Annotated in this window: 52 protein-coding genes, 1 tRNA gene, 1 rRNA gene and 1 pseudogene (2 of these 55 cut by a window edge); 7 read left to right on the forward strand and 48 right to left on the reverse strand. The window is 40.4% G+C overall.

Annotation, left to right across the window (positions count from 1 at the left end; translation table 11 throughout):
• On the reverse strand, positions 1 to 37 hold the 5' end (the start) of the coding sequence (pyrE, locus tag LK416_05760) for an orotate phosphoribosyltransferase (GenBank protein UEA75684.1). The gene continues 638 nt to the left of window position 1, outside the view; only the first 37 of its 675 coding nucleotides appear in the window; the start codon lies at positions 35 to 37; its stop codon lies beyond the left edge, outside the window.
• A gap of 240 nt (positions 38 to 277) precedes the next feature.
• Between pyrE and LK416_05765 the strand changes: the two genes are divergently transcribed.
• From LK416_05765 to LK416_05775, 3 genes are read left to right on the forward strand one after another with little or no spacing between them, the layout of a single operon-like run.
• Positions 278 to 1,243, forward strand: coding sequence for a TAXI family TRAP transporter solute-binding subunit (locus LK416_05765; GenBank protein UEA75685.1), 966 nt, complete (start codon positions 278 to 280; stop codon positions 1,241 to 1,243).
• A gap of 25 nt (positions 1,244 to 1,268) precedes the next feature.
• Entirely contained in the window at positions 1,269 to 2,456 is a 1,188-nt protein-coding gene (gltS, locus tag LK416_05770) for a sodium/glutamate symporter (GenBank protein UEA75686.1), read from the forward strand.
• A gap of 15 nt (positions 2,457 to 2,471) precedes the next feature.
• A complete protein-coding gene (locus tag LK416_05775) occupies positions 2,472 to 2,675 on the forward strand; it encodes a hypothetical protein (GenBank protein ID UEA75687.1) in 204 nt (67 codons plus the stop codon).
• 219 nt (positions 2,676 to 2,894) lie between these two features.
• On the opposite strand, the gene LK416_05780 is transcribed toward LK416_05775, so the two are convergent.
• The 6 genes from LK416_05780 to LK416_05805 form a co-directional block, all read right to left on the reverse strand.
• On the reverse strand, positions 2,895 to 6,716 hold the full coding sequence (locus LK416_05780) for an EAL domain-containing protein (GenBank protein UEA75688.1): 3,822 nt from the start codon (positions 6,714 to 6,716) through the stop codon (positions 2,895 to 2,897).
• Between the two features lie 54 nt (positions 6,717 to 6,770).
• Positions 6,771 to 7,682, reverse strand: coding sequence for a dihydroorotate dehydrogenase (locus tag LK416_05785; GenBank protein ID UEA75689.1), 912 nt, complete (start codon positions 7,680 to 7,682; stop codon positions 6,771 to 6,773).
• Entirely contained in the window at positions 7,682 to 8,446 is a 765-nt protein-coding gene (locus LK416_05790) for a dihydroorotate dehydrogenase electron transfer subunit (GenBank protein ID UEA75690.1), read from the reverse strand. The genes LK416_05785 and LK416_05790 overlap by 1 nt, the downstream gene beginning before the upstream one ends.
• Positions 8,447 to 8,545: 99 nt before the next feature.
• Entirely contained in the window at positions 8,546 to 9,466 is a 921-nt protein-coding gene (pyrF, locus tag LK416_05795; GenBank protein ID UEA75691.1) for an orotidine-5'-phosphate decarboxylase, read from the reverse strand.
• 26 nt (positions 9,467 to 9,492) lie between these two features.
• Positions 9,493 to 10,347: a chorismate mutase gene (locus tag LK416_05800; protein UEA75692.1), complete on the reverse strand. Its 855-nt coding sequence runs from the start codon at positions 10,345 to 10,347 to the stop codon at positions 9,493 to 9,495.
• A 104-nt stretch (positions 10,348 to 10,451) separates the two neighbouring features.
• Complete coding sequence (locus LK416_05805; protein UEA75693.1) at positions 10,452 to 11,144, reverse strand: VanZ family protein; 693 nt, start codon at positions 11,142 to 11,144, stop codon at positions 10,452 to 10,454.
• Positions 11,145 to 11,446: 302 nt separating this feature from the next.
• Between LK416_05805 and LK416_05810 the strand changes: the two genes are divergently transcribed.
• Positions 11,447 to 12,457, forward strand: coding sequence for a hypothetical protein (locus LK416_05810; protein ID UEA75694.1), 1,011 nt, complete (start codon positions 11,447 to 11,449; stop codon positions 12,455 to 12,457).
• Between the two features lie 199 nt (positions 12,458 to 12,656).
• Here LK416_05810 and LK416_05815 read toward each other — a convergent pair whose 3' ends face one another.
• The 12 genes from LK416_05815 to rho form a co-directional block, all read right to left on the reverse strand.
• Positions 12,657 to 13,199: an NADH peroxidase gene (locus tag LK416_05815; GenBank protein ID UEA75695.1), complete on the reverse strand. Its 543-nt coding sequence runs from the start codon at positions 13,197 to 13,199 to the stop codon at positions 12,657 to 12,659.
• A gap of 174 nt (positions 13,200 to 13,373) precedes the next feature.
• Entirely contained in the window at positions 13,374 to 14,237 is an 864-nt protein-coding gene (locus LK416_05820) for a DegV family protein (protein UEA75696.1), read from the reverse strand.
• 178 nt (positions 14,238 to 14,415) lie between these two features.
• A complete protein-coding gene (locus tag LK416_05825; protein UEA75697.1) occupies positions 14,416 to 15,087 on the reverse strand; it encodes a hypothetical protein in 672 nt (223 codons plus the stop codon).
• A 143-nt stretch (positions 15,088 to 15,230) separates the two neighbouring features.
• Positions 15,231 to 17,117 carry a DUF4173 domain-containing protein gene (locus LK416_05830; protein UEA75698.1) on the reverse strand — a complete coding sequence of 629 codons (1,887 nt, stop codon included), beginning with the start codon at positions 17,115 to 17,117 and terminating at the stop codon, positions 15,231 to 15,233.
• Between the two features lie 298 nt (positions 17,118 to 17,415).
• Positions 17,416 to 18,663, reverse strand: a complete 1,248-nt coding sequence (gene ectB / locus LK416_05835) for a diaminobutyrate--2-oxoglutarate transaminase (GenBank protein UEA75699.1) — start codon at positions 18,661 to 18,663, stop codon at positions 17,416 to 17,418.
• 31 nt (positions 18,664 to 18,694) lie between these two features.
• Positions 18,695 to 19,417 (reverse strand): hypothetical protein, encoded by a 723-nt coding sequence (locus tag LK416_05840; protein UEA75700.1) that lies wholly within the window; start codon positions 19,415 to 19,417, stop codon positions 18,695 to 18,697.
• A 4-nt stretch (positions 19,418 to 19,421) separates the two neighbouring features.
• A complete protein-coding gene (locus LK416_05845; protein UEA75701.1) occupies positions 19,422 to 20,798 on the reverse strand; it encodes a MurT ligase domain-containing protein in 1,377 nt (458 codons plus the stop codon).
• Between the two features lie 202 nt (positions 20,799 to 21,000).
• Positions 21,001 to 22,077, reverse strand: a complete 1,077-nt coding sequence (gene prfA, locus LK416_05850) for a peptide chain release factor 1 (GenBank protein ID UEA75702.1) — start codon at positions 22,075 to 22,077, stop codon at positions 21,001 to 21,003.
• 65 nt (positions 22,078 to 22,142) lie between these two features.
• Positions 22,143 to 23,021 (reverse strand): peptide chain release factor N(5)-glutamine methyltransferase, encoded by an 879-nt coding sequence (prmC, locus tag LK416_05855; protein ID UEA75703.1) that lies wholly within the window; start codon positions 23,019 to 23,021, stop codon positions 22,143 to 22,145.
• A 9-nt stretch (positions 23,022 to 23,030) separates the two neighbouring features.
• The gene (locus LK416_05860; GenBank protein ID UEA75704.1) at positions 23,031 to 24,035 is read right to left on the reverse strand and encodes a DUF1385 domain-containing protein; all 1,005 of its coding nucleotides are present in this window, start codon (positions 24,033 to 24,035) and stop codon (positions 23,031 to 23,033) included.
• Positions 24,036 to 24,117: 82 nt separating this feature from the next.
• Complete coding sequence (gene rpmE / locus LK416_05865; GenBank protein UEA75705.1) at positions 24,118 to 24,327, reverse strand: 50S ribosomal protein L31; 210 nt, start codon at positions 24,325 to 24,327, stop codon at positions 24,118 to 24,120.
• A 118-nt stretch (positions 24,328 to 24,445) separates the two neighbouring features.
• Positions 24,446 to 26,362, reverse strand: a complete 1,917-nt coding sequence (gene rho, locus LK416_05870; protein ID UEA75706.1) for a transcription termination factor Rho — start codon at positions 26,360 to 26,362, stop codon at positions 24,446 to 24,448.
• A 329-nt stretch (positions 26,363 to 26,691) separates the two neighbouring features.
• On the opposite strand from rho, the gene LK416_05875 reads away from it, so the two are divergent.
• Positions 26,692 to 27,240, forward strand: a complete 549-nt coding sequence (locus tag LK416_05875; protein ID UEA75707.1) for a DUF4364 family protein — start codon at positions 26,692 to 26,694, stop codon at positions 27,238 to 27,240.
• A gap of 58 nt (positions 27,241 to 27,298) precedes the next feature.
• Here LK416_05875 and yihA read toward each other — a convergent pair whose 3' ends face one another.
• The 22 genes from yihA to LK416_05985 all read right to left on the reverse strand — a co-directional run bounded on the left by yihA (position 27,299) and on the right by LK416_05985 (position 49,674).
• Positions 27,299 to 27,904: a ribosome biogenesis GTP-binding protein YihA/YsxC gene (gene yihA, locus LK416_05880; protein ID UEA75708.1), complete on the reverse strand. Its 606-nt coding sequence runs from the start codon at positions 27,902 to 27,904 to the stop codon at positions 27,299 to 27,301.
• A complete protein-coding gene (gene lon / locus LK416_05885; GenBank protein ID UEA75709.1) occupies positions 27,901 to 30,231 on the reverse strand; it encodes an endopeptidase La in 2,331 nt (776 codons plus the stop codon). Before lon ends, yihA begins: the two co-directional genes overlap by 4 nt.
• 55 nt (positions 30,232 to 30,286) lie before the next feature.
• Positions 30,287 to 31,579 (reverse strand): ATP-dependent Clp protease ATP-binding subunit ClpX, encoded by a 1,293-nt coding sequence (gene clpX, locus LK416_05890; GenBank protein UEA75710.1) that lies wholly within the window; start codon positions 31,577 to 31,579, stop codon positions 30,287 to 30,289.
• A gap of 17 nt (positions 31,580 to 31,596) precedes the next feature.
• Entirely contained in the window at positions 31,597 to 32,178 is a 582-nt protein-coding gene (gene clpP, locus LK416_05895; GenBank protein UEA75711.1) for an ATP-dependent Clp endopeptidase proteolytic subunit ClpP, read from the reverse strand.
• A 38-nt stretch (positions 32,179 to 32,216) separates the two neighbouring features.
• On the reverse strand, positions 32,217 to 33,503 hold the full coding sequence (gene tig, locus LK416_05900) for a trigger factor (protein ID UEA75712.1): 1,287 nt from the start codon (positions 33,501 to 33,503) through the stop codon (positions 32,217 to 32,219).
• Between the two features lie 263 nt (positions 33,504 to 33,766).
• Positions 33,767 to 33,982, reverse strand: a complete 216-nt coding sequence (locus LK416_05905; protein UEA75713.1) for an alpha/beta-type small acid-soluble spore protein — start codon at positions 33,980 to 33,982, stop codon at positions 33,767 to 33,769.
• A 131-nt stretch (positions 33,983 to 34,113) separates the two neighbouring features.
• Complete coding sequence (gene buk, locus LK416_05910; protein UEA75714.1) at positions 34,114 to 35,181, reverse strand: butyrate kinase; 1,068 nt, start codon at positions 35,179 to 35,181, stop codon at positions 34,114 to 34,116.
• A gap of 51 nt (positions 35,182 to 35,232) precedes the next feature.
• Positions 35,233 to 36,153 carry a phosphate butyryltransferase gene (gene ptb, locus LK416_05915; GenBank protein UEA75715.1) on the reverse strand — a complete coding sequence of 307 codons (921 nt, stop codon included), beginning with the start codon at positions 36,151 to 36,153 and terminating at the stop codon, positions 35,233 to 35,235.
• Between the two features lie 116 nt (positions 36,154 to 36,269).
• Positions 36,270 to 36,752 carry an S-ribosylhomocysteine lyase gene (locus LK416_05920; GenBank protein UEA75716.1) on the reverse strand — a complete coding sequence of 161 codons (483 nt, stop codon included), beginning with the start codon at positions 36,750 to 36,752 and terminating at the stop codon, positions 36,270 to 36,272.
• A gap of 78 nt (positions 36,753 to 36,830) precedes the next feature.
• Positions 36,831 to 37,529 (reverse strand): 5'-methylthioadenosine/adenosylhomocysteine nucleosidase, encoded by a 699-nt coding sequence (locus tag LK416_05925; GenBank protein ID UEA75717.1) that lies wholly within the window; start codon positions 37,527 to 37,529, stop codon positions 36,831 to 36,833.
• A 42-nt stretch (positions 37,530 to 37,571) separates the two neighbouring features.
• Positions 37,572 to 38,081, reverse strand: a complete 510-nt coding sequence (locus LK416_05930) for a cysteine hydrolase (protein ID UEA75718.1) — start codon at positions 38,079 to 38,081, stop codon at positions 37,572 to 37,574.
• Positions 38,056 to 39,192 (reverse strand): hypothetical protein, encoded by a 1,137-nt coding sequence (locus tag LK416_05935; GenBank protein ID UEA75719.1) that lies wholly within the window; start codon positions 39,190 to 39,192, stop codon positions 38,056 to 38,058. Before LK416_05935 ends, LK416_05930 begins: the two co-directional genes overlap by 26 nt.
• Positions 39,193 to 39,310: 118 nt before the next feature.
• Complete coding sequence (fsa, locus tag LK416_05940) at positions 39,311 to 39,964, reverse strand: fructose-6-phosphate aldolase (protein UEA75720.1); 654 nt, start codon at positions 39,962 to 39,964, stop codon at positions 39,311 to 39,313.
• A 107-nt stretch (positions 39,965 to 40,071) separates the two neighbouring features.
• Positions 40,072 to 41,160 (reverse strand): DUF2974 domain-containing protein, encoded by a 1,089-nt coding sequence (locus LK416_05945; protein ID UEA75721.1) that lies wholly within the window; start codon positions 41,158 to 41,160, stop codon positions 40,072 to 40,074.
• A 20-nt stretch (positions 41,161 to 41,180) separates the two neighbouring features.
• A complete protein-coding gene (locus LK416_05950) occupies positions 41,181 to 41,657 on the reverse strand; it encodes an acyl-CoA thioesterase (GenBank protein ID UEA75722.1) in 477 nt (158 codons plus the stop codon).
• Between the two features lie 143 nt (positions 41,658 to 41,800).
• On the reverse strand, positions 41,801 to 44,275 hold the full coding sequence (locus LK416_05955) for a hypothetical protein (protein ID UEA75723.1): 2,475 nt from the start codon (positions 44,273 to 44,275) through the stop codon (positions 41,801 to 41,803).
• Between the two features lie 5 nt (positions 44,276 to 44,280).
• The gene (locus LK416_05960; protein UEA75724.1) at positions 44,281 to 44,724 is read right to left on the reverse strand and encodes a 6-carboxytetrahydropterin synthase; all 444 of its coding nucleotides are present in this window, start codon (positions 44,722 to 44,724) and stop codon (positions 44,281 to 44,283) included.
• 4 nt (positions 44,725 to 44,728) lie between these two features.
• Positions 44,729 to 45,862, reverse strand: a complete 1,134-nt coding sequence (locus LK416_05965) for a hypothetical protein (protein ID UEA75725.1) — start codon at positions 45,860 to 45,862, stop codon at positions 44,729 to 44,731.
• Positions 45,855 to 47,228 (reverse strand): putative glycosyltransferase, exosortase G system-associated, encoded by a 1,374-nt coding sequence (locus LK416_05970; GenBank protein ID UEA75726.1) that lies wholly within the window; start codon positions 47,226 to 47,228, stop codon positions 45,855 to 45,857. Before LK416_05970 ends, LK416_05965 begins: the two co-directional genes overlap by 8 nt.
• Positions 47,215 to 47,805: an exosortase family protein XrtG gene (gene xrtG / locus LK416_05975; protein UEA75727.1), complete on the reverse strand. Its 591-nt coding sequence runs from the start codon at positions 47,803 to 47,805 to the stop codon at positions 47,215 to 47,217. The genes LK416_05970 and xrtG overlap by 14 nt, the downstream gene beginning before the upstream one ends.
• A gap of 3 nt (positions 47,806 to 47,808) precedes the next feature.
• Positions 47,809 to 49,158 (reverse strand): Firmicu-CTERM sorting domain-containing protein, encoded by a 1,350-nt coding sequence (locus LK416_05980; protein ID UEA75728.1) that lies wholly within the window; start codon positions 49,156 to 49,158, stop codon positions 47,809 to 47,811.
• A gap of 75 nt (positions 49,159 to 49,233) precedes the next feature.
• On the reverse strand, positions 49,234 to 49,674 hold the full coding sequence (locus LK416_05985) for a 6-carboxytetrahydropterin synthase (protein UEA75729.1): 441 nt from the start codon (positions 49,672 to 49,674) through the stop codon (positions 49,234 to 49,236).
• Between the two features lie 369 nt (positions 49,675 to 50,043).
• On the opposite strand from LK416_05985, the gene LK416_05990 reads away from it, so the two are divergent.
• A complete protein-coding gene (locus LK416_05990; protein UEA75730.1) occupies positions 50,044 to 51,360 on the forward strand; it encodes an aspartate kinase in 1,317 nt (438 codons plus the stop codon).
• Positions 51,361 to 51,507: 147 nt separating this feature from the next.
• Here the strand turns inward: LK416_05990 and LK416_05995 are convergent, their stop codons facing one another.
• The 4 genes and pseudogenes from LK416_05995 to LK416_06010 all read right to left on the reverse strand — a co-directional run bounded on the left by LK416_05995 (position 51,508) and on the right by LK416_06010 (position 54,094).
• A complete protein-coding gene (locus tag LK416_05995; GenBank protein UEA75731.1) occupies positions 51,508 to 52,164 on the reverse strand; it encodes a PliI family lysozyme inhibitor of I-type lysozyme in 657 nt (218 codons plus the stop codon).
• A 142-nt stretch (positions 52,165 to 52,306) separates the two neighbouring features.
• Positions 52,307 to 52,567, reverse strand: coding sequence for a ferrous iron transport protein A (locus tag LK416_06000; protein UEA75732.1), 261 nt, complete (start codon positions 52,565 to 52,567; stop codon positions 52,307 to 52,309).
• 219 nt (positions 52,568 to 52,786) lie between these two features.
• Positions 52,787 to 52,943, reverse strand: a pseudogene (locus tag LK416_06005) (type II toxin-antitoxin system Phd/YefM family antitoxin).
• A 248-nt stretch (positions 52,944 to 53,191) separates the two neighbouring features.
• Positions 53,192 to 54,094: an Ig-like domain-containing protein gene (locus LK416_06010; protein ID UEA75733.1), complete on the reverse strand. Its 903-nt coding sequence runs from the start codon at positions 54,092 to 54,094 to the stop codon at positions 53,192 to 53,194.
• An 80-nt stretch (positions 54,095 to 54,174) separates the two neighbouring features.
• Here LK416_06010 and LK416_06015 point away from each other — a divergent pair, with 80 nt between their 5' ends.
• Positions 54,175 to 54,468, forward strand: coding sequence for a helix-turn-helix domain-containing protein (locus tag LK416_06015; protein ID UEA75734.1), 294 nt, complete (start codon positions 54,175 to 54,177; stop codon positions 54,466 to 54,468).
• A 77-nt stretch (positions 54,469 to 54,545) separates the two neighbouring features.
• Here LK416_06015 and LK416_06020 read toward each other — a convergent pair whose 3' ends face one another.
• The 3 genes from LK416_06020 to LK416_06030 all read right to left on the reverse strand — a co-directional run.
• Positions 54,546 to 54,806, reverse strand: a complete 261-nt coding sequence (locus LK416_06020; protein UEA75735.1) for a type II toxin-antitoxin system Phd/YefM family antitoxin — start codon at positions 54,804 to 54,806, stop codon at positions 54,546 to 54,548.
• A 257-nt stretch (positions 54,807 to 55,063) separates the two neighbouring features.
• A tRNA-Trp gene (locus LK416_06025) sits at positions 55,064 to 55,134 on the reverse strand.
• A gap of 137 nt (positions 55,135 to 55,271) precedes the next feature.
• A 23S ribosomal RNA gene (locus tag LK416_06030) occupies positions 55,272 to 57,671 on the reverse strand (it continues 488 nt past the right edge of the window).

Raw genomic sequence — 57,671 nt, forward strand, 5'->3', positions numbered from 1 at the left:
TCATAAATTCAATGAATTCCTGTTTGTACTGTTCCATTTTTCTTTCATTCCTCCTTGATTTCAGACCATTTATGTACCCTTTAGTTAGGCATTTCGAACTCATTCTAGCACAAATGGTTTCGAAACACAAATGGTTAATTTTTTCTGTTCCATTTTGTATCTAATTGTTGTACAATAGCCAAAGGTCTATATTTTTCGACATACCTTTAGAACAATTCCGTCCTATATTACCATATTTACGAAAAAATATATACATTAGAAAGGAAATTTTATCAATATGAAGAAAAAAACAGCACTTTTTCTCTGTCTGATCCTGCTTATTTCCACTATCGGAACAGGATGCAGCAGCAAAAAAGACGCCATCCGATTCGGCGCGGCGGATATCGGCGGTATCTATTATACCTTTGCAAATGCTTATGCCGGTCTGGTCAACAACGATGCCCCTGATTACAGCATTGAAGCAAAGAAGACTGCCGGATCTGCGGCAAATCTACGACTGCTTGCCGACGGTTACATTGATCTCTGTATTGCACAAAATGATATGATTGACGACGCAGTAAATGGAACAGGCACATTTGCGGGGAAATCGATCAGTGGATATTCCGCTATCGCCTCTCTGTATCCGGAAGCCTGCCAGATCATTGTAAAAAAAGATTCAAACATCAAGTCTCTCGATGACCTGACCGGAAAAACCATAAGCATCGGAGCATCCGATTCCGGTACGGAACGAAATGCAAAACAGATCCTTGAGGTTGCCGGTCTGAATAACGATCTGGTCAAAACCACAAACCTTGACTATATCGATGCTGCCGAAAGCCTGGTTTCCGGTGAAATTGATGCTTTCTTTGTTACAGCAGGCATTCAGACCACGGTCATTGAAGAGCTGACAAGAACCTGTGATATCCGTTTGATCGGACTTAACGCCAGTTGTAAAAATAAGCTATTGTCTGCTTATTCGTATTACTCCGATTTTACCATTCCCGCAAATACCTATTCCGGTCAGACCGAGGATGTATCAACGGTCTGTGTGCAGGCTGTCATGCTTGCAGATAACGACTTATCGAAGGATACTGTAGAAGATCTTACGAGGCTGCTGTTTGAACATGCAAATGATCTGCAATATTCACTTTCGATCGATATGCAGTTAAATGAACAGGCAGCAACAAAGGGCATCACGATCCCATTTCACAAAGGGGCTGCTGCTTACTACAAAGAAAAAGGGATTACCGTTGATGTACGATAATTTCTGAACATAAGAAAGGGTAATTATGAAAATTCAATTAGATATGTATCAGACACTTGCGATTGCCGTCCTTGTGTTGATGCTTGGAACATTTTTGAAAAAAAGAATCTTCTTTCTGGAAAAATTCTGTATACCTTCTCCTGTTATAGGCGGACTCTTATTTGCAATTTTCACCTGCATCTGTTACAGTACGGGATTGGCAGAATTTTCCTTTGATGATACCCTACGGGAAGTCTGTATGGTATTCTTCTTTACCTCTGTAGGTTTTCAGGCAAATCTGAAGGTCTTAAAGAGCGGTGGCAAATCACTGGCGGTCTTTCTGGGACTTGTTATTGCTCTGATCGTACTTCAAAACCTACTCGCTGTCGGCATGTCCAGGATCCTTGGACTTGACCCTCTGATCGGTATGTGTACCGGATCAATCCCAATGGTCGGCGGACACGGAACCGCAGGTGCCTTCGGTCCGGTTCTGGAAGACTTTGACATATCCGGTGCAACCACAATCTGTACTGCAGCTGCAACCTTTGGTTTGATCGCCGGAAGTCTGATCGGCGGTCCACTCGGAAAACGATTGATTGAGAAGAAGAATCTGTTAGAAACGGTTGTGCCTGAAGATGACAGCCTTTTGATCGAAGAAGAAAAGAAACATGAACGTCATACAAATATGTATGCAGCCGCTGTTTTTCAATTGATCCTTGCAATAGGACTCGGAACGATATTCTCATGGTTACTGACAAAAACCGGGTTAACTTTTCCAATCTACATCGGTGCTATGATCGCAGCCGCACTGATTCGAAATATCGGTGAATATTCCGGTAAGTTCACGATTCATATGGGTGAGATCAACGACCTTGGCGGTATTGCTCTCTCCCTGTTCCTCGGTATTGCAATGATTACATTAAAACTATGGCAGCTTGCATCTCTCGCTCTTCCATTATTTATCCTGCTGACCAGTCAGGTTATTCTGATCTGTCTGTTCACATACTTTGTTGAATTCAACATCATGGGACGTGACTACGATGCTGCTGTTCTGGTTGCCGGAACCTGTGGTTTTGGAATGGGGGCAACACCAAATGCCATGGCAAATATGCAGGCGATCTGTGATAAATATTCGCCATCCGTAAAAGCCTATCTCCTGATTCCGCTTGTTGGCAGTTTATTTGCAGACTTTATCAACAGCCTTGTTATTACATTCTTCATTAACCTGTTATAAAAGGAGGATATTCTCATGTTCGGACATAGAAAAGATAAGAAAAAAGATTATAATCTGACTTACGACAATCTCGCAATTCCTGAAATTCATACGCAGTCAGACTCGGATTCGAATGACGCTGACGCTTCGAATCCTGTACATACAAAATCTTTCGAGGAGGAAGCGAACATCTCCTATGATGTGGCCATCCCGGAAGTTCATATCAGGAAGAAAAAATAAAAAACTCCCTACAGACAGCATATATATTTTATGTAGCAGACCTATCTGAACGTCGGTTCTTAACGAATCACTGTAAAGTGATGAGTTTAGCACCGCTACGTGATAACTGAGACCTTACCGAGGCTTAGCCGGGGTTAGTTCGAAGTTATACAGAGTAAGATAGAACGAAAGTGTTCTGCGAAATAAAGATATATATGTCGTCTACAGGGAGTCTTTTATTTATTCTTCTCTTTTCATATAGACCTGCTCGAAGGATTCGATATTCACAGGCTTGCTGTACAGATAGCCCTGAATATGGTTGCATCCCATTTCCTTCAGGTATTCTGCCTGTTTCTTGGTCTCTACTCCTTCCGCAATACATTCCACTCCAAGATCTGTGCACATCTCAACCAGATGTCTTAAAATCGTTCTGCTAGCTATATTCTTGTCTATATTATAAACCATACTCCGATCCAGCTTGATCACATCAAACTTCATAGAAGAAAGAATCGATACATTGGAATATTTTGTTCCAAAGTCATCCATGGCAATCCTGAAGCCTGCAGTATGCAGTTTATTTGCAATTCTGGTAACCATCTCATGTTCCATCTCACCAACAGACTCTGTAATCTCGATCTCGATCATATCCTTTGGGACTCCATAAGATTCAACAATCGCATTGATACGCTCCGGCATATCTTCTTCCAACAGAGATATTCTGGAAAAATTACAGGAGATCGGGATCAGATTATACCCTTCTTTTTTCCAACGTATAAGCATTTTACATACATTTTCAAGCACAAAAAGATCCATATACTTTATATTTCTGCTTTTTTCCAGACGATCGATCACATTTGCGAGGTTATCCGGTTTGGCATATCTCACCAGTGCTTCCGCACCATAACAATGATCATTCGAATAGTCCACCTTCGGCTGTAAATACACAAAGAACATTCCGTCTTCAATGTCTTTTTTTACAAGCTCTCTCGTTAATGTACTCCATTTATAAGAATGTTCATCCTTCTGATCGTACCACTTCTGTTTCTCCATATAGAGCATATCATACGCATGGTTTTCCATCCGCTTGATATCTTTCTCATAATCATCCCATACATATCCGATACATGCCGTAAAATCGCCAATCTTAATCTGACCTTTCAATGCACGAACCTGATCCAGAAAATCACACTGTGAAATATTCTCACAAATTACAGCAAAATCATCATCTCCAATCCGATAAATACAGGATTTCGGAAATACCTTATCTAACAGTCGGTAATAATCGATCATCAGATTATCAACAAAGAACTGTCCAAATTCATCATATATGTTACGCACTTCATTGATATCAATAATCACTATACCCACTGATTCCAGATTCTGTCTGCGGTTTATGTAATCCATATAGCAGATACGATTATATGCTCCCGTTATACGATCATGCGTTACTTCATAATTTCGTTCTTCTGCAAGTGCCCGGCTGACAATATCATTTCCAATATACAAGGATAAAAGATTCATAAGCTTCAGGTCGCCACTGTGAAGCTGCGGATTAAAGATAATGATCCTTCCAATAATCTCAGACTTATTGTCTTTGATCGGGACAGAATACATTGACCATATCCTGTTTTCCAAAAAAAACGAATACAGATCCGAAGTTTTGTATGGGTAGTCCGGAATATGATTAATGATCAGTGCACCTTTTTTGCTCGATATACTCTGCAGTTCCCTCCGGACAGTTTCTTTATAAAAGATCTCCAGTTTTTTCCCAAACGAATTACTATTTGCTGATTTCCATTCATGATATTCACATAACTTATTGGAATCACATTCCACCAGGCAAGCATGTTTTGCGCCATAGTATTCTCCAAGTGTTTCTAACAGTTTGCTGTAATTTAAGGAATGCTCTCCTCCTGTAGAAATCTGTGTAATACTGGATACCAACGCATCCTCAATATCATAACGGTTAGAAAGAACCTGTGTTACTTTATCGGCATCAGAAATATCAACAGCCATCTCCATACGACACTTTCTTCCATGCCAGTTTACAATCCTGTCTTTTAAAACATATTCTTTTCCGTTATTGAGATTCTTATGATGCGAGATAAAACTCTTCTCCGTTGATAACAGCTTATTCGTACAGAAGCTGCACGGAAGATCCATACCCTGAAGCACCTTATAACAATGCTTGTCAATATAAGAAGTATCATCTTCAGCCAGACCGACACCAAGCTTGGCTGCCTTATTCATATATTGCAGCTTATAAGAATTCATCTCCGTTACATATACAACATCCGAGATATCATCCAACAGATAATCCTCTTCATCCGAATAACTGCTGAACTTGGAATTTAATACCGGTTTAGCTTCATCCATCTTCTCACAAAAAAGCATACAGCGGTCTTTGCCCTGCCGTTTGGAATAATATAACGCCTGATCCGCTTTATAATATAAAGAATCGAATTTCAACGACTTTGATATAGTATCAACTGCAATACCGATCGATGCCGAGTGCTCCGCCTTACATTTAATCGCACGAATTCCTTTATTAAGTGTCTTCGCAACCATGTATGCCGTATCTTCATCGACTACATCCGGAATAAACATAGAAAATTCATCTCCGCCGAGACGACCACTAAATCCACCATATGTATTTGCAACACTTTCCAGAACAACTGCTGTGTCACACAACAAATCATCCCCGGCATAATGTCCCAGTGCATCATTTACTAATTTAAAATCATCCAGATCGATCATATAGAGTGCACACAGCGTCTCATCAAATTCCGCAAGGAACCTGGATACTTTAGACACAAAGGTGCTATGATTATAAACCCCTGTAAGAGAATCTCGTTCCGCACGTAGAATCAATTCCTGACTCTGCAGCTTCTCTTCATGAATCGAATACAATTTACCTACAATCTTTTTTACCACACCATTTGTATCAGCAACGCTGACAAGCGTTGCACGATGCCAGAGATACATACCATTACCGATAAAATCGACCCTGATTTCAACGGTTTCGGTATCCTTAACAGCTGTCAATTCAGCCAATACATCTGATACCGTTTTTTTGTCTTCCGAATAGATCAACTGACACTGAGCAAGGTTTGCAGCAAAATCTTTATCATCAAAAACAGTTATGGTTCTGCCGTCCATATACTTAGATATAACCATGCTGTCATCTTCTACCGTATAGGAAAACAAGAGTTCATCACTTCCCTGCGCCACTAACTTCAGCATCTCGGTCTGTGCACTCTTTTCCAGTTCTTCTTTCTTTTTATCCGTAATATCTACACAGACAGCGCATATGGAAAAAACGCTTTTTCTTGCCGCAAGAAGCGACAGGCATACCTGCACCCAATAATATGATTCCGGATTATTTTTATTAATAAAGCGATATTCACCAATTGTCATCTTATTTGACAACAAGGTCTCCTTAATCTGTCGTTTCAGTTCTTTCCGATCTTCTTCAAATGCCAGATTGATATATTCATTTCCTTCTGTACCAAGCTGACCTTTTTTCAGGTCGAACATCTTATAAAAGCTCTCACTGATATATTCTACTGTGATCTTCTTATTTCCGATATCAAATACTCCGACACCGCCCGCCAGATTATTGAGAATAGACTCCAGCATACGGTTCTTATCCGCTAATTCCATATTTAGTTCAGAATTGATATCGGTCAGATTTTCAAGCTGCTTCGACAACTTCTTGGTATTTGTTATATCTGTAATAAGGATCTCCCCGCACATTTCTCCTTCTTCCGACTGAAATGCCCTCCCAAAACAAAATACATATATAATTTCACCATTTTTCTTTTTTAACCGATGTCCCAGATATGCTTCTCCCCGGCTCGACATCTTTGCATAGATGATCTTTGTATAATCCTCCCAATCTTCATCCAGCATAATATCCTTTACATAAAGCTGTAAGCGCTCTACATCTTCCGCGGAATAACCAAGGATCTGTTCAAATCCCTCATCTACCTTTAGAATCTTCATATCTCTGATACGTGCCTGATATCTGGAATATATAATTTCTTCAAATTGTTTTTCCATAACCAACTAACTGCCTCCCCAATACATCCTATAAAGCAGACAACCCAATATCTTTTATTTTACACACCCAATCAACTCATTTATATCATCAATCTGATTCTCGATCAGATACTTCTCAATTCCATCTGTAATCTCCACTGTTGCATATGGATTATTGAAGTTTGCTGTGCCAACTGCAATTGCCGATGCACCTGCCATGATCATTTCGAGAGCATCCTCAGTCGTAGCGATACCGCCCATGCCTATGATCGGAAGCTTGACAGCATTTGCGACCTGATACACCATCCGTACTGCGATCGGATGGATCGCGGGACCTGATACACCGGCAGTCTTATTCTTTACAGCAAATGTACGACGCTTAACATCAATCTTCATGCCTGTAAGTGTATTAATAAGTGACAGCGCATCTGCTCCGCCTGCTTCCGCAGCTCTTGCCATCTCTGTAATATCTGTAACATTCGGACTGAGCTTCATGATCACCGGCTGCTTTGCAACCTTCTTTACTGCCTGTGTTATATCATAAAGAGCTTCCGGCTTCTGACCAAATGCAATTCCTCCCTCTTTTACATTCGGGCAGGATACATTCATCTCAAGCATATCAATATCTGTATCTGCCAGCCGTTCTACGACATCTATATAATCTTCCTTTGACTTTCCGCATACATTTACGATCACTTTTGTATCATATTTTGCAAGGAACGGAAGATCCCTTTTTATAAAAGTATCAATACCCGGATTTTGAAGTCCGATGGCATTCATCATTCCGCCATATGTCTCTGCAATTCTGGGTGTCGGATTGCCCGGCCACGGAACATTTGCCACACCCTTTGTCGTAACTGCTCCCAGACGGTTCAGATCGACAAATTCCGAATACTCCATACCTGAACCAAATGTACCGGATGCAACTGTAATTGGATTCTTCCATTCTACTCCTGCGATGTTTACCGCCATATTTACTTTACTCATTACAGTTCCACCTCCTCAGCATAAAAGACAGGACCATCTGCACAGATCCTTGCATTGTGTACCTTTGAATGCTCGTCCACATTCTTTGTCTGACAGACACAGGCAAGACAGGCACCTACACCACATGCCATCTTTTCTTCCAATGAAATCTCACAACGGATATTCTGCTCTGCCGCATACTGTTTGATTCCACGAAGCATCGGAGTCGGGCCACAGGCATATATGATATCACCGGTTACCGCACATGCTTTGATCGCATCTATTACGTTTCCCTTTGTTCCATGCATTCCATCTTCGGAAGACAGATACACGGTACCATATGGTTCAAATTCTTCATTTAAGAAAAGCTCATCCCGGTATCCAAGTACGATGGACTTCTCACAGTCCAGCTCCTTTGCAAGCTGCAGCATCGGCGGAATACCGATTCCACCACCGATCAGAATTGCTTTTCCGGACTCCTTCATAAAGCCATTTCCAAGCGGACCAAGAATATCCACCATATCTCCTGCCTGTAATTTTGAGAACTCATTTGTTCCCTTTCCTGCGATACGATATACCAGACGAAGCGTACCTGCTTCTTTATCAATTCCACATAAACTGATCGGTCTTGGAAGCATACGGCTTCCATCCTTTGAATATACAGAAACAAACTGACCTGCAACCGCCTGCGATGCAATCTCTCCTGCTTTCAGGATCAGACTGTATATATCTGTTGCTATACAGGTCTGGCTCACAACCTCTGCTGTTATCTTTACTTTACCCATGTATCTATGTCCTCCCGTGATCTCTTCCATATGATCTGTACGCCTCCACTATCACCACACATCGTGTACTGCATACTGTTTTTCTGATAAATCCGATATTTATAATACGCTGTTGATATCTTCGATCATATCAACAACTGCCTGACGGGAAGCATCTGCATAATTTGCTTCGCCAAATGAAGCATATTTCTCCTGCTTGTATGCTGCAATGATTCCTCTGGATGAATTTACGATCGCACCAAGTCCGTCTTCATTGAAATAATGTACCAGATCAGCAGCCTTACCGCCCTGTGCTCCGTAGCCCGGAACAAGAATAAATGACTTCGGCATGATCTTACGAAGTACCTTACCCATCTCTGGATACGTTGCTCCTACAACAGCACCGACACTGCTGTAACCGCTCTCACCGATCGTATCTTTGCCCCATTCATTAACCATAGCGCCAACCAGCTCATATAACGGCTTGCCATCGATCAGACGATCCTGGAATTCACCGGATGAAGGATTTGATGTCTTGACCAGTACAAAGATTCCCTTCTTCTCTTCCTTACATACATCTACAAAAGGCTTGATTCCATCGGTACCAAGATATGGATTTACAGTTGCAAAATCTTCACCAAATACGGAATATGTCTTACTTCCGACCGCAACCTTTCCAAGATGTCCGACTGCATATGCTGCAGATGTTGATCCGATATCGCCTCTTTTAATATCTGCGATCACAACCAGATCCTTTGACTTACAATAATCAACCGTCTTCTGGAATACCTTTAAACCCTCGATACCAAACTGCTCATACATAGCAATCTGCGGCTTAACAGCAGGGATCAGATCATGAACTGCGTCCACAATACCCTTATTGTACTGCCAGATGGCTTCCGCTGCACCCTCTAAAGTCTCACCATATTCATCAAATGCTGTCTTCTTTATATATTCCGGCACATAGGAAAGCATCGGATCCAGTCCAACAACGATCGGTGCCTTTGTCTCTTTGATTTTTTTTACTAATTTGTCTATCATGTCTTTTCTCCCTTATATATAAAAATTTATTGTTCACAAAAATAGCTTCCAAGTATCTTAAATGTCTCTGTTTCATTTATCAACTGGAATACAAGTGCCTGGATCTCTTTCTGAAGCAGGTTGCCGTTTAACTCGATATAAAACCGATAATTCCATTCTCCTCCACGGAACGGCACCGAATGGATCTCGGTCAGATTCACGCCATAATCGGATATCATCGATAACACACTCGCCAGACTTCCGCTCTTATTCTTACAGACAAAGACGATCTTTAACCGGTTATGCTCCGGCAGAACTACCAGTTGTTTCCCGAATGTAACGACCTTCTTCCGGTGTCCCTCGTCCAATACCTCATCGCACCTGTAAATATAGAAATCATTCATGGTAAGTGCCTCATGCAGCGAATCCGACACACCATAGCTGATATCCTCAAATATACCCATTCCGGCATCTGCTTCATCCTTCCGGATCAGCTCCATGACCTGTTCATAATCACTGACTGTATTTACCAGATCTCTGGAATAGCCCTGACATATGTAAAGTTCATGCTTCAGCATGGCAAGCTTCTTTACCTTCGGTTCCTCCGTCACAAACGATACATCCAGACAATTACGAAGTTCTAATGTTCTCCCATACTGATACTTTCTGCTGACCTCCATAATACGCTTGATCAATGCCGTATATTCTTTCTTTATGCTGTCGTCTACATCCCCGGTCAGCTTCGTTATGATCGCTTCTTCCCGATCCGGCTTATATATAGCATCCTCTGATTCTGCCTTTACCCTTGCGACCTGATCTGCAAGTATCATTCGTTCCTTAAACAGCACCTTGATCTGCTTATCAACCACGTCGATCTGCTTTCTAACTTCCTCTAATGTCATTTCTCCGGCTCCTTTTGGCATAACATATATTCATTAATATATCATTTTTTCAGCATGAAGTAAACCGCTGCACACGGAAATGGTCGAAGTCCTGCGTCAGTTTTTCAAAACGGGACAAATAGCAGAGCGACAAATGCTGCAACTAACAGCACTCCCAAAAGTACTCCACAAATGATCTTCCATTTCGTATTCTTAGACAGAATCATACATATTAGAACAATCAACACTCCTGCCATATCGATCCCGACATCTATCATTTTTCCGCTCCTGCCCGGAACCAATAACTGATGCATCTCGTCCGAACATGCATATAATAACGAAATTAAGACAGCTATGCTTCTGTTATAAAATCTGCTCTGGCTCATGGATATCTTCACCGTTGCCAGATATGAAAGTAAGAACAGGATCGCATATTCTGTCATATGTGCAGCCTTTCTTATAACAAGCTCCAGAATATCCTGTAGATTCTGCATCTCCTGTGGTGAATCCTGCCGTACCTTTTCCAAGAGATCAGTTATAAACAAACTGATCTTCCCACTCTGTCCGGAGGATTCCTGTCCGGTCTTTCCTGACATATAGAATATAAATATCATCCATATGATAACCGGAATCAGATACAGGAAACGTTTTTTACTGTCTGCTGTATTGTGTTTTCTTTTTGCTGATGATGCCATGCTGTTTGCAGATCTGTCTGTATTTTTATTTGCTTTTCTATTTGTTGTTCTTGGTCCGCCTGAATTTTTATCTTTGTTTATATTTGTGGATTTTACTTTATTTGTTGAATAATTCTTCTGCATCTCTGTCCGAATCCTTTTCTGATCTGTTTATTTTACTCATTCTTTATTCTTTTACCTTACTGTTCTTTCATTTTGCCATTTCTTCTCCCGTGTTTTTCTGAAATAATTTACTCTGGTCAAATTATCCAAAAAATAATATTCAGACATCCCGCATACCTTTATAATAGCTGCTTTTTTTCAGCAGATTTCACATTGTCGAAAACTGGCGGATTTGATAAAATTTCAAAAGAGCGTAACTTGTACTCTATTGTACTACAAAAAGAAGATTTTTGCTCACAAAAACAAAAATGGGAGGACATTACATGTTTAAAAACAATTCAAAAAGAAAGAGACTTTCAGATCTCCTTATTCCCGGCATTATATTCGCAGTCATTGGTACTGTATTTGCCTTTCAGGGGATTCGTGATTACAACAATCTGAACGGCGATCTTCTCAATCTAAATACTGCATCAGTAAGCGATCTGGCTGATGGCAAATATGTAGAGATCAATGTTGAATATGCCAATTATTCATTCTGTGAAAATGTCGAAACTACCAATTACGTATTCAAAAGAACTACAGAACAATATTATCTGATCAATGCACTTGAAAATAATGATTACTATCTCGGACTGAATGTCGCAGAATCGAAGAAAGATGATCTCGAAAAATTATCGGACTATACCTGGTATCATTCAGATACCAATCCGGGACCATTGCACTATACCGGAAAGCTATGCAAATCAAACAATGAAATCATGGGGTATATGAGAGATTTTGTCTATGATATGTATGCATCCTCTTATGACATCACCCTTACCTCTGAAGACAAAACACTATTGGATTCCTATATACAGCCATACTACATCAAGGTCATGACAAAAGAAGGATGCCGCACGTCTATTATCATAGGACTTGTATTCTTTGTCATTGGAATCCTGCTCGCCGTATTTGCTTTCATCAGACATAAAAATATGGTCTATACACCAGAAATTCCATCAGCACCTTATCCGGATGCATATGGTGATCCAAATACTCCTAATATGAATACCGGTATAAATTATACAGATTCCGGCGTACAAAATCCGGGTATGAACTATACTGGTTCCGTTGCACAGAATCCGGGTATGAATGATACATACAGCCCTTATAATGGAACAATGCAGTACGGTGATCAGGCATATGCAAATACAAATCCTGAAACATCTGAGCCAACCACTCCATTCTCAAACACAGATGGCACAAATACAGATACTGCAAGTGGCTTAGATCCTAACACCTTTAACGGCAATGGTAATTCATCTTTTAAATTAAAAGATGAATCAATATTATAAATATAATCTCTATATTTAAAAGAAAAATTCAATAGAAAATTAATATCGAACGAACTTCTAAAAGAGGTTGATTCCGTATAATAAAAAATCCGACTGTCAAAAAATTCTGACAACCGGATTTTTTATTAGAGTGTATTATATATTTACTTCATAATTATTTTGCCGTGCCATTTCTCATGCACGCTCATTCATAGAATGATTAACCGAAGTATCTCTTTAAGAGACCTTCAAATGCCTTTCCATGTCTTGCCTCATCTCTTGCCATCTCATGAACAGTGTCATGGATTGCATCCAGATTCAGTGCCTTTGCACGTTTTGCAAGATCTGTCTTACCGGCAGTTGCACCATGCTCTGCTTCTACTCTCATCTCAAGGTTCTTCTTTGTTGAATCTGTAACTACTTCACCAAGAAGCTCTGCAAACTTAGCTGCATGCTCTGCTTCTTCATAAGCTGCTTTCTCCCAGTAATTACCAATCTCAGGATAGCCTTCTCTGAATGCTACACGAGCCATTGCAAGGTACATACCAACTTCTGAACATTCGCCCTGGAAGTTTGCTCTTAAATCTTCCATAATATCTTCCGGTGCACCCTGTGCTACACCTACAACATGCTCAGATGCCCATGTCTTATCATCACTCTGTTTGATGAACTTCTCAGCAGGTGCCTTACATACAGGGCACTGTGCAGGAGCTTCTTCTCCTTCATATACATATCCACATACACTACATACAAACTTTGCCATAATTAAAATCTCCTTTGCTTTTTTCTATTATTTATTCTTATTGAGAAACGTTATCAATTTCTATAATTCTATTTTACACACTTTTTGATAAATGTCAATAGTTATTAGGAATGATTCTCAATTATTTTTTTAATCAACCTTTGTTCCGGCTATCCTTATTCTGTAAGATGCTGTTTATCTGTGTTCTCCAAGGAAGAACAATGCCAGTGTTCCCGGACCCGAATGTGCTCCGATCACTGGACCGACATAGGATATCGTGATCCTGTCATTGCCGAATCTCTCTTTAATAATAGAAGCAAGTTTCTCTGCATCTTCTATACAATCACCATGACTGATAAAAATATCCTGGTCTTCCGGATGTACCGCCAGCTTCTCCATCCGATTTACAAGTTCTGTGATTGCTGCTTTCCGTCCTCTGACCTTACTTACATTGATCAGATGTCCCTCGTCGTCCACATGCAGGATTGGCTTGATCGACAGCATCGTTCCAACCGTTGCTGTCACACCTGATATACGGCCTCCTCTTTTTAAAAAGAAAAGATCGTCTACTGTAAACCAATGGCATAGCTTTAACTTGATATCTTCTATATACTGTGCATTCTCCTCCAGACTTTTTCCTGCATCTTTTGCCTGACATGCTTTGTATACCAAAAGTCCCTGTCCCATAGATGCCGCAAGGGTATCAACACTGATCATCTTTCGTTCCGGATACTCCTCCATTAATTCCTGACCGGCCATATACACGGTCTGATAAGTAGAACTAAGTCCGGATGAAAAGCCCAGATATAAGATATCTTTCTTCTGATTAAATAAAGCTTCTATCGCCTCCGATGCCTGCGAGATATTCGCTGCAGAAGTCTTGATATTTGCCCCATTCCTTAATTTGCTATATACTTTCCCAATATCTGCCTGATCATTATGAAAGCTTCCCTCCCCCTCAACAATAAAATCAAGCTGTAAGATCTCCAGTTGATATTTCTTCACGATATCATCCGGCAGATCACAGGATGAATCTGTCAATATAACATAATCATTCATTTTAACATCCTCCATTACCTTTTTATGGCAAATATGGTTTTTAAAACCACATGATATATTTTACCAAATCGCTATGTAAAGTATACCACACCTTATAAACAGGTACAACAAAAAGGTGCTGACATATAATCTCTTCTGATATATATATCAACACCTTTTCATTAATTCTATATTTTAATTATCTGTATGTTACCATTAAAGACTCTGTAAGTCCTGTACTCTTCTGATACATAGTAACGAACACATCTGCATATTTCTTGTTCAATGTGATTTTCTTGGAAAAACTGGATTTATTTACATCGTAATGTTTACTCTTACCATTATATACACTTACTGATTTAATCGTCCAACCCTTTTTAGCCTTTATGTTCAGTGCCTTCTTTGATACTTTTTTTGAAATGTAGATATAATCATTTTTCGCAAATTTCGAAGTATATTTCTTGCTTCCAATCTTGATTGAACTTACAGGATTGGTATATTTCTTTACAGTAAAAGTTGTTTTAAGTTTAACACCTTTTACTGTACAGGTAATTGTTGCCTTACCGGCTTTCTTTCCGTATTCTACACGAATATATCCGTCTTTTGCCGATACCTTCATATCTTTGTTTGAACATTTTAACTTTTTGATCTGAGATGCCTTTGTACATCCCATGATACTGATAACACCGGATACCTGAGTTACACGTCCCGGCTTATAGGAAACGACTCTTTCACTATACGGGTTAATATACACAGTCTTACTGGTTGCAGCGCTTACATCCTTCATGCTTGTTGCAGGTACCGCTAATAATGTGAATACCATTGCAAGGGCTAAAAATGCAGCTAATAATCTCTTTGTTGCTTTTTTCATTTTTTTACTACCTCCATAAAATCATCTTTTATCCGGCGGCATTCTGACCTCTCATCTGTATGCCCCAAATTTAGTTTTATTTTATACTATTTCCCATTTTTTTACAATAGGAGCAACGCATTTTAATCCTAAATTAATGTACCTTATTCATCTTCTCCATACCATTTAAAGAAACGTTTTGCATACTTCTCTGCCTTGTTTCTTGAGAAGTTAAATCCACGGATCGCACCTTTTTCTTTATAGGTATCCCGAATTCCATTAAAATACCATTCCATTCTGTCATACGAGAAGCCCTTGATATCCTTATAATTATTATATTTGTTATAATAATCGTCATATTGGTAGTTATCGTACTCGTAGTAATCATCATCCTGTCCCGTCATATAGTTATCTACAATGAACTCATATACTTCTTCCGCTCCATCTGCACCAAGTGACGTCACATACCGGAAATCCACATCCTTTGGATCCTGATTTTCCAGATTATATCTGGCAACCAGATAAGCCGGTCGAAGGAATGATACGATGATATATACAGTAACGATCACAAACATCGAATAACGCACCAGTGGAAAACGGTCAGCATAGATTCTGACGATCATGCCTGCAAGCACCACAGCAAGAACAGCCAGTGCTGCAAATACCAGAATCCTCATATAAGTAAGATCATATGCTTTGATATACATTGTCATACGAAGTGCCGAAGATGCGATCATCACGTAGGTACAAGCCGACATAATAGTCAGTACGATATTAAGCACCGTACTTTTACTGAAAATTGCATGACAGATCAATACCAGTATCACATTCAGCACCGATACGAACATAAGCTGGAAGAATCCCTGTCTGGCATATTCCGCATAAGTCATATCATCCGGCAGTGACATATTATTTGTAAACAGATATAGGATCTGGATCACTGAAAACAACAGATACACCAGGGTAAGAAGCCCCATTGCCGTGATCGCAATGATAGGTTCATGTGTTCCTTCTTTTGTCTGTCTGTGATGTCTGCTTCCAAACGGTGCTGACACAATGATACCATATGTAAATAATAACGCCGCAAATGCAAATACAAGAAACCAGATTGCATCCCATGACAGGAAAATATTTCCAAGTAATGTTTCAACTGCATCTCCAAAGATCTGATCTGCACTGGAAAGCAGGCTAATCATTACGAACAGCAACGGAATCGCAACGACAACACCGATCAGAATATAGACAAATTTCGCACGTTTTCTTGCATTTTCATGTTCTCTGTTATATTGTCTGTAGTCTGAGAAAAAACGGTCAAAACAGGTAAACGGCTCTGCCATCTTCTCGATAACCGTAAGACCATATTCCACAAATCCCATGTTTTTAAGATCATCAAAATACCGGAGAAGCCCTGCACACACAAGGAATAAAATGCAAAGATGATCCAAAACTATCAAAAATGAATCATCGGTCCTGCAAACTGATACCCCAAGCAAAAGGATACCTGCATAATGCGGAATCAGCTTCGTCTGCTTTCCCAAAAGTTTCCCAAAAGATAACGATTCTCCGTCATTTACCGGCAGATTCTTCTCATGGCGCATGATACTGAAGCTCATAAACAAAACGGTCATAACCGCCATGAATACAGCACAGATACTTGCATAATTTCGATACATCAGCACACTGTAGATCATGGCATAACCAAACGCAAAACCGCCAAAAATCTCAAACCGTTCGGGCGATACCCCCGGTCTTGATCTTCTCAGCTTATAATCGTAATTTGACTGCCATCCAAAATTTGGCGGTGTGTTAAAATTCTGCTGTCCTCCAAAGTTTGGCGGCACGTTATTATAATTCTGTTGTTCACCGAAGTTTGGCGGCACGTTATTATAATTCTGCTGTCCTCCAAAGTTTGGCGGCACGTTATTATAATTCTGTTGTTCACCGAAGTTTGGCGGCACGTTATTATAATTCTGTTGTTCACCGAAGTTTGGCGGCACGTTATTATAATTTGGCTGTCCGTCATAATTCGGTGGTGTTCCATTTATATCCATATTAAGTTACCTCCCATTCCATCCTGTAACAAAAAATCCTACATCCATAGTTTCATGTTACCTGTTTTTTGTCAAGTGAATATTTCTTAACAACCGATTCTCTTTTTAATAACCAACTCTCTTCGCCAATCCTACTGTCTGAGATCTGTGTACATACCAAACAATAAAAAGATACAGATCATTAATCGATATAATAAAATATCCCCGAGTAATGAATCATATATCTTGAACGTATGTTTCATCACCCGGGGGTATATTATATTATTACGAGCATAACTCACATCTGTTATCTATACTTTTACAAATTGCAGATTTCCTTTACACTTGATACAAGAATATCCAGACCCTTTACCAACTGATCATCCGGAATCGTAAGTGCAGGCATTAATTTCACTACATCATTATCGCGACCTGCGCGTTCAATGATAAGTCCCTTCTCAAAGCATCTGTTAGCGATTGCAAGTGCCGTCTTTCCATCAGCAACCTGAATACCCCAGATAAGACCGATTCCGCGAATCTGAACCGCATCCCCCTGCAAATTATCATTAAAGTATGTTCTGACAATTTCCTCTTTACGTTTTACTTCTGCTTCTACATTATTTTCAAGCATATACTGAAGACCGTATCTGGCAGCAACCATAGAGAGCTGATTTCCACGGAAGGTTCCATTATGCTCGCCCGGTGCCCATATATCCAGTTCCGGTTTGAACATTGTAAGCGCAAATGGCATACCATATCCGCCGATTGATTTGGACATTACGACCATATCCGGTACGATTCCTGCACGTTCAAATGAGAAGAAAGTGCCGGTTCTTGCACAGCCAACCTGAATATCGTCAACGATCAGAAGGATACCATATTTATCACATAATTCTCTGACAGCCTTTAAGTATTCAACCGAGAATACCTGAACACCGCCCTCTGCCTGAACGGTCTCAATAAATAAAGCCGCCGGCTTCTCAACGCCTGAATGGTCATCTGTCAGTAACGTCTCCATATATTTGATCGTATCAAATTCAGGAAACATATATGGTGCAGGAATATGTGTAACATCGTTTAAACATACACCGCCTCCTTTTCTGCTTCCGGAATCACTGGTAAGAGCCAGAGCTCCGAGTGTCATTCCATGGAAACAACCCATAAGTGCCCATATCTGATTTGTCTTTTTAACTTTCCTTGCAAGTTTTAATGCTGCTTCAACTGCATTTGTTCCTGTTGGGCCGGGGAACATGATCTTATAATTCAAGCCTCGCTTCTGAAGAACTTCTTCCTCAAAATAACGGATAAATTCTTCCTTTGGCTCTGTCATCATATCAAGAGAATGGATAATGCCATCATTTGCAAGATAATCGATCAGCTTTCCTTTAATAAAATCATTGTTATGACCATAATTTACCGCTCCCGCTCCACAGAAGAAATCAATATAATCTGTACCATCCGTACTGGTAATGATCGATCCCTTTGCTTTTGTAAAGATTGCAGGAAAACTTCTGCAATATGATCTTACCTCTGATTCGTATGTTTCAAATACCTCTTTACCATTCATTGTCTTTGTGCCTCCTTAGCTGTTAAGACTCTTATTCGTATCTCAACTTTTCATCTTCAAATTCTGAAAGCCTCTGTCTGTACGCCTTCATAATGACTTCTTCATATGCAAGCTTTGGTTCCTTGATTCCAAGAAGTGTCATCAGATATTTAACAAATAACGGATTTAATACAAGAAACGGTCCTACCGTATAAGTACCGAAGAAATTGTTTCTCTTTAATCCTTCTGTCTGTACACCCGGATGAAGTCCATCACCACGGATCACATCATAAAAATAACTGTTTGAATTATCTCCATAGGAATGACTGAACTGTGCTTTAAATCCTACCAGTTTGATATCTTCATATTTTCCGAGGATCAATGAATTATAACGATGCATCATATCTCTCTTCGCATAAGTATCAAAGAAGCCCAGTCCGGTTATCTTACTTCCATCTTCATTCTCAATGTACATTTCCATAATTTCCATGGCATTACCCGTGAATAAAAATACTGTTCCTGCATCAATCTGTGCTGCAAGCTCTTCCTTATACGGCATTAATGCTTCTATCGCCAGCTCCTGCTGGTTCTCTGTCATGGAACCCATATATACAAAATCCGCTCCGCCATCCGCAAACGCCGGTTTGTCATGCAGTCCAGTGTAGATCACCTCTGCATCAGGAATGCATGATTTCAGATAATTAACATTCTGCAGCTCTCCGAAAAGATTGGCAAATTCACCATAAAGAACTTCGATCTTAATACCTGTTCCCATTTTTCTATGCCTCCTTTTCGTTTATATACTGCTTAACACTGTCTCTGAGTTTCATAGCCGTATCTGCTGCATATAACTCATGAAGTATATAGATACTGTCTGTATCATTTAATTCCAGAAGTTTATAAGCACCTTCTTCATCAGAAGTCTCTTTTAACTTCTCTTCAGGCACACCCGCCATCATCAGACGAAGTTTATAATCTGTCGTACGGACACCCGCAATAACAATATTTGTAATATTCGGCTGATTTAAGAATTCAAAATCGCAGTCAAAAATCCATGTCATGTTTTCGGATGAACCCCGTCTGTCAAAGATATCATCCAATAACAAGATGATCTCTTTCTTACCCGGTTCCTTTGCTACATACTCAAATACACAGGAGCATGCGATCGGATTCTGACCTTTCGCCATATGGGTAATTACATTAATGCCCTTTACAGATTCCTTTGAGTAACGAGACTCTACAATATTCAGATTGTCAAATGATTTCTGAACCTGTTCTTCTGTAAGTCCGGCTTCCCGAAGTGTCGTAATCGCTGTTAACTGGTTATACAGATTAAAGATGCTGTTGCTTACCATATGGTAATTTTCTGTCTTATCTCCATGTGCAACAGCCATAACATTTTTATCAAAATCAAGCTCTGCCTTATAATCTCCAACCGGTGATGCATAGCCACAAAATTCACACTTTGCATTTCCGATGTGGTGATATCTGACGTAGTTATATTTCAATTTGTGATGACATTTTGGACAGATTCTCATATCATTGATCAGATTAATGCTCTCTTCCCTGTCCGAAGGCAGTCTGTTAATTGAAAAATATGTTTTTTTATTTTTCTCTCCAAGGTTACAACTGATCAGATCATCTGCATTTAATATCAAATGAGATTCTTCCGGCAGACTGCTGTTTATAATATTGAATATAAATTCCGGATTAGCATTTCTGTGAATGGAATCACGGAACAGATTCGTACATACTGCAAATGTCGGCTTTATATATGGATATATCAGTTTTGAGCTTCTCTCATCGATTTCAAATACTGCGATCTTTTTCCTTGTTTTTCCTGAAAGCTTGCTTTCAGCGATCAGGGCACTTGCAACTCCGGCATTAATATTTGATCCGGCACGATTACTTAAGACATCGTAACCATTTTTTTCCAGTGCATCAATGATCATATTACATACTGTAGTCTTACCATTTGTACCTGTAACACTGATGATCGTCTCCGGCTTTTCTATTCTTCCAAGGAAATCAGGACAAAGCTTGATCGCCAGCTTTCCCGGAAAATAACTTGCGTTCATCTTCAACATTCTCTGCATGGTTCTTGCCAGCTTACTCATGAACAAAGCAAAGAAGAACCTTACATTCTTTTTATACATCTAGCTACCTCGTTTCGTATCTGTAAATTATCATTAGTATGTCCATTTAAGCCACATATAATATAACCACTTATTCAAAAATATGTCAATCAATTTGAACTATTTATTCGGTTTATTTCTCCAACACCCTCTTTTACTTAAAAATGGCATCTGCCGGATCAGGCAGATGCCAACTTGTTTTTTTCAATATCGAGGGTTTCTTTTATTCTTCCTCATTTACCTGAGAAAGCTTGGCTGCCTGATCTGCTGCGATCAGACTGTCGATAATCTCATTCAGATCACCGTTTAAGATCTGTTCCAGCTTATACAAGGTGAGTTTGATTCTGTGATCGGTTACACGGCCTTCCGGGAAGTTATAAGTACGAATCTTCTCTGAACGATCTCCGGTTCCGATCTGGCTCTTACGGTCTGCAGCTTCTGCATCATGCTGTTTCTGAAGCTCCATATCATACAGCTTGGAACGGAGCAGCGCAAATGCCTTCGCCTTATTCTGAAGCTGGGACTTCTCGGTCTGGCTGTAAATTACGATACCGGTTGGTATATGTGTCAGACGAACGGCTGAATCTGTTGTATTGACACACTGACCACCGTTACCGGATGCTCGCATGACATCGATACGGATATCATTTTCATTGATCTCTACATCAACTTCCTCTGCTTCTGGCATAACTGCAACTGTTACAGTTGAGGTATGGATTCTTCCGCCAGACTCTGTCTTCGGGATTCTCTGTACACGGTGAACTCCACTCTCATATTTCATCTTGGAATATGCACCATCACCTGTAATCATAAATACCGCTTCCTTGAAACCACCGATTCCATTCTCATTTACACTCATCAGTTCTACTTTCCATTTGAACTGATCAACGTATTTCTGATACATTCTGTAGATCTCATATGCAAATAATGCGGCTTCATCTCCGCCTGCACCTGCACGGATCTCGACGATAACATTCTTGGAATCGTTCGGATCTTTTGGAAGAAGCAGAATCTTTAATTCATTTTCCGTCTTTTCTACTGTTGCCTTTGCTTCATTTAATTCTTCCTTCGCCATTTCACGAAGCTCTTCATCATTTTCTTCTTCAAGCATAAGCAGACTGTCTTCGATCGTCTGTTTTGCATCTTTATATTCTTTGTACTTTTCTACGATAGGAGTCAGTTCACTCTGCTCCTTCATTAATTTGCGGAATTTGTTCTGATCGGATACGATATCCGGATCTGTCAACTGGTTATTTAATGTATCAAGTCTGTCTACTAAATCTTCTAATTTATCAAACATAATAATCCTCCTGCAGCACATGCTCATTTCCTGTTCATGTGTCTGTTAATATATCCAGCCTTTTTTCAGGCTTTTCTTCCAATTACAACCCTGTCATTTTCTGCGAGGTCTTTCACCACGCGTACATCTTCGAAATGCTTATCTACAAGGAGCTGCTGCACATCATGTGCCTGATGATTACCAATTTCAAATAAAATATATCCTTTTTCATTTAAATAACTCTCCGCATTCTCTATAATTGCTCTGTAAAACTTCAATCCGTCCGCATCGCCGTCCAATGCCAGCCTCGGCTCATAATCCCGAACCTCCGGCATTAATCCGTCAATCACTTTGCTCTCTATATATGGTGGGTTGGACAGGATCATATCATATCTTTTATCTATCTTATCAAATAAATCTGATTTTATAACAGTATAATCAGATACCTCTAATCGTTTCGCATTTTTTGTCGTAAGTGCGATCGCGGAATCTGAGATATCACACAGATCTATATGAATATCCTGATTCATAAGTGCTACCGACAATCCGATGCACCCGGAACCACAGCACATATCCAGCACAGACATCTTATCAGAATGTATGTCCTGAATCAAGCGGTTTGCCTGTTCCACCAGAACTTCTGTGTCAAATCTTGGAATCAGTACATCCGGTGCAGTCTCAAAATCATACCCCATAAAGCACTGTATGCCTGTTATATATTGTAACGGAATACGTTTTGACCTTTTATCGATCAACGCTTCATAGGAAGAACGGATCGTTTCGGTAACATCTTCCTGCCGGTTCATAATATATGCCATCTTATCCTGCTTTGATACAAAGAGCCATAATAACTCTGCATCGATATCTGCATCCGGCACATTATGTTCGTTCAGTTTTTCTTTTCCTGCTGTTACAAGCTGATACTGAGTCATACGTCTATTTCCCTTTACATTCACTGGCATCATTTCAACTTCTTAATCTTCGATCTCTCCACGCTTCATAGCGTCCTGATAAGCACGCCAGTCGATCACCGCTTCTACCGAACGAATTGCCACCTCACACATCTCAAGATCCGGTTCCTTCGTCGTGAGACGCTGTACCCACATACCGGGTACACTTAATATATTCGCAAGCTTTGAGTCACTTCTGCCTGCAAACATGATAAATTCATACGAGATTCCCGCAATAATCGGAACCAGAAGTACACGCGACAGCAATCGCAGCCACATAGACTTCACATTTATAAACATAAATACAATAATGCTTATGATCATAACGACTACCAAAAAACTGGTTCCACAGCGTTTATGGTATCTGGAATGTTTCTTTACATTTTCCGGAGTCAGCGGATCGCCTGCTTCAAAACAGTTGATCGTCTTATGCTCTGCACCATGATACATAAATACACGTTTGATATCCTTCATCAATGATATTAATACTACATATGCAAGAAAGATCACCAGGCGAAGCACACCTTCCGCTACCGCTATCAATGCACTGCTTTTTGTCACATGCTCAAGCAGTCCTGCAATAAATGCCGGAAGCAGCATGAATAATGCGATCGCAATGGCAAGTGATACAATAACGGTCCCGATCATCATCAGATCATCTCCTGTACTGCTTTCTTTTTTATTGTTTTTACTGTCGTTCTCACCTGAACCGCTTCCATTATTACTTTCTGTATCTGACAACCTGGAATCATCTTTATTTTCACTCTTTCCAGCCGGTTCTTCCTCTTCATAAAAATCGGCTGAATATGTCAGCGTTTTAACTCCAATTACCAGCGACTCAAAGAAATTAACCACTCCACGAAGGATCGGCAATTTCAGAATTTTATATTTTTCACCTATCGGTGTATAGCTTTCAACTTTAACTTCAATTTCCTGATCCGGCTTTCTGACTGCTACTGCGTACTGATCCTCGTATTTCATCATTACGCCTTCGATCACCGCCTGACCACCTATTCTGGCTCTTTTCAAATTCTATACCTCGTTAAATTGTTTCCTAAAACAAAAATAGGCTGAGATTAAAAGCTTTAACCTCAACCTATCATCCTTTTTATTAGTTTGACTGTGAAACACCGTACTTACGGTTGAACATATCAATTCTACCACGAGCCTTAGCTGCCTTCTGCTGGCCTGTATAGAATGAATGACACTTTGAGCAAATTTCTACATGAATTTCTTCTTTTGTAGAACCTGTAACAAATTCGTTTCCGCAGTTACATACAACCTTTGCCTGATAATAATTTGGATGTATTCCTTCTCTCATTTAATCTCACCTCTTTATTATATTATTGATATATGAGAATAGGCCATCAGCCTCACTTCTTCATAAAACACAGCTTTTGTATTCTAACACAAACCGACATAGAAATGCAAGTGTTTTTTTATTTTCTTAACAATGATTTTTTAACATAATAGATAAACTCTTTATTATTCTTGGTTCGGACGAATAATTTCAGTACATCCTCCAGCATATCCTCTGCCTTATTGCCGGATAAGATCTTATGAAGTGCATATACAACTTCCTGTTCTTCCGGTGATAATAACAGATCATCCCGTCTGGTACTGGATTTTGCAATGTCGATTGCAGGGAAGATTCTCTTTTCTGCGAGCTTCCGGTCAAGCACCAGTTCCATATTACCGGTTCCTTTGAATTCCTCGAATACAACATCATCCATCTTGCTTCCTGTCTCAACCAGCGCTGTCGCAAGGATCGTAAGACTTCCACCCTCACGCATATTACGGGCAGCACCAAAGAATTTCTTCGGCATATGTAACGCCGCAGGATCAAGACCACCGGATAAGGTTCTTCCACTTGGTGGAACTGTAAGGTTGTACGCTCTTGCAAGTCTTGTAATACTGTCTAATAAGATCACGACATCTTTCTTCTGCTCTACCAGTCGTTTTGCACGTTCGATCACCATTTCCGATACACGCTTATGATGCTCCGGCAGCTCATCAAATGTCGAATAAATAACTTCTACATTTGGTCCCTCTATGGATTCCCTGATATCCGTTACTTCCTCCGGTCTTTCATCGATCAGAAGTACAAGCAGATGGATCTCACTATATCTGGTACTGATGCATTTTGCAATCTGTTTGAGTAATGTCGTCTTACCTGTCTTTGGTGGGGAAACAATCATTCCACGCTGTCCTTTACCGATCGGTGATAACAGATCGATCATACGGATCGGAATCGGACTGTCTTCTCCATCCATATTGATGCGTTCATTTGGAAAGATTGGTGTCAGATCTTCAAATGCTTTTCTTCCTGCTATACTTGCAGGGCTTTCTCCATTTACAGAAGCCACATATAATAATGCACCAAACTTCTCTCCCTGCGTCTTTACACGGATATTTCCGGTTATGATATCTCCGGTCTTAAGTCCAAATCTACGGATCTGCGCCGGTGACACATAGATATCCTGATCTCCCGGCAGATAATTTGCACTTCTTATAAAACCATAGCCTTCCTGCATTACCTCCAGAATTCCATGTGCCATCTTGCCACTGTCAAGCTCCGGTCCGTTTGATTCCTGCTGAGAAAGCGAGTTCTCCTGTCTGTTCTCAGATTTTATCTCCGTTCTTACCTCTGTATCAAAGCCCGGATTTCTTTCTTCCATAACCGGCTTTTCATAAGTCTCTTTCTTATCCGTTATTGCAGTTTTTTCATAAGCTGTCTTCTTGTCTGCCATCACAGATTTTTCAACAGCCGTCTTTTCCGTATTAACTTCCTGCTTTGTCTGTTCAGCTACAACCTGCTTGTTCTCCTGATCAGTGTCTTTTCTTGCGTTATTCGTATTTGATATATTACTTGCACGATTCAAATTATTATTTCTGTTATTATTTCCCTGTGACCGATGATCACGTTCCTGCCTTTTACCGTTCCGATTGGTCTGTCGTCCGGCATTATTTCTGTGCTGTCTTCTACCGGCTTCTCCGGATTTCTGACTATTCTCAGATTTGTTTCTGTCTGATTTTTTTACTACATCTGCCTCTGATTTTTCCTGCTGTTCTGTCGCTTCCGCATTCTTTACCTGCACAGTTTGGTCCGGGCTTGCGGATTTATCCGTATGCTCTGTTTTCCCTTTTTTCTGTGTTTTTCCCGGCCTTCTTTTCTTTTCTGCATCGGCTTTTTGTGGTTTAGCTTCGTTTATTTCTGCTGTATGATCTGTTTCACCATTATAATTCTTCTCAAGGAATTCGATCAGGGCAGATTTGCGGAGTGCTGATACACCCTTTATCTTATGTTCCTTTACGAATTGCTTCAATTCATCTAATGATGCATTTTTAAAATCCATCTTCTACTCCTTCCGATTTTATCCATTCTATTCAATTCAAATATTATTTGGGAAATATTGTTATCGTAATGAATTCTCTTCGAAACAGGCATATCAAATACTATATATGATTACCTGTGCATCCTGTCATGTCGATATCCGGATGCCATGTGATCGTTTAAATTGATAGACTTAGTATAGCATAAAAAACAATTTTGTAAATCTTTTTCTTTTACAGGAATATTACTACATTTCTTTTGTAGAATATTCTTATATAGAAATATTACTTCATTGATTTTATGCTTTTCTTGTGGTACATTTATTCTTACAAAATATACAAAGGATATTATATGAATACAGATTCTATCGTCTTATACAAATTAATTATATTATACATGCTGGATCGGGTGGATTTCACTCTGACTAATTCTCAGATTTCAGATTTTGTTCTGACAAAAGGATATACGAACTACTTCACACTTCAGGAAGCCATCAACGGGCTGATCGAGTGTGATTTTGTCTGTGTATCCATGATACGGTCATCTTCCCACTACAAGATTACAGATAAAGGGGAAGAAGCCTTAAGTATGTTCGAAAATCGTATCCCGTATGCGATCAAGCAGGACATTCTCGACTATTTTGATAATCAGAAGATCAATCTGAAAAACGAATCCGAAATCTATGCAGATTACTCTCTGAATGACTATGGCGAATATTCCGTTAAATGCATTATAAAAGATCGCAAGGAAACCCTTGTCGACCTGAAATTCAACGTACCGACAAAAACGCACGCCATAGCTATCTGCGATAACTGGCGTGCGAAAAGTGCCGAAGTATATGACTATCTCATCAATACTCTCTGGCTGTATTCTGATAATAAGGATGAAAAACAATCCTGATCATTTATATGTATTTCTGTAATACATATAAATGATTTTTTATTTCTCTGATCATATATTATTCAAATTCAGGTTCTGATTCTGCGATCCGGTCTTCGATCAACTGCAGAATCTCTTCTTTCCCCTGCTTGGTCTGTGCCGAAAACGGAATTATAATTGTTCCCTCTACAGGCTGGATCTTCTGTCTGATGATCTTTAAATTCTTCTGAATCTGGCTTCTCTTGATCTTATCAAGCTTTGTCGCAATAATTACCGGTTCGTATCCATTTTTTACGATCCAGTCATACATGATACAATCATTTTCCGATGGCTCATGTCGAATATCGATCAACAGAAAAACCAGTCTCAGTTGCTTTGAGGTATGCAGATACCGTTCTACCATCTTACCCCATTTTGCACGGATCTCTACGGATACCTGTGCATAGCCATATCCGGGAAGATCGACAAAATACAGATCATGATTAATATTATAATAATTGATCGTCTGTGTCTTACCGGGCTGTGACGATGTTCTGGCAAGTGACTTACGATTTAATAAACCGTTGATCAGTGAGGATTTCCCTACATTGGACTTACCGGCAAATGCAATCTCCGGCATCTCTGTCTCCGGAAGTGTACTTGTAATTCCACATACTGTTTCAAGTTCAGCACTCTTAATTATCATTTCTTTTCTCCTTTTGCAAGTGCGAGGTTCAGCACCTGTTCCATTGTTTTCACACAGGTAATATCCAGTCCGTCTGTGATCTCTGTACTGATATCGTTAAGATCTCTGCGGTTCATCTCAGGGATCAGCACCTTCTTAATACCGATCGTTTTTGCTGCCAAAAGCTTTTCTTTTAAACCACCGATCGGAAGTACGCTTCCTCTCAGGGTGATCTCTCCTGTCATCGCAAGATCTCCCCTTACCGGCTTATTAAATATCGCAGAATAAATGGCGGTTGCCATCGTGATTCCCGCCGAAGGGCCATCCTTTGGAACTGCTCCTTCCGGAATATGAATGTGAATATCATGCTTTTCAAAATAATCTTCACCAAGTGTCTCTGATTCCTTCATCGTACGGATATACGATAAACCTGTAACAGCCGACTCTTTCATAACATCACCTAATTTACCGGTAAGCTGTATACTGCCATTTCCGGGCATAATATTTACTTCTATATTAAGTGTTACACCACCTACAGCTGTCCATGCAAGACCTCGCACAGAGCCTACCTTATTGGTCAAATCGTAGCTGTCATCCATATACTTCTCGGTTCCGAGAAGCTGCGGTATCATGTCCTTTGTTACCTTTACAGTCTCCACCTGTTCTGTAAGGATCATTCTGCAGGCTTTTCTGCATATCTTGTCGATATTCCGCTCCAGATCACGCACACCTGCTTCTCTGGTGTAATGACGGATGATGTATTTGATCGCTGATCCATTGATCTTGAACTGCTTCTTGGTCAGTCCGTTTCTCTCGATCGCCTTATTGACCAGATACAGCTTCGCAATGTTGAACTTCTCATTTTCCGTGTATCCGCTGATCTCGATCATCTCCATACGATCGGCTAACGGTCCGGGGATCAGGGATGCATCATTTGCTGTTGCGATAAATAATACCTTGCTCAGATCGATCGGTACTTCAAAATAATGATCGTAAAATTTATTATTCTGTTCACTGTCCAGAACTTCTAACAGGGCAGATGATACATCTCCCTTGTAGTCGCTGCTCACCTTATCTACCTCATCAAGCAACACCAAAGGATTCTCTGTCTTTGTTTTTGCGATCGACTGTGCGATCCTGCCCGGCATAGCACCGATATAAGTTCTTCTGTGCCCACGGATCTCTGCTTCATCCCGAACGCCGCCAAGTGACATACGTATATATTCTTTTCCAGTCGCGGTAGCAATCGATCTTGCGATCGAAGTCTTACCGGTTCCCGGTGGTCCAACCAGACACAGAATCGGCATATTCCCTTTTTCATTTAAAATATGAACCGCCAGATAATCTATGATCCGTTCCTTGACTTCTTCCAATCCATAATGATCCCGTTCCAGAATCTTAATTGCCTCTTCGAGATTATTGTTCTCCTTTGAGGATTTACCCCATGGATAGTCGAGCAAAGTCTCGATATAATTTATAAGAATGCCTGATTCCGCAGCCATCGGTGGTAATGCACGAAGTCTGGATATCTCTTTCGTAAGCTTCTCTTTGACCTCATCCGGAGCCGTCAGTTCCTGCAAACGCTCCATGTATTCATCTGCCGCTTTTTCTGTATTATCATCCTCACCAAGCTCTTTCTTTATAACCTTCATCTGTTCCCTGAGAACATATTCTCTCTGGTGCTTATTTACACAATCCTGTAATTTCTCCTGAATCTCCTGGCGGATAGCTAAGATCTCCATCTCCTCATCCATCGTCTGAAGAATCTTCATTACACGTTCTTTTACATCGAGGGTTTCCAGTATCTCCTGCTTCTTCGTATATGGCGCAGGAATGAATTCTGTCACTCCATCGGCAAATTTTGCAAGATCATCGATCGTAAGCAGTCTTTTATATAACAGCTTATTTGTTCCCATGCCATTTGCAAATGCCTGTCTGAGCTTATCCGTGAGCATACGGCTCAATGTTTCTTCCTCTGCAGCATCCAGATGGTTTGTTTCTTCTGTATCTATATATTCAAAATCCGCATTATATGCTCCGTCTTCCTTGTAAAATGATACGATCCTGGCACGTTTTTCTGCCTCGATAAGAATTCGGACTGTTTTGTTCGGCATCTTCAGATATTGCTTGATCTTTGCTGTAACACCGATCGGATACAGATCAGGAGCTTTGGCATTCTCCTTCACTTCCTTCGCTGTAACCAACAGGATACTGCAATCACCCTTCATCGCATTAGCAACTGCTTCACAGGACTCCTTACTGATCACATCCAGATGTGAGGAAGTATCCGGCATAATAACAATATTGTTCAAAACGATCATCGGTCTGTTCCAGACGATATTATCCATACTTTTATCTCCTTTATATCAAAAAACCGGGATGTATAACATCCCGGCTCCCTGCTTAAGCTATTTCATCACTGTTTTTTACTGAACGCTTCTTCTTTATCTGCTTTTTCTCAGCCGGATTATCAGAATAAGTGATTTCTGGTTGTGCTCCATCCGTTATAACCTCTTTTGTGATCACGCACTTTGCAACTTTGTCATCCGACGGAATCTCATACATAAGATCAAGCGTTGCTTTCTCTATGATGGAACGAAGTCCTCTGGCTCCGGTCTTTCTCTCCATCGCCTCTTCTGCTATAGCGTAGAGCGCATCTTTATCAAATTCCAATTCCACGCCATCTAATTCAAATAACTTTTTATACTGCTTGCAGATCGCACTCTTTGTATCTGTCAGGATTCTTACAAGTGCATCCTTATTCAACAGATCCAGCGTAACCGTGATTGGCAGACGTCCGACAAATTCAGGTATCAATCCATATTTTACAAAGTCTTGAGGAGTTACCTGCTTTAAAAGTTCTCCGATATCCTGCTCTGTCTTATCTACAACCTCAGCATTGAAGCCGATAGCTTTCTTACCGATTCTGTTATCAATGATCTTTTCCAGACCATCAAATGCTCCACCGCATATAAATAAAATATTCGATGTATCAATCTGTATAAATTCCTGATGTGGATGTTTTCTGCCGCCCTGAGGTGGTACTGATGCAACCGTACCCTCCACGATCTTTAACAAAGCCTGCTGTACCCCTTCACCGGACACATCTCTGGTAATAGATACATTCTCACTCTTCTTCGTGATCTTATCGATCTCATCAATATAAATAATTCCATGCTCTGCACGTTCTACATCATAATCGGCCGCCTGGATCAGCTTCAGAAGAATATTTTCTACATCTTCACCAACATATCCGGCCTCTGTCAATGCAGTTGCATCGGCAATGGCAAACGGAACATTCAGGATCTTTGCAAGCGTCTGTGCCAGATATGTCTTACCGGAACCGGTTGGTCCGACCATGAGAATATTACTCTTTTGAAGCTCTACGTCAAAATCTTTATCTGCCATGATACGTTTGTAATGATTGTATACCGCAACAGATAAGACCTTCTTTGCTTCTTCCTGACCGATTACATACTGATCCAGAAATTCACGGATCTCCTTTGGTTTCAGTAAATTAATGGAATCTTCAGCACCTGTTTCTTCCAGTTCTTCATCAACGATCTCTGCGCATATCTGTACACATTCATCACAAATATAAGCGTTTGGTCCTGCTATAAGTTTTCTGACCTGATCCTGCGTCTTATTGCAGAAGGAACATCTAAGTAGTTTTCTATCTTCACTACGATTTGCCATTCCAATACCTCTTTATACTATCTTTTTGCGATCACACTGTCGATCAGACCATATGCACATGCTTCTTCTGCTGACATCCAGTTATCTCTCTCTGTATCAGCAGCAATTGTCTCATATGGTTTTCCGGTATTCTCGCTTAACATTCTATTTAATTTCTCTTTTGTCTTTAAAATATGCTTTGCAGCAATTTCAATCTCTGTAGCTTGACCCTGTGATCCGCCGGATGGCTGATGGATCATGATCTCGGCATTTGGAAGTGCAAATCTCTTACCTTTTGCACCACCTGCAAGCAGGAATGCACCCATACTTGCTGCCATTCCACAGCAGATTGTAGATACATCACATTTGATGTACTGCATTGTATCATAGATTCCAAGTCCTGCTGTTACAGAACCTCCCGGACTGTTGATATACAATGAAATATCCTTGGATGGATCTTCGGACTCCAGAAACAGGAGCTGTGCGATCACTATACTTGCTGATGTATCATTTACTTCTTCTCCCAGAAAGATAATTCTGTCTTTCAGAAGTCTTGAATAAATATCATATGAACGTTCACCGCGGCTGGTCTGTTCAATGACATAAGGTACTAAACTCATATTTACACCTCCAAAATATCGCAATCAGAAATTATGGATTAAACTTCCTTTGCGTTATCTACAACAACCTTAACTGCCTTTTTAACAGCAAGATCCTTTTTAATGCTATCCTTTTCTGCATCACCCATGAAGCCTTCGATATCTTCTACATTCATCTGATACTGTTTTGCCATAGCTTCCAGTTCTTCGTGTACTTCATCGTCTGATACCTCAATGTTTTCAGCAGCAGCAATTGCTTCCAGAACAAGACGGGATTTGATTCTCTTCTCTGCGTCCGGTTTGATTCTCTCCATTAATGCTTCCTCTGTGATATTGCAGATCTGCATATACTGCTCAAGGTTGATTCCCTGATACTGAAGATTCTGAGCGAACTCATCTTTGATTCTTTCCTGTACATCTGCAACCTGTGCATCTGCAACGTCCATCTTTGCATTCTCGATTACTTTCTCGATCAGCTTGTTTTCTTTCTCGTTCTCAGCATCCTTCTGCTTCTTCTCAGCAGCCTTACTCTTGATATCTTCTTTGTATTCATCTAATGTCTCAAAATCTGAAACTTCACTTGCAAATTCATCATCTAACTCTGGTAATTCTACAGCCTTGATCTCTTTGATCTTGCATTTGAATACTGCCGGCTTACCTGCTAAATCTTCTGCCTGATAATCTTCCGGGAATGTAACATTTACTTCTACATCCTCATCGATGTTCTTACCAACAAGCTGATCTTCGAATGTATCAATGAATGAATGAGAACCAAGAACGAGCTTGTAGTTCTCAGCCTTACCGCCTTCGAAAGGAACACCATCAACAGATCCTTCGAAGTCAAGTGTAACTTCATCATCCATCTGTGCAGCTCTGTCTGTTACAGGGTTATATCTTGAGTTCTCTTTCTGAACTTTTAAAAGCTCTGCCATAACTTCATCATCTGTTACTTCTACGTCAGCCTTTTCTACTTCGAGTCCCTTATAATCTCCAAGTTCAACTTCAGGCTTAACAGCTACTTCTGCTGTAAAGATGAAATCCTTGCCCTTTTCGATCTGAGTTACATCGATAACCGGTCTTGATACAACATCAACATCTGATGCGCTTACTTCCTTTGGATAATACTCATTAATTAATGAATTAGCTGCCTCTTCATAAAATACTGCAGGTCCATACATCTTCTCAATAAATGCCTGTGGTACATGACCCTTTCTGAAACCAGGTACATTGAATTTACCTTTCTGCTTATTGTAGGCAGTTGTCATTGCCTTACCAAACTCCTCTGCCGGTACTGTGATTGTAAGTTTTGCCATACTGTGTTCCAGATTTTCTACTGCTAAACTCATTTTTTATTTCCTCCTTAAAATTATGCAAATGATGCCTTATGCCATCATCTTTTAATAATATATAAGGCATTATTTAGCATCCATTTATCATTTCGTTTTTATTGTGGGCATAAAAATACCCGCATCAATCATCCGATTATACCATATATACCGGATATATGTCCAGTCCATTTTCTATAATAACGCAGAAAAAGGTTATTGTCTTTTCGACAATAACCCCTTCCTGCTAAGCAAAAGCTATAAGATTTCTCTTATTTTACTGCTTATCTGCCTGACATCTGTTCTTCCTGTCTCTTGATCATCTGACGAACCATCTCGCCACCGATTGATCCGCTCTGAGCAGATGTTAAGTCACCATTGTAACCATCCTTGAGGTTTACACCAATTTCCTTAGCAACCTCCATTTTGAACTTGTTCATAGCGTCCTTAGCTTCCGGAACACTCATCTTGCTTGTTCCTGTTGAATTTGAACTTGCCATAATACATTTCCTCCAATACATTTATTTAAGACTTTGTTGTCTTGATTCTATTATGTGTATTATAAGAAAAACTATTATGCCAATTTTTGTATTTTTACAGTTCACAGGCAAAATGTCAATCAAGCATCAAATTAATATGTCATCGGCTCTTCTTCGCCATTCATAACTCTTAATGCGCCCTGTGCAAGTGCAAGAAGTTCATCCTCACCAGGATATACTGTAAACGGAGCGATAAATCCGGCTCTCTTTTCCAGTTCCGCACATGTATGCTTGGAATATGCGATACCACCTGTTAAAATGATCTGATCTACTTTGCCGCAAAGTACGGTTGACATAGCACCGATATCCTTTGCTACCTGCTGATGGAATGCGTCCTGAACAAGCTTTGCATGCTCATCACCTTCCTGAACGAGCTTCTCGAGATCTCTTGCATCATTGCTGCCGATATATGCATTAAATCCGCCGTTACCGACAAGCTTCTTTGTAACTTCCTGCTGTGTATATTTTCCTGAAAAGCACATCTTAACAAGATCACCTGATGGAACTCCACCTGCTCTCTCCGGTGAAAATGCACCTTCACCATCCAATGCATTGTTAACATCAACGATACGTCCGTTTAAGTGAGCACCGACAGATACACCACCACCCATGTGTACAACTATCAGATTCAGATCTTCATATTTCTTACCATGCTCTTTTGCATATCTCTTTGCAACTGCCTTCTGGTTTAATGCATGGAATACACTTCTTCTTGGAAGCTCAGGTACACCGGATAAACGGGAGGATGGCATCAGCTCATCTACAACAACCGGGTCTACAATGTAAGATGGAATTCCCAACTCATCGCCGATCTCTCTTGCAAGGATACCACCAAGGTTGGATGCATGCTGTCCCTGCTTACCGATCTTTAAGTCCTCTAACAATTCATCACTTACAGGATATGTACCGCCCGGAATCGGCTTTAACATACCACCACGGCCTACACATACATCTAACGTCTTGATGTCAAAGTTCTTCTCTGCAAGAATGTCAAGGATAACTTTCTTTCTGAAGTCCTTCTGCTCAACGATAAGGTTAAAGCCTGCAAGTTCCTCTGTTGTATGTCTTAATGTTTCTTCAAATAATAAATTCTCGTCTTCAAATACACCTATCTTTGTAGATGTTGAACCCGGATTGATGATCAAAATTTTGTATGACATGTTCTTCCTCCAAAATTCTTATATATTTATTCCGTAACCATAACGGTCTGATTACTGCTCGTTCTTGATTGCCTCTGCAACAACTGCTGCAAGAGCGATAGAATTCATCTTTACTTCAAAGCTGTCTGATCTGGATGTCAGGATAACAGGAGCCTTTGTTCCTGTCAGGATACAACCGTTCTTACTTGCTGTTGTATGTGTCAGACACTTATATACGAGGTTTCCTGCATGGATATCCGGGAATAAGAGGATATCTGCATCACCAACGATCTTACGGTCTTCTGCTCCTTTATGCTTAGCTGCTTCCGGATCGATTGCAAGGTCAAGTGATAATGGTCCGTCAACGATACAGCCTGTTATCTCGCCATTCTCGTTCATCTTTGTAAGCTCTGCTGCATCTACAGTTACAGGCATCTTAGGATTTACAACTTCAACTGCCGCAAGCGGAGCAACCTTGGGACATGGAATACCACAAGCATGAACAACTTTTACTGTATTTTCAATAATTGCTTTTTTATCCTCAAGAGATGGATATGTCATGAATGCTACGTCTGAAAGATATAATAATCTGTCAACACCCGGAACCTCAAAAACTGCTACATGTGATAAAGGCTTACCGGTTCTTAAACCTACTTCCTTATCCAGAACGCTCTTTAAGAAGTTTTTTGTATCAATGATACCCTTCATATACATATCTGCTTTATTATTATGTACCAGCTCAACAGCCTTATGTGCAGCCTGAATACTGTCCGGTTCGTTTATGATCTTATACTCATCCAGATTCATATCAAGTTCAGCAGCGATCTTTCTGATCTCAGCTTCATCACCGACGAGGATCGCATCTGCAATACCCTTTTCCTTTGCTGCCTTAACGGCTTCCAGAACAGGCTTGTCCTGAGCACATGCTACTGAAACTGTCTTCTTGCTGCATTTTGCAACCTTGGCTAATAAATCTTCAAAACTCTTACTCATTCGTTTACACCTCTCGCGATTTTTATTCTTTTTCCCATAACTCATGAACTTATTATGGGTTGCCGCTCTCTTCCGGCAATCTTTATCTGTTATCGTATCACTTTGAAAAAAAAAGGTCAACCCTCCGGATAGTTCAGGCGATCTTCGCCTATATTATAAAGAACCTCTTTTAAGAACTTCTCTGCAAGGTAATTTGCCATGTTCAGATTCATGTCCTGATAATTTCCACATTCTCTCGGATTTGCACCCGGAATCGGATCATGATAATGACGTATAAATTCAAACATTGAAATCATCAAATCTACGATATCCTCTGACTTATAATCACCTGCAAGTATCAAATAAAATCCGGTTCTGCATCCCATCGGTCCAAAATAAATTACTTTGTCCTTATAATCCTCATGATTTCTGAGATAAGTAGCTGCGAGATGCTCGATCGTATGAATCTCCGCCGTATTCATGACCGGTTCAAAGTTTGGCTTTGTCATTCGGATATCAAATGTGGTAATAACAGAATCCCCTGCCTTATCCTTTCTGGATACATAAATTCCGGGATTTAATAATAAATGATTAATCTGAAAACTTTTAATCTTTTCCATGGTTTCTTCAGTCTCCTCCTGTTTTATATGATAATTCATCACTTATTTATTTTTACTTCAAGCTTTCTGCTGTCGGTTTTAGCATAATTTTATAAATTCGGTCATAAGCGCTACGCTATTATCGATTGCCATAGCCGCAAAAGACGGATAATCCATTTCCGCACTGTCGTCTGCTTTATCTGAGATCGCACGAATAACCAGATATGGAACCTTATTCATGGTTGCGACATGTCCGATTGATGCTCCCTCCATCTCCGTACAGGTTCCGTCAAATGTATCAACTAACCATTTTTTCTTATCTTTACTTGATATGAACTGATCTCCGCTTACAACGCGTCCAGTAAAGATATTGACGGAAAGCTCTGCCTGCTTTGCTGCGGCAAGAGCAATCTCCAGCATTTTGACATCTGTCTTGAAGATATTCTCATCTTCTTTTAAATCCGGATTGATTCCCGGTCCATATCCCAGCGCCGAGACATCCATATCATGCTCTAACGCATCCTTTGCTAATACAATATCGCCGATATTGATCTCTGCATTTAATGAACCGGCGATTCCGGTATTTACAATTCCATCTACCGGAAACAGATCGATCATTGCCTGTGTACACATCGCCGCATGAACCTTACCGACACCACATTTTACTATAACTACTTCGCGATCACACAAGGATCCTCTGTAAAACTGCATACCGGCTTTCTCAACAATATGCACCTGTTCCATTTTTTCTTTTAACTTTGCAACTTCTTCATCCATTGCCCCTATAATTCCAAGCATGTCTTAATTCCTTTCTTACTGCTTTTGATCTTTTTATCCTGCTTATTCTTCACCGATCAGCTCGATCTGACACATCTTCATCGTTTCGAATGCCGCCGCCTTTGATTCAGGCGTAACTCCTGCCGTACATCTGACATCGACTGCCACGCGAATCTCCGGATATAACGCCTTTATGATAAGAGCATTTGAAACTACACAGATATCGGTACAAAGCCCGATCAGACAGACATCTTCAAATTCATACCGATCCCAACCTGTATATCCAAAGGATGGCTTATCTATGATCTCGCAGCCGGCTGCATATATTCCATCTGCGATCTCCCATCCGTTTGTTCCTTTTATACAGTGTTCCACCGGCAGATGTTTCCCCTCATTCGTCTGCAGATAATCTGCCCCATGGGTATCTCTGGTATAAAGCACCTCATCTCCCCTGTTTTTATATTCCTGTATCAACTTCTTGACCGGTTCTACGATTACTTTTGCTTCTTTTGTCCCAAGTGAACCATCAATAAAATCATTCTGCATATCAATTACGATCAGGGTTCGTCTCATTCTTTTCACCATATGACCAGTTCAGGTCACCTTTCCATACATATTTCCATGCGATTACTTTTCGCCAGTCCGTTATAAAAGTCTGATCTGAAAATTTGATCACAAACTGTCGTTTCTTTGATATATATTCTCCGATCTGCCATTGATATATCCCGTTTTTTGTTTTCCAGATATAGATGCATCTGGTACCATTATCCGGGTAACCGAACTTATTTACAAAATTAAAATCCGAAAAATCCAACTGAAAATCGATTGGATCATCTTTTCTGTTATCATCTGTCTGATTTTTAGATTCATCATCTTCCTGCTTATGAAACACATAACGAAATGCTCGTGCTACCCGTGACCAGAATCCCATTTTCCCTGTTTCATTCTTTTTCTGTTCCAACATCGCTTCCCGTTCATGCACCCGATGCATGCTCCACGAATATGTTTCAATATTTTCGATAGCATATTTAATCTTTGTATTAGAAGTAAATTCGCTCTGGATATGAAAACCTTTTTCAAATTCCCTGTGTTCATCCACTATGTGATAATTATTATGCAGAAGTCTGACATTTCCCGGACTGTCTAAATATACGATCTTCCATGTATCTTCTTTGTGATGGATTGTAAGCGTATCCCCATTTATCCTTGTCTTCATATCACAATCAATATACATATGCCGGATCATCTCTACAGACATCATCATAAGTCGGAATAACGCATCATATTCTGCCAATTTGTCATAATCCTCTGCCCCATATCTGAGATACGCTTCTATCGCACACTTTGGGCACTGTTTCATCCACTTCGGATAATTTACCAGATACTTCAGATCATTGTCTTTAATATTCCTTGTAAGAATACAGCTTTTATCATGGATCACATCTTCATTTCTGGAACAGATAAACTTCACATTATCATCCGCCATAATCTTACGTCTGAGCTTCGAATCATTCATCTGTCTGCCGGAATTTCCCTGCTGTCTCTTATCATAATACATTTTCTGCCTCAAGTTCTGTTGTCTGTTATTTCCATTTCGGTAATTTTTCTTTTTTTCATAAGTATTTCGTTCCCCATATACAGATTTGTTCTCTCTCTGGCGGTAATTATTCCTATACTCTGCCAAGTTTCTCTCTCACCACCTTCCCTATCGTTTTTACTTTATAGGACAAATGTACCGTAAAGTAAAAATCGAGCTTATTGTAACATTTTATTCAAACATCTACAATAAATCTAAAAAACTCTTATTCGCCAAATACTGCCTTATAATCTGCCTGAAATTTTGCAATACCCTGATCTGTTAATGGGTGCTTTGTCATCTGCTCGATTACTTTGTATGGTACAGTTGCGATATGTGCGCCTGCCAGAGCACAGTCTGTAACGTGGATTGGATTTCTTACAGAAGCTGCAATAATCTCTGTGTCTAAATCATAATTATCAAATATTGTTACGATATCTTCGATCAGGTTGATACCTGTTGTGCTGATATCATCCAGTCTTCCAAGGAATGGAGATACATAAGATGCGCCTGCTCTTGCTGCAAGAAGTGCCTGATTTGCTGTAAAGATCAGAGTTACATTTGTCTTGATTCCTTCTGCTGATAATACTTTAACTGCCTTTAAGCCTTCTACTGTCATAGGGATCTTAACAACCATGTTTGGATGGATCGCTGCGATCTCTCTGCCTTCTTTGATCATGCCTTCTGCATCTACAGTTGTTGCCTTAACTTCTCCACTGATAGGGCCATCTACGATCGTTGTGATCTCTTTGATAACTTCATTAAAATCTCTGCCTTCTTTTGCGATCAGGGATGGGTTGGTTGTTACACCACAGATAACTCCCATGTCGTTTGCTTTTCTGATGTCATCTACATTTGCAGTATCAATAAAAAATTTCATATTTCTTTACCTCTCTTTGTTTTCCTTTTCATCCACTGTATCTTTCTGCTGATATTACCGTCTCTGCTTATTCTCTCTCAGTTTTTGTCTGTTTTATATAACCTTTTCTAGTTTTCTTTATTTGTGACATTTTTCTTGGTTATCTTTAATAGCGACAGGATTGTCTGGCTGACAACTTTTCGGCTGGCTTCGTCCATCTTCTTGATTGAAGTCAGGATTCTTCCGATATCCTTATACCAGTTATTTTGCAGATCATCCGTGGTCTTCGCATCGCATTCATCTAACAGGTCGAACAGAGAATTTACAAACTGTCTGCGCTGGTCGTAGTCCATATTGTCGATCCATTCTTTTAAAGAAGCATTTAATACACGGCATTCATCTGTGATTCCATCCTCATGGATCAGGGATGGTCCAAGAACCTCCCAACTATATACATCATGCTGCATCAAGCCCTCCTGCATACTTCGGATCACAACATATTTCTCTCTGTGCTCAAGCAGCATTCCCACTACGGAATTCTGTGGTATGTATGTGATCATCCGTGATAGCATTCGGTTGTAACCGGCAAGCTCTAACACATTTGGTTCAAATCCCGGGCCATCCATACTGCATACCTTCAGAATCCTATCCTGCAGAGTACGTTCACAGGTTGCTGCTGCATAGATCGCAAGATTTCCGCCTTTGGAATGTCCGCACAGCAGGAATGTTCCGGGTATCTGTTCTGCTGCCTGCCGCAGATACTCGACTGCTGCCCGCTGAGACGGAACCGGTGAAAGAAATGCCATATTACAATCCTCCCGCCAACCGACAACTGTTTTATCGGTTCCTCGATATACCACGCAGCTTACATCGTCAAATAATTTTACTGTGACTGCTGAAAACTGCTTCTGTATCTCTTCATCCAACTGATTCTCATAACCGCATAAGAGCAGATCACCAAATCGTCTGCTCGCTCCCATTGCAGCAAGCAGCTTCAGATCATCTTCATAAATCACCTGTGTCATGCGTTCCGTATCCCCTAAGAAACGCTCTGCAGCCTCCGCTACCGTGACCGTATGACTAAAATCATCCGGCACGATCCCCTCAAACGGTATATATGAAAATCTTGAAAATACAACTGCATCCACCTCATTAAAAGCCGATGCCTCAAACGGCAGATCACCCCGCCATTCCAGATAGTCTAATATATTTGCCATATTCACACCCCCGGCTTTATCTAAAAACCTTCTTTACGTCTCTGTCCTCTGAGTTCTCTCCGTTTCTCTCCTGCCAGCCATTCTGCTTGTTCACTTTCGTTCTCAAGTGTCAGTCCCGGAACCGGTCTTGGTTTGTCATTTTCATCGACAGCCACCAATGTCAGATACGCCCGATTGATTGAACGCCGGATTCCTCTGTGATCCTCGATATAAGTATCCACACGGACATCCATCGAGGTATGTCCGACATAGGTAATACGGCCTACTAATACGATCAGATCCTTCAGATAAGCACCTCGCATAAATTTCAGATTATCAACCGAAGCTGTGATCACATCTCCATTTGAATGACGGATCCCTACAAGCCCTGCAACCTCATCGATCCATGCCATTAACTGTCCGCCAAATAATCGTCCGGCACCATTTAAATGTTCCGGCCGTACCTGAAAGACCTGCTCTACCATTGAATCACTGACTTTTTTCGTATTTCGCTCCATACACACCGTTCCCTTTCTGTATTTTCATCCTGTTTATAATTGGAGTATTCATCCGTTATTATTCCTGTTCCGCCCATTTTACCATAACAGACGCAAATACACAATCAGCAGTCAGTCTGTCCGACAATACTCTTTTATTCCGTCTATCCTGCAATGCTCTCTTGTCCGATCTGTTTAACAACAGGTTTTCTTCTGTCGCGTACATCCATACTTATACACAGTATAAAGCATATAAATCCCGATATCGTGATAATAATTCCCGGTATAAACAAAGGATATACAAAGGAAATCTCTGTGTGCTTCTCATGCACAACAAGAAGATTCATCTGCTCGGAAATCTCCTGATCAGATGTAAATATATCCTGTGCCGCAATCGACGTATTGACGCCTGTTTCCTGATCAAAATCCGCATCAACATCGATCGATAGTCCATCTTCTGTGTATGATATCGTGATCGGTACAAGTTCTCTGTCCGGAAGCTGTTCATTTGATATCCCGAGCACATCATTTAAGATATCGGTCAGTGCCGCATCCTTCCTATTAACAGCTTCATACATCAGATTCAGTCCGAGGAAATATACATTTGGCAGATCATCTTTCATACCTAAAAACGTCAGCTTCTGTTCACCCATCTGAAACGTTCCGATATCGATATCGGTTCCGGTTATATAAGCTGTACTAAAATCCCTGTCTTTCTCCGCAAAGTCATCACTTCGGATCTCGCTGTTCTGATAAGAAAGGACCGGATATCGTTCATCAAAATGGATCTGCTGTGCAAATACTCCGAGAAACATTTCCTGCTTATTGCTCTTATTAGCCGGAACATGAGTACTGTCGATCACAACTCTGGTACCTGCTGCCGCCACGTCCGTAAGTATCGCTTCTGCCTTACTCTGATTCCTATATTCAAATCCGGTTAAGAACAAAGTATCATACCTGCTCAGTTCTTCCACTGAATAATCCTCGATCACATCCGAGCTTCCTGCCACAAAGGCCGGATAAAGCAGGGTCATTTCATTTGCATATTTTCCGATTGCAAGCCCATAGTATCCGGTGACCGTTCCAAAGTTCTCCGGTGTCTCCCGTTTATAAATATACGCTGTCGTCGTTTCCAGCACCATAGAATAACCGCTAGCTGCAGCATCCTGCTCAATATCAGAGATTGTAATGTCCTGTTTCTCAAGATCAATCTTCCGTATCAGAACCGTATCAGCTCCAAGCTCTACTGCCCGATCAAACAGAAAACGATAGTATTTTCGGTCAAGTGCTTCATTTAACAGAACAATATTATCTCCTGTCTCAGCACCCTGCCATGCCCAGCCATACGTGTACATCGTATGACTGCTGCCACTGATTCCATAGGATGGATAAGAACCGTAAGAGCTCTTATCAATGACAGCCGTCCGCTGGTCTGTCAGTTCCGCGAGCTGATGCATCTCCATTTTCGTTTCATCTGATGTAGCAACGCTGTAAAAATCCAGATTCATACATGATATGCTGTCTACACACAAAAGCGCAGCCAGAAGCACACAATATTTTTTCTTCAGACGAACCCATTCCAGACATGCACTGAAGAAAAAACCATAGGTCATCGGCGCAAACCGGGTCATCCAGAACAACTGGCTGAACGGAAGCTTTACCAATATCTTATATGCAGCAGGCGTTGTACAGGCAAGCATAACCAGTAAAAATACAAAACCGGCTTTCTTTCCGCCTGTTGCAAGCAGGATCCCGGCTATCGCGATCAGTACTGCTGCCAGTCCGAAATAAAAGCTGTCATTTCCTGCACTCAGACGTTTAAATGGATTTAATGAAGTCGCAAGGGGATAGATCAAGGTTGACATAACACTTCCATCTCCACTCTCCGACGTCACAAGCCCGCCTTTTAAAGAAGGAATCACCCATATACCCGCTGCCAGGATTCCACAGATCATATAGATAAGAGCAAATATTTTTCTTCTAGTATCCTTATTCCATATCTGATCGATCAGCAAATATAAAAATGCAGATACACCCATGATCGCAGTAACCATTAGATGCGTAAAACTCATCAATGTCATACAGACAAACAATCCGACAGCTGCACGATTGTTCTTTTTTCTTACATAGAGCCATAAGAACCAGATCACATATGGTACAAGCATCGTCGTCACCATCTGTGGCAGATTTCCCGCTGTAAAATAAATCCTGATATGCTCCGGCATAAAGAACCAGAGCAGTCCGAAGAAGGTTCCAATCACTCTGCGGTTCTCATGGATCCCCCAGAAAATCCACGGAAGTCCACCGACTACGAATATAACAAAGGCAAGCAGCCTGTAAGCCAGAAGAAGATCGCCCCCTGTAAGAAACATCAGTCCCGCCATAATATAATAAGAGAGCGGTCCCCAATATCTGAAAAGCTGGATTCCGTTATACCAGTATGGGGAGAACAACGGAAAGACGTTTCCTTTTTTCAGGCTCTCATACATTTCCTGCGACTTATAGAGATGTCCCCAGATATCACCACCGGACGGCTCATATCCTGACAGCACAAGATACAGTGCAAGCCCTGCACCTGCAAGTAACAGGATGCTTATACATATGCAGTTTTTCCGGATTCTCTTATGACTGTCTGTCATATCTCTTACTCTCCAATATGTTTTATCTCATCTAAAATCAGGTCTGTAAGCGTCTGCACCGTCTGATTCTGCTCCATCTCCTGCTCATCCAGCATACTGATCACATATGTTCTTCCCGGTGTCTCACTCATCTCGATCATCAGGAAAATCCATCCCATTGCATTTAATATCTCCTGCAATTTTTCTTTAAAATAAAGGCATACGTTTTCGATCGTTGGATTTAATATATCAAACGGCTTTATATCATTCAGATAATTATTCTGAAAAGGTTCCAGAAATTTCTCAACTGCCTTTTCAAGTACATGAAATGGTTCAAAGTTCTCCTTTCCCTTTACCACATGCAGAACGATCTCCCAGGTATGCGGATGTACTTCGCCTAATTTTCCACCGATATAGATAGCATGTCTGGCATCCATATAGAATTTGAATTTATACTGTTGATATCTCATTCCGCTACGCCTCCTCCTGCTTTCTGGTATAAGCATCGTACACATCCAACGGCTTTTTCACTCCAACATCAATTAAGTCATATCGTATCGAGCGATATGCATTCTCGGACTTTCTGATACAGTACCGGTAAATCTCATCCGCCCTGTCTTTTGCCTGCTGTTCATCCAGCCTGTAAATCAGAATAACAAAAAAGCCTTTCTTCACCTCACCCATGATCTCATTTTGATAAAGTCCGGAACGAATCTTTCTCATAAAATGAAAGATCTCCTGTCTGCTGTAATAACGATCCAGCATATCCAGATGAATAAACATATAATGGATCGGTTTTAACGCTTCATCATCCGATTTCTGAAGCAGAATACGAAGAAAATTATTATCATAGAATTCATGCGAACTGTTATATTGATTCTGCACATAGATATTCTTTGCTACCTCGTCATCTGAAGTCTTTTCAAACCCCATATTTCCGGCATTACTCGTCACCTTTTCAAGCTTCCTGTTACGTTTGTCCAGTTCTTTTTTCGTACCCTTCAGATTTTTCTCTGCCTTGTTCCATGATTCCAACAATGCAATCAATAGACCGAGCAGAACGACACTTACAAGTCCTGTTGCAATTACAATATAATATCCATGCTTTATTGTAGATGTCCGTTCCAGAATACTATCCATATCAGACACCACACTGATCGTACATTCTTCCTGTCCGACCGTCCATCTGACTGTATTCACTACAACATCCTGTTCTTGTATCATCTTCCAGAATTCTGTGATCTCTGAATATTTACCTAATGCATTCGTTGTATTCTCATTCTTGGCCCACAGCACTTCCGAACCTCTTGTATATACAAAGAACCGTTCTCCTGCGGAAACTGTCTTCTCTTGTAAAAAAGCAAGAACCTCTGTATCTTTTCCTGACTTCTGAACTGACTGAATGTTGTAGGCTAATAACTGTAGATAGTCCTCCTGATCATCCTCATATGCCTGTATCACTGCTTCCCGGTTCTGTAATAACTCATAACAGATACATCCCATAAATATCATAATAAACAGGATCACGGTTGCGGATATCGAAAAAATCCTATGATTCGGTGATGTATATAATTTTTTTATCCATGATTGTTTTTTCTCTTTATTCACTGGTATTTACCTCATCTCTGATCTTCTCCAGAACCCGGTGTGCTCCTGCAAAATCATGCATCACGACCTGTTTAAAGTCATTCCATTCTTCATGCAGGTCTCTTGTCCGCCATGTTCTTGTTTTTCTGGTTGAATTAATAATTCCTGCAAACCGGAACCAGAATACAATAAAATTAAACAGCGGAAGTAAAAAGATCAGATACCATTTCCTTGCATAATATTTTCTCAAATATGGAAAATCCTTTAAAAACAGAATAATACAGATATACAACAGGGAGTTGGCCATACTGTATAAAAAGAATAAGAATACGAGTGATGTCACAATAAGCTTCATCGGATAATTGATAAATGCCAGACAGATAATCGCAAAATACCAGATCATTCGAGGAAACGCAAACGTATGATCATACACAAGGATCCGCATGACGAAATCTTTAAAGAAACTCCTGCCAATGTTCATCTTGTCCTTTCGGAACATATGAAGCACTTCCAGTTCACCGCTCTGCCACCGCTGTCTTTGAACATATAGTTTATTTAAGCTCTCGATTGGATCTACAAAAAAGATCGCATTCGGACAAAGCGCCACACGCTTCTTCATCTGAAACCGTACCTGAAAAGTTACATGAGTATCCTCGCACAGGGTATCCGTATTATATAACTGCGTCTTCATGATCGCAGATTTACGGAACGCCGAAAAAGCACCCGACAGAGTAAAGATACTGTTCAGCTCCGACTGGAAATTACGGCCGGATAGAAATGCCTGACAATATTCTCCAAACTCCATCTTCTGCAGTAACCGTAAAGCGCACCGATTCGTCTGATCGATCAACTCCGGATTCGTCAGTACTGTTCCGGTCAGGCTGTGAACTTCCGGTTCATTCTCAAACATTGTAACAATATTTCTGATAGCATCCGGTTCTAACATTCCATCACTGTCAATATGGATAATATATTTACCCTGGCAGTTAAACAATGCCAGATTAAGGGCTTTGGATTTTCCCTGCTTCGAATTCATCCAATTGATCGAGAGATTCGGGAAATCCTTCTGACATTTGCTGTATATCTCAAAGCTGTTATCCTGACTCATATTATTGACAAGCAGAACAAATATCTTATCCTTCGGGTAATTCGATTGATAGATTGACTGCACACAGGCATACAGGGTTTCTGCCGAATTGTAGACCGGAACGATCAAAGATACCTCCGGATAATGAGATAACGGCTTATATTTCTTCTTCATGATCCTGCGTTTTAACAGGATGATAAAATTCCCGACCGTCGGAATCACTTCCATGATCAACGGAATGACGATCCATGCCACCCAGAAGATCACGGAAGACATAAGCATATTTTTAATTGCTGTCATAACGGAATGCACCTACCTTCTGTCTGACAATCTGTGGTTTCGTGAATACATAGAAATACAGGAATACTGTACATCCATAGAACAGGATTCTGGCAAATATCGTATGTGCAAAGAAATACATATCGATGCCCCATATATGAACTAGCAGGCAGATAAAGAAGATCCGAAGCACATTTGCAAGGAAGATCGCCATCACTCCGATCATACTTACAACCACTCTCTCATATTTGTCATAGACCGGGAAGAACCAGAGCAGCGCAAGAAACGCCAGCATCTCGATCACACCGGAACACTCAAAATCAATATATAAGGACAGACTGGTTCCGCCATTCTGGATAAACAGAATTCCCTGCTGAAAATAAGAATCATAGAGATGCGTCAGCCCACCGATCACACCGGCAACAGCAGAGACAGCCTTTTGAAGCGGAACTACGACATACGGTTCTATCAGTATCAGACTGAAAATAAACAATCCCACACTTCCGCAGATATAATACCAGAAATTCAATTTTGCCCGATATAATACTGTTAATATATAGATCCAACCAAGAAGACAGACAAATACCAGCCAGTTCATCTTCTACCTTTTACCCTTTCTTTTCTTTGCAACATAGCCTGCTGCCAGTAACAGAGCGATCAACACACCTACGACCGGTCCTGTAGAAGATCCGGCAATCGACACACCCTGACCTCCGATATTCGGATTCTGGATCGTGATAGTTCCCATCTCATCCGCAGGAATACCTGTTAATTCTGCCAGACGTTTCAGACTGAGCGAGAATTCCACCTCATCTCCCGGCGTATTATCCTTATGTTCTGCATCATACACTGTATATGCTACTTTACTGTCACATTCATTATTATTTCCATATCCGATAAAAGCTTTCAAGTTGGTATGGATTCCTTCTGATCTCGGAACCTGCGTACTCCAGTCGATATTTCCGTTCTTTTCCGGCTGGATCTGCATGGCAAATGTCTTGCCGTTGATCGTCAGATACCAGATCTGAAGCTGCATACCGGAGGTATATAATTCATTCATCTTAAAATGGCCATATAAAGTATCCCCGTCTAATGCAAGCTGACCATAATGATTACACTGTTTGTTATTACTGGAATATGTAATCTCCGTCTTCGGTCTTCCTTCCCAATCATCATAATATCCATCGATCTGGATATTGCCGCCTACATGGATTCCGCCTGTTGTTTCTGTTGTTGCCTCGTCCGTCATTTCTCCGGTAGTGCTTGCATTATTGTTATCCTCCGATGTAGTCTCAGAAATTGTTGCACTGCTGTCTTCTGATTCCGTACCGGATATCTCTGTTGTATCATTTTTTTCAGTTTCAGTTGTATCTTCGGTCGTCAGAATTTCTTCCGTTGAGTCCTTCTCTGTAGCAGATGTAATTTCTTCCGTATTTTCTGTAGAAGCTTCTTCCGTAGTATTCTTTGTACCAATCGTAACTTCCGTGCTCTGCCCTTTATATGTTACCTTCAGCGTATCAAGATTAAAAGCCTCATAAGTATCAAGTGGGACCTGAATCTTCCATGTCATAAATTCATATCCGTAATATTGTTTTTTCCCGGTATTTGTAACTGTTCCGGAAGCCCCACTGATTTCCGAACTCCATGCATCCTTTACTGAAAATGAACTTCCGTCTCCATTATTTTCATTATTCAATATGATCGCATTCAATCGATCCAGTGACACTCCGTCTGCCGACAGGTCAAAGTGCTCATTCAGATATCCTGACCAGCTTCCATTATAACGGATACACAAATAATTATTATCCGTATATATATCCACTGTATTTCCATTATCCTCAAACGTTGCTGCCTGACTCCTCATTCCTGTCATTGGCATACAGGAAACAGCAATCAATAATACCACTATCCCTACAGTTATTAGTTTTTTACAGATTTTCTTATGTCTCATCATACATGCCTTCTTTCTGTCTGTTTTATGACATTCCACACAAAAAAGACCCATCTTATCCGAATGAGTCCCTATCTATTTTTTCTGGTCAGGCATCTGTTTCTTATAGAACAAGATTGCCTCCAGATTTTCTCTGCTCCGTTTCTCATTAACCGTCGGTAACAAAATGCGATCACACACCTGATACACCCCAAGCGGTGTATCCCCTATATCAAGCTGCATCAGCTCCGCATTCAATTCCGATAATTTTATCTTTAATTGTTCGTAAAAATAATCTCCGATTGCCTCTATACTTGCATTCCCTGCAAAACAGGGAAGTTCATTCAGATACATGCCCTCATATCTGCCGAGAAAAATCTCAATCATTCTGTCAAGCCGTTTAAAATCCATATCTCGGCCGGAATAATTACGAATATACAGTATCATCGTAAATGTATGACTGTGTGCCTGTTCTTTATTTCCATCAAAGCTATGACTGGCGTTAAAATGATACTGACACTTATAATAATCAATCACATTATCACCTCAATCTTCTAGCCGTTTGGGCATTATGCTACCTTTTCGACTGCCATTTTAGTATAGAAAACAAGCAAATTCAAGGAAGTACAACGTTTTTTCACATTTTGGAATAACGAATTTTTTCATCTGTTTCAGTCATTTTGCACAATTTACATGTAAAATCCATATTCTTATATTTCATCTATCAAAAATCTCTGATTATTTCTGAAAAGGTTCAACATTTTGCCTAAAACAAAGCCATTATACAAGAGGTTTTTATTCGATCATTCAAAATTCAAAAAAATCACATTTTTTCCTTGTCTAATCGGCACAATAATATTAAGATAGAGATAATTTGTAAATAAAATAAAAATGCAGGAGTTTATTATGAAGAAAGTTGTTAAATTTGGTGGAAGTTCCCTTGCAAGTGCAGAGCAGTTCAAGAAAGTCGGTAAAATCATCCATGCAGATGATAGCCGTGTATATGTTGTCCCTTCTGCTCCGGGAAAAAGATTTGATGGAGATACTAAGGTAACCGATATGTTACTTCATGCATATCAGACCGCCAGCGAAGGCAATGATGTTGACGAAGAATTAAAGGCGATCAAAGCAAGATACGATGAGATCATCACAGGTCTTGAGCTGAAGGATTTCAGTCTGGATGACGATTTTGCGGAGATCAAAAAGAACCTCGCCGAGAATCCTCAGAGCGATTATGCTGCATCCAGAGGTGAATACTTAAACGGTAAAGTCATGGCAGCTTACCTTGGTATTCCATTTATCGATTCGGCAGAAGTCATCTTCTTCAACGAAGAAGGAAATCTGAATGATTATAAGACATACAAGCGTCTGACCGAGCGTCTCGCTCAAAATGAACGCGCCGTTATCCCCGGCTTCTACGGAATGGGTAAAGATGGAAATGTTAAGACCTTCTCTCGTGGTGGTTCCGATGTAACAGGTTCTATCGTTGCAAGAGCCAGCCGCGCAGATGTATATGAGAACTGGACAGATGTATCCGGTTTCCTTGTAGCTGACCCAAGAATCGTTCCGGATCCAAAGCCGATAAAATATATCACATACCGCGAGCTTCGTGAGTTATCCTACATGGGTGCTTCCGTTCTCCACGAAGATGCAATCTTCCCTGTAAGAAGCTGTGGTATTCCTATCAATATCAAGAATACAAATGCACCGGAAGATGCAGGAACATGGATCGTTGAAAGTACCTGCCAGAAGCAGGATTATGTCGTAACCGGTATTGCCGGAAAGAAAGATTTCTGTACAATCTTCATTACAAAAGCAATGATGAATTCAGAGATCGGCTTCGGTCGTAAAGTTCTTCAGGCATTTGAGGAAAACAACATCTCCTTTGAGCATATGCCATCCGGTATTGATACTATGACCATCGTTGTTCATGCAGACGAATTCATCGATAAGGAACAGAGCGTTGTATCTGCTATCCATCGTCTGGCAGAACCGGATTCTGTTGAGATTGAATCCGGTCTTGCACTGATCGCAGTTGTAGGTCGTGGTATGAAGTCAGCCAGCGGTACAGCAGGCAAGCTTTTCACTGCTCTCGCAAACAAGGGCATCAATATCAAGATGATCGATCAGGGTTCTTCTGAGCTTAACATCATCATCGGTGTTGAAAACCGTGACTTCGAGACAGCCATCAAAGCAATCTACAGCACCTTTATTACAAAATAATATTTATATCGTGGGCAATTATCAGAGCACATTGTATAAATACAGACTTTAGCTTATTGTCCTCGCACAGGTAATACAAACGCCTGTCATTGGTTCTTATTCAATCCAATGACAGGCGTTTGTATTCATATTAAATATATTCCCACTTTACCAGACATCATTATAATTCTGATATGTAATTTTTTTAAACTTTCCTAATGATTTTACTTTTTTCTGATAAGCTTTTTTTGTTGTTCTCTTACCATTTACATAATACTCGTTTATTGTTTTATACGTTACCGGATCCATCCGTGTGCTATATTTCGCGACCTCTGTTCCACCCGATTTGGTCTTTTTAAAATATGTTTTTACATATAAACCCATATGTCCACCAAATTCATCTACAAATGCTTTATCAGACATTTTTGTTATACGTGTATATATACCATGTTGGTCACTCTTTGTACTTTTGCTTCTAAGCTTTCCTTTATAATAATATTTAAACTTTAAAGGTTTCCCATTTGTCTTATATGCTGCCCTCCACTGCCAGGAAGCTCCTGCTGCACTGTAAACCAAAAGTTCTTTTTTCCCATCATTATTAATATCCGCAAATGCTATCTCCGTATGTTCCTTTGTATCATTTACATACGAAGTCCACCAAGATGGCCAATTTGTCTTATAAAAATATTTATCCAAACACTTCTTGTATGTTGCCTTTTGCTTTTTAGTAAGCTTAGATGCTGCCTCGCTTCCACTACATGGCAGTATGAGTGCAACGATCAATAATGCACATAATAATATAATACTTCTTTTTCTTTTTTTCATTTGTAAATGTCTCCCTCCAAATACTTGATATATAAATAATAATATATATTATTTATAATTTCAACCAACTCATTTTCATTTAGCATTTACACAATAAAACATTTGCCCACGACTTCAATAACAGTTATAAAAATTTTATCTCTTACTGTACATCCGGCTGGCACATCTTGATCCGTTCTGCTGTATCCTTAGTAATCGCAAGGCATCGTCCGTGTACCCGGACGATCACATTTCCGAAAAATGATGATACCACCTGAACTTCGTCCCCTGTATCAAGCTGACAATCTCCAAATAATGCTTTATCTGCACAGTTCCATGCGATCGTTGAACAAAATCCATCCGCTGCATTTGATAATGACATCATAACAACCACCCTTTCTTCTAACAAATATGTGTCAATCATCTGCTAAAATATGCTCAGTATATCCCCGCTTATATAAATTATACTTCCGTACTCCCTGTGCAAGTCAATGCTAATTATTGTTCAACAATCTAATCTTTCTTATCAGAAACTAACTATCTGGTCAACCATGCTTTAGAAACCTTTTTGTTCACAAGTTCTCCTATTTATATTTTGTGTGAATAGTTCTCAAGTCGATGGAAAAAAACTTCAATTATCATGATACATCGCTATTCGCTTCATGGTATTTTCGTAATTCTCCATACTCATAATAACCATATTACCATATCCATTTTTTGTAACATAAATTGGTTCTTCAGACTTGTGACACATATCCGATATCTCTGCTGTATTCTTTAATTGGTATGATCTGTGGCATAATACCCACCTCCTGCTTTATAATGGTATTATTCCATAATTGTATTCTTTACAAAAGTAAATAACCGTAAAATAAACTAAATTCTCTCTTGTTCCTCCTTCTTCAAAAATCACCTTAAATTCAAATCGTTTTCTTTTCACATGACTTTTGACTCCTCCTTTGCTTAGTTTCCCTTATATACAATGAAAAGAGTCAGTTACTTTTACATAACTGACTCTCATAAAGGTTTATATTATTTAGTTGTTGACTTATTTATTTTTCTGTATTGCACCACAAGTAGTACACTCTGAATATAAGTACTCGTCCCATGCAGGTTTATCTGTTACTGTTTGATCTTCATAAACGGCGTCATGATGTACTGTTTTGGTTACTAGAACATCATCACCATAATATGAACTACCACCCTGACAAGATCTAGAATGTATGATAATATAATCATCAGATGAGGAGTAACCTGCTGCAGTATAATCCATACCACATCCTGCACAAAAAATATGACCTTCTGTAGTAGTTACCTTCTCATCCCAAGCATCCTTAATCTTAACACTCTCCTTATGAGTTACAGCATCATGATGCTTAGTAACATCTTTCCATGTATGTTTCGCACATTTTATTTTCACATTACATACATATGTTTTTCCATTTGTTCCCTGAACTTTTATCTTTACATTTCCAGACTTAACTGCTTTTACTGTAACAGCATTCTTGCCATTCTTTTTCACAGTTGCAATACTTTTATTTGTAGAAGAACATTTCTTTACATTTGTTCCATGCAATACCAGTTTATATGTTGAACCAGCTTTCACAGTCTTTTTCGTTGCAGATAAATATGGTTTCTTAACTGTTACTTTGCATTTATATTTTTTACCGGATACCTTTGCTGTGATAACTACTGTTCCGGCTTTCTTAGGTGTTACTTTTCCCTTTGCCGATACTATAGCAATCTTCTTATTGCTTGATTTCCATGTTACTTTCTTGGTTGTACCAGTGACTTTTAATGTCTTTGGAGTACCAACATACATAGTTGTCTTTGTCTTATTAATCTTTACCTTGCTCGCTGCCTGTACATTTACAGATGATAAGGATATCATCATAACAAGCACCATCATACATGCAAGTAACTGACACAACCCTTTTTTTCTTTTGTTCATTTGATTACCCTCCTAAGTAATAAATATCATTTTGTTATATTTTACGATAAAGAATTACACAAGTCAAACGTGTACGGTTAATGTTTGGTGACAATATTTTGTATACTTATGTTATTAGGAGATATAAGTATACGACATATTCCAGCGTGATTATTTACAGAATAACTTACCTGTGTAAACAACAGAATATCACAGTCAATAAATTAGCCACGCTTTCTGGTATTACCCAAAGCACATTGAATAATTTAATGCAGGGGAACACAAAAAATCCTAAATTAAAAACTCTGCACAAAATAGCTACAGGCTTTGGCATGACATTATCCCAGTTCTTAGATTTTCCTGAAATGAATGAAACAGTTTTTGAAGATGAATAAACCCACATATACCACCTCTGGTATATGTGGGTCATTTTTCAATCCCAGCAATTTTCCACTTGTTATATTATTCTAAATTATAAACCATACTTTTCTCTCGTTTCTTGGAGTGAAATTCTTGCATCCCCTACCTGACCATTTCTTATCTGCTGTTCCGAAATTTTTATATCATGATACATTGCCACTCGATTTAAGTTTTTTTCGTAACTCTCCATACTCTTTATAACCTTATCGCCATACTCATTTTTTGTAATACAAATTGGTTCTTTAGATTTGTTACACATATCAGATATCTCTGCTGTGTTTTTTAATTCTTTAATTGGTATAATCTGTGGCATAATACCCACCTCCTTTATAATGATATTATTATGCCATAATTACACTCTATGTAAAAGTAACTAACTGTAAAATGCATTCTCTTGTTATACACAACTTTAATATACATGTCTACACAAGTTTTACACAAGTTTACTCATGAAAAATGTTGATTAAAAGTGAAAATAGGTCGTTTAATCTAATTTATTTTATCTGATTTTAAACAAAGAAAAACGCTAGAACCGTTGATTTTACTAGCTCTAGCGTCATTAATTGTTAGCAGGGGATGAGAGAATCGAACTCCCACCAAAGGTTTTGGAGACCCCTATCATACCATTTGACCAATCCCCTATACTGCTTAAGTGTCCTAAATTGGGACACTTCACAGGTAGATGAAATATTTACTTTTCATGTACCTTCAGAATTTCATACAGAAAGTCTTACGACCTCATTCTCTCCAATCTCTTCCGCTTATCTTTCGAACCTCTCAGGATAAGTCTTCGACCTATTAGTATCTGTCAGCTGAATGCGTTACCGCACTTACACCTCAGACCTATCAACCTCGTAGTCTTCAAGGGGTCTTATTTCTTTAAAGAATGGGATATCTAATCTTGAGGGGGGCTTCACGCTTAGATGCCTTCAGCGTTTATCCCTGCCGGACTTGGCTACTCTGCCATGCTGTTGGTCAACAACAGATACACCAGCGGTCCGTCCATCCCGGTCCTCTCGTACTAAGGACAGCTCCTCTCAAATATCCTACGCCCACGCCGGATAGGGACCGAACTGTCTCACGACGTTCTGAACCCAGCTCGCGTACCGCTTTAATGGGCGAACAGCCCAACCCTTGGAACCTGCTACAGCTCCAGGATGCGATGAGCCGACATCGAGGTGCCAAACCACTCCGTCGATGTGAACTCTTGGGAGTGATAAGCCTGTTATCCCCAGGGTAGCTTTTATCCGTTGAGCGATGGCAATCCCACGTTATACCACCGGATCACTAAGTCCTACTTTCGTACCTGCTCCACCCGTCGGTGTCGCAGTCAAGCTCCCTTCTGCCTTTGCACTCTTCGAATGGTTTCCGACCATTCTGAGGGAACCTTTGAGCGCCTCCGATACCCTTTCGGAGGCGACCGCCCCAGTCAAACTCCCCGTCAGACATTGTCCCCCAGCCGGGTCACGGCTGCAGGTTAGAAACCCAGTACTGTAAGGGTGGTATCCCAAGGTCAGCTCCATGACAACTGGCGTCATCATTTCCTAGCTTCCCACCTATCCTGTACAGACAGTACCGAATCCCAGTATCAAACTGGAGTAAAGCTCCATGGGGTCTTTCCGTCCTGGCGCAGGTAACCAGCATCTTCACTGGTATTTCAATTTCACCGGGTGTGTTGTCGAGACAGTGCCCAAATCATTACGCCTTTCGTGCGGGTCGGAACTTACCCGACAAGGAATTTCGCTACCTTAGGACCGTTATAGTTACGGCCGCCGTTTACTGGGGCTTAAATTCAAACCTTCGCTTGCGCTAAGCTCTCCTCTTAACCTTCCAGCACCGGGCAGGCGTCAGCCCATATACCTCACCTTTCGGTTTTGCATAGACCTGTGTTTTTGCTAAACAGTTGCTTGGGCCATTTCTCTGCGGCCATATCTCTATGGCACTCCTTCTCCCGAAGTTACGGAGTCATTTTGCCGAGTTCCTTAACAACACTTCTCCCGCCGGCCTTAGGATTCTCTCCTCATCCACCTGTGTCGGTTTACGGTACGGGCACATACAAAACAATAGCGGCTTTTCTTGGCAGCTAGCTCACCAGCTTCGTTACTTATAGTTCACTCCGCATTACGTCTTCTCCTTGCAAGGGGGTTTTGCCTCCCTTACGGATACCTCGCTTGCACCGGCTTTTCCATTTCCGGCTCTGGCTTTCTCTCTGCGTCCCCACAGTTCTGTTTGTATGTGGTACAGGAATTTCTACCTGTTATCCATCGACTACGACTTTCGTCCTCGCCTTAGGCCCCGACTTACCCAGGGAAGATCAGCTTTACCCTGGAAACCTTAGATATTCGGCCTTTAAGATTCTCACTTAAATCTCGCTACTCATTCCGGCATTCTCTCTTCTTAACACTCCACTGCTCCTTCCGGTACAGCTTCGTCACGTTAAGAATGCTCCTCTACCAATGTGTTCACATTCCATAGCTTCGGTGGTGTGTTTTAGCCCCGGACATTTTCGGCGCAGGACCTCTCGACTAGTGAGCTATTACGCACTCTTTGAATGTATGGCTGCTTCTGAGCCAACATCCTAGTTGTCTTCGAAATCCCACATCCTTTACCACTTAACACACACTTTGGGACCTTAGCTGATGGTCTGGGCTCTTTCCCTTTTGACTACCCAACTTATCTCGTGCAGTCTGACTCCCGTACATCATCTCTGCGGCATTCGGAGTTTGATAATCTTCGGTAAGCTTTGACGCCCCCTAGGATATTCAGTGCTCTACCTCCGCTAGACTAATACGAGGCTAGCCCTAAAGCTATTTCGAGGAGAACCAGCTATCTCCGGGTTCGATTGGAATTTCTCCCCTACCCACACCTCATCGCCACCCTTTTCAACGGATGTGCGTTCGGTCCTCCATTGCCTTTTACGGCAACTTCAACCTGGACATGGGTAGATCACCCGGTTTCGGGTCTTCTTATACTGACTTTACGTGCTATTAACACTTGCTTTCACTTCGGCTCCGTACCTGAAGTACTTAACCTCGCCAGCACAAGAAACTCGCCGGACCGTTCTACAAAAAGTACGCGGTTCTGCTTTATTCGCAGTTCCACAGCTTGTAAACACAGGGTTTCAGGTTCTCTTTCACTCCCCTCCCGGGGTCCTTTTCACCTTTCCTTCACAGTACTA

Source organism: Lachnospiraceae bacterium GAM79, from assembly GCA_020735665.1.
GTDB lineage: Bacteria > Bacillota > Clostridia > Lachnospirales > Lachnospiraceae > Coprococcus.

Bases quoted from the DNA above. Each gene is read 5' to 3' on its own strand.
- LK416_05820 (UEA75696.1), bottom strand. From the start codon at position 14,237: ATGAATGATTATGTTATATTGACAGATTCATCCTGTGATCTGCCGGAT.
- LK416_05810 (UEA75694.1), top strand. From the start codon at position 11,447: ATGTTTAAAAACAATTCAAAAAGAAAGAGACTTTCAGATCTCCTTATT.
- yihA (UEA75708.1), bottom strand. From the start codon at position 27,904: ATGATAATTAAGAGTGCTGAACTTGAAACAGTATGTGGAATTACAAGT.
- LK416_05800 (UEA75692.1), bottom strand. From the start codon at position 10,347: ATGACATTAGAGGAAGTTAGAAAGCAGATCGACGTGGTTGATAAGCAG.
- LK416_05840 (UEA75700.1), bottom strand. From the start codon at position 19,417: ATGGGAACAGGTATTAAGATCGAAGTTCTTTATGGTGAATTTGCCAAT.
- clpP (UEA75711.1), bottom strand. From the start codon at position 32,178: ATGAGTTTAGTACCTTATGTCATTGAACAGACCAGCCGCGGTGAACGT.
- LK416_05905 (UEA75713.1), bottom strand. From the start codon at position 33,982: ATGGCAAGTTCAAATTCAACAGGAACAAGCAAGATGAGTGTTCCGGAA.
- LK416_06010 (UEA75733.1), bottom strand. From the start codon at position 54,094: ATGAACAAAAGAAAAAAAGGGTTGTGTCAGTTACTTGCATGTATGATG.
- clpX (UEA75710.1), bottom strand. From the start codon at position 31,579: ATGGCAAATCGTAGTGAAGATAGAAAACTACTTAGATGTTCCTTCTGC.
- prmC (UEA75703.1), bottom strand. From the start codon at position 23,021: ATGATGCCAGTGAATGTAAAGGGAAATAGACGTATGACTCAGTATCAG.
- xrtG (UEA75727.1), bottom strand. From the start codon at position 47,805: ATGAACTGGCTGGTATTTGTCTGTCTTCTTGGTTGGATCTATATATTA.
- LK416_05980 (UEA75728.1), bottom strand. From the start codon at position 49,158: ATGAGACATAAGAAAATCTGTAAAAAACTAATAACTGTAGGGATAGTG.
- gltS (UEA75686.1), top strand. From the start codon at position 1,269: ATGAAAATTCAATTAGATATGTATCAGACACTTGCGATTGCCGTCCTT.
- LK416_05990 (UEA75730.1), top strand. From the start codon at position 50,044: ATGAAGAAAGTTGTTAAATTTGGTGGAAGTTCCCTTGCAAGTGCAGAG.
- LK416_05955 (UEA75723.1), bottom strand. From the start codon at position 44,275: ATGACAGACAGTCATAAGAGAATCCGGAAAAACTGCATATGTATAAGC.
- tig (UEA75712.1), bottom strand. From the start codon at position 33,503: ATGAGTTTAGCAGTAGAAAATCTGGAACACAGTATGGCAAAACTTACA.
- LK416_05960 (UEA75724.1), bottom strand. From the start codon at position 44,724: ATGAGATATCAACAGTATAAATTCAAATTCTATATGGATGCCAGACAT.
- prfA (UEA75702.1), bottom strand. From the start codon at position 22,077: ATGTTTGATAAATTAGAAGATTTAGTAGACAGACTTGATACATTAAAT.
- LK416_05815 (UEA75695.1), bottom strand. From the start codon at position 13,199: ATGGCAAAGTTTGTATGTAGTGTATGTGGATATGTATATGAAGGAGAA.
- fsa (UEA75720.1), bottom strand. From the start codon at position 39,964: ATGAAATTTTTTATTGATACTGCAAATGTAGATGACATCAGAAAAGCA.
- LK416_05790 (UEA75690.1), bottom strand. From the start codon at position 8,446: ATGGGTAAAGTAAAGATAACAGCAGAGGTTGTGAGCCAGACCTGTATA.
- LK416_05995 (UEA75731.1), bottom strand. From the start codon at position 52,164: ATGAAAAAAAGAAAAAGAAGTATTATATTATTATGTGCATTATTGATC.
- rho (UEA75706.1), bottom strand. From the start codon at position 26,362: ATGGATTTTAAAAATGCATCATTAGATGAATTGAAGCAATTCGTAAAG.
- pyrF (UEA75691.1), bottom strand. From the start codon at position 9,466: ATGATAGACAAATTAGTAAAAAAAATCAAAGAGACAAAGGCACCGATC.
- LK416_05875 (UEA75707.1), top strand. From the start codon at position 26,692: ATGAATACAGATTCTATCGTCTTATACAAATTAATTATATTATACATG.
- LK416_05925 (UEA75717.1), bottom strand. From the start codon at position 37,529: ATGCTTGGAATTATAGGGGCAATGGATGAAGAAGTTGCAAAGTTAAAA.
- LK416_05845 (UEA75701.1), bottom strand. From the start codon at position 20,798: ATGTATAAAAAGAATGTAAGGTTCTTCTTTGCTTTGTTCATGAGTAAG.
- LK416_05920 (UEA75716.1), bottom strand. From the start codon at position 36,752: ATGGAAAAGATTAAAAGTTTTCAGATTAATCATTTATTATTAAATCCC.
- LK416_05825 (UEA75697.1), bottom strand. From the start codon at position 15,087: ATGAAAAAAGCAACAAAGAGATTATTAGCTGCATTTTTAGCCCTTGCA.
- LK416_05780 (UEA75688.1), bottom strand. From the start codon at position 6,716: ATGGAAAAACAATTTGAAGAAATTATATATTCCAGATATCAGGCACGT.
- LK416_05765 (UEA75685.1), top strand. From the start codon at position 278: ATGAAGAAAAAAACAGCACTTTTTCTCTGTCTGATCCTGCTTATTTCC.
- LK416_06015 (UEA75734.1), top strand. From the start codon at position 54,175: ATGTTTGGTGACAATATTTTGTATACTTATGTTATTAGGAGATATAAG.
- buk (UEA75714.1), bottom strand. From the start codon at position 35,181: ATGTCATACAAAATTTTGATCATCAATCCGGGTTCAACATCTACAAAG.
- LK416_06000 (UEA75732.1), bottom strand. From the start codon at position 52,567: ATGATTGACACATATTTGTTAGAAGAAAGGGTGGTTGTTATGATGTCA.
- lon (UEA75709.1), bottom strand. From the start codon at position 30,231: ATGGATAATATCGTCTGGAACAGACCGATGATCGTTTTGAACAATATT.
- rpmE (UEA75705.1), bottom strand. From the start codon at position 24,327: ATGAGAGAAGGAATACATCCAAATTATTATCAGGCAAAGGTTGTATGT.
- LK416_06020 (UEA75735.1), bottom strand. From the start codon at position 54,806: ATGCCACAGATTATACCAATTAAAGAATTAAAAAACACAGCAGAGATA.
- LK416_05930 (UEA75718.1), bottom strand. From the start codon at position 38,081: ATGAGACGAACCCTGATCGTAATTGATATGCAGAATGATTTTATTGAT.
- ptb (UEA75715.1), bottom strand. From the start codon at position 36,153: ATGAGTAAGAGTTTTGAAGATTTATTAGCCAAGGTTGCAAAATGCAGC.
- LK416_05785 (UEA75689.1), bottom strand. From the start codon at position 7,682: ATGAGTAAAGTAAATATGGCGGTAAACATCGCAGGAGTAGAATGGAAG.
- LK416_05775 (UEA75687.1), top strand. From the start codon at position 2,472: ATGTTCGGACATAGAAAAGATAAGAAAAAAGATTATAATCTGACTTAC.
- LK416_05830 (UEA75698.1), bottom strand. From the start codon at position 17,117: ATGGATATAAATGGAACACCACCGAATTATGACGGACAGCCAAATTAT.
- LK416_05970 (UEA75726.1), bottom strand. From the start codon at position 47,228: ATGACAGCAATTAAAAATATGCTTATGTCTTCCGTGATCTTCTGGGTG.
- LK416_05950 (UEA75722.1), bottom strand. From the start codon at position 41,657: ATGGAGCGAAATACGAAAAAAGTCAGTGATTCAATGGTAGAGCAGGTC.
- ectB (UEA75699.1), bottom strand. From the start codon at position 18,663: ATGAATGGTAAAGAGGTATTTGAAACATACGAATCAGAGGTAAGATCA.
- LK416_05945 (UEA75721.1), bottom strand. From the start codon at position 41,160: ATGGCAAATATATTAGACTATCTGGAATGGCGGGGTGATCTGCCGTTT.
- LK416_05805 (UEA75693.1), bottom strand. From the start codon at position 11,144: ATGCAGAAGAATTATTCAACAAATAAAGTAAAATCCACAAATATAAAC.